The sequence below is a fragment of the Cupriavidus sp. TMH.W2 genome (assembly GCF_050847365.1).
In the GTDB taxonomy this organism is placed as follows: Bacteria; Pseudomonadota; Gammaproteobacteria; order Burkholderiales; family Burkholderiaceae; genus Cupriavidus.
Genome location: NZ_CP193792.1, coordinates 223827 through 277767, shown reverse-complemented (window position 1 = coordinate 277767; position 53941 = coordinate 223827). Strand labels below are relative to the sequence as shown.

55 protein-coding genes and 2 riboswitches (2 of these 57 only partly in view) are annotated in these 53941 nt (G+C 67.7%); of the genes, 20 read left to right on the top strand and 35 right to left on the bottom strand.

Annotation, left to right across the window (positions count from 1 at the left end; genetic code table 11):
• A protein-coding gene (locus tag ACREYQ_RS01315) for a dihydroneopterin aldolase (RefSeq protein WP_011614433.1) crosses the window boundary here: on the bottom strand, positions 1 to 118 show its start. It extends 284 nt beyond the left edge of the window; the window shows 118 of its 402 coding nt (coding positions 1–118); its start codon is at positions 116 to 118; its stop codon lies beyond the left edge, outside the window.
• Between the two features lie 87 nt (positions 119 to 205).
• The gene (locus ACREYQ_RS01310) at positions 206 to 1048 is read right to left on the bottom strand and encodes an SDR family oxidoreductase (protein ID WP_432259021.1); all 843 of its coding nucleotides are present in this window, start codon (positions 1046 to 1048) and stop codon (positions 206 to 208) included.
• 15 nt (positions 1049 to 1063) lie between these two features.
• Here ACREYQ_RS01310 and ACREYQ_RS01305 point away from each other — a divergent pair, with 15 nt between their 5' ends.
• Positions 1064 to 2251 carry a class I SAM-dependent methyltransferase gene (locus ACREYQ_RS01305; protein WP_432259020.1) on the top strand — a complete coding sequence of 396 codons (1188 nt, stop codon included), beginning with the start codon at positions 1064 to 1066 and terminating at the stop codon, positions 2249 to 2251.
• Positions 2252 to 2258: 7 nt separating this feature from the next.
• Complete coding sequence (locus ACREYQ_RS01300; RefSeq protein WP_432259019.1) at positions 2259 to 2453, top strand: DUF2905 domain-containing protein; 195 nt, start codon at positions 2259 to 2261, stop codon at positions 2451 to 2453.
• A gap of 18 nt (positions 2454 to 2471) precedes the next feature.
• Here the strand turns inward: ACREYQ_RS01300 and ACREYQ_RS01295 are convergent, their stop codons facing one another.
• From ACREYQ_RS01295 to ACREYQ_RS01280, 4 genes are read right to left on the bottom strand one after another with little or no spacing between them, the layout of a single operon-like run.
• Positions 2472 to 3326, bottom strand: coding sequence for a carbohydrate ABC transporter permease (locus tag ACREYQ_RS01295; protein ID WP_432259018.1), 855 nt, complete (start codon positions 3324 to 3326; stop codon positions 2472 to 2474).
• Position 3327: 1 nt separating this feature from the next.
• Positions 3328 to 4275 carry a carbohydrate ABC transporter permease gene (locus tag ACREYQ_RS01290; protein WP_432259017.1) on the bottom strand — a complete coding sequence of 316 codons (948 nt, stop codon included), beginning with the start codon at positions 4273 to 4275 and terminating at the stop codon, positions 3328 to 3330.
• On the bottom strand, positions 4272 to 5300 hold the full coding sequence (locus ACREYQ_RS01285; RefSeq protein WP_432259016.1) for an ABC transporter ATP-binding protein: 1029 nt from the start codon (positions 5298 to 5300) through the stop codon (positions 4272 to 4274). The genes ACREYQ_RS01290 and ACREYQ_RS01285 overlap by 4 nt, the downstream gene beginning before the upstream one ends.
• An 11-nt stretch (positions 5301 to 5311) precedes the next feature.
• Positions 5312 to 6703, bottom strand: a complete 1392-nt coding sequence (locus ACREYQ_RS01280; protein ID WP_432259015.1) for an ABC transporter substrate-binding protein — start codon at positions 6701 to 6703, stop codon at positions 5312 to 5314.
• Positions 6704 to 6893: 190 nt separating this feature from the next.
• Here ACREYQ_RS01280 and ACREYQ_RS01275 point away from each other — a divergent pair, with 190 nt between their 5' ends.
• From ACREYQ_RS01275 to ACREYQ_RS01250, 6 genes are read left to right on the top strand one after another with little or no spacing between them, the layout of a single operon-like run.
• Positions 6894 to 8183: an amino acid ABC transporter substrate-binding protein gene (locus ACREYQ_RS01275; RefSeq protein ID WP_432259014.1), complete on the top strand. Its 1290-nt coding sequence runs from the start codon at positions 6894 to 6896 to the stop codon at positions 8181 to 8183.
• A gap of 22 nt (positions 8184 to 8205) precedes the next feature.
• Complete coding sequence (locus tag ACREYQ_RS01270; protein ID WP_432259013.1) at positions 8206 to 9108, top strand: branched-chain amino acid ABC transporter permease; 903 nt, start codon at positions 8206 to 8208, stop codon at positions 9106 to 9108.
• Positions 9105 to 10118, top strand: a complete 1014-nt coding sequence (locus ACREYQ_RS01265) for a branched-chain amino acid ABC transporter permease (protein ID WP_432259012.1) — start codon at positions 9105 to 9107, stop codon at positions 10116 to 10118. The genes ACREYQ_RS01270 and ACREYQ_RS01265 overlap by 4 nt, the downstream gene beginning before the upstream one ends.
• Positions 10115 to 10861, top strand: a complete 747-nt coding sequence (locus tag ACREYQ_RS01260; protein WP_432259011.1) for an ABC transporter ATP-binding protein — start codon at positions 10115 to 10117, stop codon at positions 10859 to 10861. Before ACREYQ_RS01265 ends, ACREYQ_RS01260 begins: the two co-directional genes overlap by 4 nt.
• Positions 10858 to 11691: an ABC transporter ATP-binding protein gene (locus ACREYQ_RS01255; RefSeq protein WP_432259010.1), complete on the top strand. Its 834-nt coding sequence runs from the start codon at positions 10858 to 10860 to the stop codon at positions 11689 to 11691. Before ACREYQ_RS01260 ends, ACREYQ_RS01255 begins: the two co-directional genes overlap by 4 nt.
• Positions 11692 to 11732: 41 nt before the next feature.
• Positions 11733 to 12170, top strand: a complete 438-nt coding sequence (locus tag ACREYQ_RS01250) for a universal stress protein (RefSeq protein ID WP_432259009.1) — start codon at positions 11733 to 11735, stop codon at positions 12168 to 12170.
• A gap of 10 nt (positions 12171 to 12180) precedes the next feature.
• Here ACREYQ_RS01250 and ACREYQ_RS01245 read toward each other — a convergent pair whose 3' ends face one another.
• From ACREYQ_RS01245 to ACREYQ_RS01230, 4 genes are all read right to left on the bottom strand, one after another.
• Positions 12181 to 13416: a multifunctional CCA addition/repair protein gene (locus ACREYQ_RS01245; protein WP_432259008.1), complete on the bottom strand. Its 1236-nt coding sequence runs from the start codon at positions 13414 to 13416 to the stop codon at positions 12181 to 12183.
• A gap of 56 nt (positions 13417 to 13472) precedes the next feature.
• Complete coding sequence (locus tag ACREYQ_RS01240; RefSeq protein ID WP_432259007.1) at positions 13473 to 14171, bottom strand: glutathione S-transferase family protein; 699 nt, start codon at positions 14169 to 14171, stop codon at positions 13473 to 13475.
• A 191-nt stretch (positions 14172 to 14362) separates the two neighbouring features.
• On the bottom strand, positions 14363 to 15385 hold the full coding sequence (locus ACREYQ_RS01235; RefSeq protein ID WP_432259006.1) for a complex I NDUFA9 subunit family protein: 1023 nt from the start codon (positions 15383 to 15385) through the stop codon (positions 14363 to 14365).
• A 105-nt stretch (positions 15386 to 15490) separates the two neighbouring features.
• Positions 15491 to 17443 (bottom strand): transglycosylase SLT domain-containing protein, encoded by a 1953-nt coding sequence (locus ACREYQ_RS01230; RefSeq protein ID WP_432259005.1) that lies wholly within the window; start codon positions 17441 to 17443, stop codon positions 15491 to 15493.
• A 102-nt stretch (positions 17444 to 17545) separates the two neighbouring features.
• On the opposite strand from ACREYQ_RS01230, the gene ACREYQ_RS01225 reads away from it, so the two are divergent.
• Complete coding sequence (locus tag ACREYQ_RS01225; protein ID WP_432259004.1) at positions 17546 to 18130, top strand: 5-formyltetrahydrofolate cyclo-ligase; 585 nt, start codon at positions 17546 to 17548, stop codon at positions 18128 to 18130.
• Here the strand turns inward: ACREYQ_RS01225 and ACREYQ_RS01220 are convergent.
• The 5 genes from ACREYQ_RS01220 to ahcY form a co-directional block, all read right to left on the bottom strand.
• Entirely contained in the window at positions 18127 to 18876 is a 750-nt protein-coding gene (locus ACREYQ_RS01220) for a Mut7-C RNAse domain-containing protein (RefSeq protein ID WP_432259003.1), read from the bottom strand. The genes ACREYQ_RS01225 and ACREYQ_RS01220 overlap by 4 nt on opposite strands.
• Before the next feature lie 222 nt (positions 18877 to 19098).
• Positions 19099 to 20487 carry an IS4 family transposase gene (locus ACREYQ_RS01215; RefSeq protein WP_432257562.1) on the bottom strand — a complete coding sequence of 463 codons (1389 nt, stop codon included), beginning with the start codon at positions 20485 to 20487 and terminating at the stop codon, positions 19099 to 19101.
• A gap of 169 nt (positions 20488 to 20656) precedes the next feature.
• Complete coding sequence (gene metF / locus ACREYQ_RS01210) at positions 20657 to 21487, bottom strand: methylenetetrahydrofolate reductase [NAD(P)H] (RefSeq protein ID WP_432259002.1); 831 nt, start codon at positions 21485 to 21487, stop codon at positions 20657 to 20659.
• 61 nt (positions 21488 to 21548) lie between these two features.
• Entirely contained in the window at positions 21549 to 21899 is a 351-nt protein-coding gene (locus tag ACREYQ_RS01205; RefSeq protein WP_432259001.1) for a phage holin family protein, read from the bottom strand.
• 70 nt (positions 21900 to 21969) lie between these two features.
• A complete protein-coding gene (gene ahcY / locus ACREYQ_RS01200; protein ID WP_432259000.1) occupies positions 21970 to 23388 on the bottom strand; it encodes an adenosylhomocysteinase in 1419 nt (472 codons plus the stop codon).
• Between the two features lie 121 nt (positions 23389 to 23509).
• Positions 23510 to 23625, bottom strand: a riboswitch (S-adenosyl-L-homocysteine riboswitch).
• Positions 23626 to 23683: 58 nt separating this feature from the next.
• Between ahcY and thiD the strand changes: the two genes are divergently transcribed.
• On the top strand, positions 23684 to 24511 hold the full coding sequence (thiD, locus tag ACREYQ_RS01195) for a bifunctional hydroxymethylpyrimidine kinase/phosphomethylpyrimidine kinase (protein WP_432258999.1): 828 nt from the start codon (positions 23684 to 23686) through the stop codon (positions 24509 to 24511).
• Positions 24512 to 24516: 5 nt separating this feature from the next.
• Entirely contained in the window at positions 24517 to 24951 is a 435-nt protein-coding gene (locus ACREYQ_RS01190) for a PGDYG domain-containing protein (protein ID WP_432258998.1), read from the top strand.
• Positions 24952 to 24972: 21 nt separating this feature from the next.
• Here ACREYQ_RS01190 and ACREYQ_RS01185 read toward each other — a convergent pair whose 3' ends face one another.
• From ACREYQ_RS01185 to thiC, 6 genes are all read right to left on the bottom strand, one after another.
• Complete coding sequence (locus tag ACREYQ_RS01185; RefSeq protein ID WP_432258997.1) at positions 24973 to 25425, bottom strand: PaaI family thioesterase; 453 nt, start codon at positions 25423 to 25425, stop codon at positions 24973 to 24975.
• Positions 25426 to 25735: 310 nt separating this feature from the next.
• Positions 25736 to 26872, bottom strand: a complete 1137-nt coding sequence (locus ACREYQ_RS01180) for a thiamine phosphate synthase (protein ID WP_432258996.1) — start codon at positions 26870 to 26872, stop codon at positions 25736 to 25738.
• Complete coding sequence (locus tag ACREYQ_RS01175; protein WP_432258995.1) at positions 26869 to 27705, bottom strand: thiazole synthase; 837 nt, start codon at positions 27703 to 27705, stop codon at positions 26869 to 26871. The genes ACREYQ_RS01180 and ACREYQ_RS01175 overlap by 4 nt, the downstream gene beginning before the upstream one ends.
• Positions 27706 to 27708: 3 nt before the next feature.
• A complete protein-coding gene (gene thiS, locus ACREYQ_RS01170) occupies positions 27709 to 27906 on the bottom strand; it encodes a sulfur carrier protein ThiS (RefSeq protein WP_432260333.1) in 198 nt (65 codons plus the stop codon).
• Between the two features lie 12 nt (positions 27907 to 27918).
• The gene (locus ACREYQ_RS01165; protein ID WP_432258994.1) at positions 27919 to 29112 is read right to left on the bottom strand and encodes an FAD-dependent oxidoreductase; all 1194 of its coding nucleotides are present in this window, start codon (positions 29110 to 29112) and stop codon (positions 27919 to 27921) included.
• Positions 29113 to 29248: 136 nt separating this feature from the next.
• The gene (gene thiC, locus ACREYQ_RS01160; RefSeq protein ID WP_432258993.1) at positions 29249 to 31129 is read right to left on the bottom strand and encodes a phosphomethylpyrimidine synthase ThiC; all 1881 of its coding nucleotides are present in this window, start codon (positions 31127 to 31129) and stop codon (positions 29249 to 29251) included.
• 101 nt (positions 31130 to 31230) lie between these two features.
• A riboswitch (TPP riboswitch) is annotated at positions 31231 to 31332 on the bottom strand.
• Between the two features lie 200 nt (positions 31333 to 31532).
• Between thiC and ACREYQ_RS01155 the strand changes: the two genes are divergently transcribed.
• On the top strand, positions 31533 to 33194 hold the full coding sequence (locus ACREYQ_RS01155; protein WP_432258992.1) for an acyl-CoA dehydrogenase family protein: 1662 nt from the start codon (positions 31533 to 31535) through the stop codon (positions 33192 to 33194).
• Positions 33195 to 33209: 15 nt separating this feature from the next.
• Here the strand turns inward: ACREYQ_RS01155 and ACREYQ_RS01150 are convergent, their stop codons facing one another.
• The 3 genes from ACREYQ_RS01150 to metK form a co-directional block, all read right to left on the bottom strand.
• Positions 33210 to 34889 carry a GMC family oxidoreductase gene (locus ACREYQ_RS01150; protein ID WP_432258991.1) on the bottom strand — a complete coding sequence of 560 codons (1680 nt, stop codon included), beginning with the start codon at positions 34887 to 34889 and terminating at the stop codon, positions 33210 to 33212.
• Positions 34890 to 35087: 198 nt separating this feature from the next.
• A complete protein-coding gene (locus ACREYQ_RS01145) occupies positions 35088 to 36032 on the bottom strand; it encodes a Kdo hydroxylase family protein (protein WP_432258990.1) in 945 nt (314 codons plus the stop codon).
• A 202-nt stretch (positions 36033 to 36234) separates the two neighbouring features.
• Positions 36235 to 37398, bottom strand: coding sequence for a methionine adenosyltransferase (metK, locus tag ACREYQ_RS01140; protein ID WP_432258989.1), 1164 nt, complete (start codon positions 37396 to 37398; stop codon positions 36235 to 36237).
• A gap of 333 nt (positions 37399 to 37731) precedes the next feature.
• Between metK and ACREYQ_RS01135 the strand changes: the two genes are divergently transcribed.
• The 4 genes from ACREYQ_RS01135 (at position 37732) to ACREYQ_RS01120 (ending at position 41346) form a co-directional block, all read left to right on the top strand.
• Positions 37732 to 38619: a lysophospholipid acyltransferase family protein gene (locus tag ACREYQ_RS01135; protein ID WP_432258988.1), complete on the top strand. Its 888-nt coding sequence runs from the start codon at positions 37732 to 37734 to the stop codon at positions 38617 to 38619.
• Complete coding sequence (locus tag ACREYQ_RS01130) at positions 38616 to 39509, top strand: lipid A biosynthesis lauroyl acyltransferase (protein ID WP_432258987.1); 894 nt, start codon at positions 38616 to 38618, stop codon at positions 39507 to 39509. The genes ACREYQ_RS01135 and ACREYQ_RS01130 overlap by 4 nt, the downstream gene beginning before the upstream one ends.
• 52 nt (positions 39510 to 39561) lie before the next feature.
• Entirely contained in the window at positions 39562 to 40428 is an 867-nt protein-coding gene (gene dapF, locus ACREYQ_RS01125; protein WP_432258986.1) for a diaminopimelate epimerase, read from the top strand.
• 108 nt (positions 40429 to 40536) lie between these two features.
• Entirely contained in the window at positions 40537 to 41346 is an 810-nt protein-coding gene (locus ACREYQ_RS01120; protein WP_432258985.1) for a polyphosphate kinase 2 family protein, read from the top strand.
• 32 nt (positions 41347 to 41378) lie between these two features.
• Here ACREYQ_RS01120 and ACREYQ_RS01115 read toward each other — a convergent pair whose 3' ends face one another.
• Together ACREYQ_RS01115 and pyrE are read right to left on the bottom strand one after the other, a co-directional pair.
• A complete protein-coding gene (locus ACREYQ_RS01115) occupies positions 41379 to 42686 on the bottom strand; it encodes a DUF3734 domain-containing protein (protein WP_432258984.1) in 1308 nt (435 codons plus the stop codon).
• 99 nt (positions 42687 to 42785) lie between these two features.
• Positions 42786 to 43472, bottom strand: a complete 687-nt coding sequence (pyrE, locus tag ACREYQ_RS01110; RefSeq protein ID WP_106061998.1) for an orotate phosphoribosyltransferase — start codon at positions 43470 to 43472, stop codon at positions 42786 to 42788.
• Between the two features lie 27 nt (positions 43473 to 43499).
• On the opposite strand from pyrE, the gene ACREYQ_RS01105 reads away from it, so the two are divergent.
• Entirely contained in the window at positions 43500 to 44276 is a 777-nt protein-coding gene (locus ACREYQ_RS01105; protein WP_432258983.1) for an exodeoxyribonuclease III, read from the top strand.
• 9 nt (positions 44277 to 44285) lie between these two features.
• Here the strand turns inward: ACREYQ_RS01105 and ACREYQ_RS01100 are convergent, their stop codons facing one another.
• Entirely contained in the window at positions 44286 to 44687 is a 402-nt protein-coding gene (locus ACREYQ_RS01100) for a type II TA system antitoxin MqsA family protein (protein WP_432258982.1), read from the bottom strand.
• 15 nt (positions 44688 to 44702) lie between these two features.
• Complete coding sequence (locus ACREYQ_RS01095) at positions 44703 to 44999, bottom strand: type II toxin-antitoxin system MqsR family toxin (protein ID WP_432258981.1); 297 nt, start codon at positions 44997 to 44999, stop codon at positions 44703 to 44705.
• 184 nt (positions 45000 to 45183) lie between these two features.
• Here ACREYQ_RS01095 and argC point away from each other — a divergent pair, with 184 nt between their 5' ends.
• Positions 45184 to 46131 carry an N-acetyl-gamma-glutamyl-phosphate reductase gene (gene argC / locus ACREYQ_RS01090; protein ID WP_432258980.1) on the top strand — a complete coding sequence of 316 codons (948 nt, stop codon included), beginning with the start codon at positions 45184 to 45186 and terminating at the stop codon, positions 46129 to 46131.
• A 67-nt stretch (positions 46132 to 46198) separates the two neighbouring features.
• Here argC and ACREYQ_RS01085 read toward each other — a convergent pair whose 3' ends face one another.
• A complete protein-coding gene (locus ACREYQ_RS01085; RefSeq protein WP_432258979.1) occupies positions 46199 to 47161 on the bottom strand; it encodes a M48 family metallopeptidase in 963 nt (320 codons plus the stop codon).
• A 98-nt stretch (positions 47162 to 47259) separates the two neighbouring features.
• Here ACREYQ_RS01085 and ACREYQ_RS01080 point away from each other — a divergent pair, with 98 nt between their 5' ends.
• The gene (locus tag ACREYQ_RS01080) at positions 47260 to 48519 is read left to right on the top strand and encodes a muropeptide transporter (protein ID WP_432258978.1); all 1260 of its coding nucleotides are present in this window, start codon (positions 47260 to 47262) and stop codon (positions 48517 to 48519) included.
• A 12-nt stretch (positions 48520 to 48531) separates the two neighbouring features.
• Here ACREYQ_RS01080 and ACREYQ_RS01075 read toward each other — a convergent pair whose 3' ends face one another.
• Complete coding sequence (locus ACREYQ_RS01075; protein WP_432258977.1) at positions 48532 to 49380, bottom strand: acyl-CoA thioesterase; 849 nt, start codon at positions 49378 to 49380, stop codon at positions 48532 to 48534.
• A 326-nt stretch (positions 49381 to 49706) separates the two neighbouring features.
• Positions 49707 to 50297, bottom strand: a complete 591-nt coding sequence (locus tag ACREYQ_RS01070; protein ID WP_432258976.1) for a TetR/AcrR family transcriptional regulator — start codon at positions 50295 to 50297, stop codon at positions 49707 to 49709.
• A 65-nt stretch (positions 50298 to 50362) separates the two neighbouring features.
• Here ACREYQ_RS01070 and ACREYQ_RS01065 point away from each other — a divergent pair, with 65 nt between their 5' ends.
• The gene (locus ACREYQ_RS01065) at positions 50363 to 50791 is read left to right on the top strand and encodes a VOC family protein (protein ID WP_432258975.1); all 429 of its coding nucleotides are present in this window, start codon (positions 50363 to 50365) and stop codon (positions 50789 to 50791) included.
• A 22-nt stretch (positions 50792 to 50813) separates the two neighbouring features.
• Here ACREYQ_RS01065 and metW read toward each other — a convergent pair whose 3' ends face one another.
• The 4 genes from metW to ACREYQ_RS01045 all read right to left on the bottom strand — a co-directional run.
• Entirely contained in the window at positions 50814 to 51425 is a 612-nt protein-coding gene (metW, locus tag ACREYQ_RS01060) for a methionine biosynthesis protein MetW (RefSeq protein ID WP_432258974.1), read from the bottom strand.
• Entirely contained in the window at positions 51422 to 52603 is a 1182-nt protein-coding gene (gene metX, locus ACREYQ_RS01055; protein WP_432258973.1) for a homoserine O-succinyltransferase MetX, read from the bottom strand. Before metX ends, metW begins: the two co-directional genes overlap by 4 nt.
• Positions 52604 to 52898: 295 nt before the next feature.
• Positions 52899 to 53570 (bottom strand): nucleoid occlusion factor SlmA, encoded by a 672-nt coding sequence (slmA, locus tag ACREYQ_RS01050; protein ID WP_432258972.1) that lies wholly within the window; start codon positions 53568 to 53570, stop codon positions 52899 to 52901.
• On the bottom strand, positions 53567 to 53941 hold the end of the coding sequence (locus ACREYQ_RS01045) for a pyrimidine 5'-nucleotidase (protein ID WP_432258971.1). Its footprint extends 576 nt past the window's final position; only the last 375 of its 951 coding nucleotides appear in the window; its start codon lies beyond the right edge, outside the window — the gene reads right to left on this strand; the stop codon is at positions 53567 to 53569. Before ACREYQ_RS01045 ends, slmA begins: the two co-directional genes overlap by 4 nt.

Genomic DNA, 53941 nt, shown 5'->3' with positions numbered 1-53941 from the left:
GCTCGCCCTTCTTCTCGAATTCGTGCACGCCGATATTGATCTGCACTTCGTAGTTGCGCAGGAACATGCGTCGGCAGTCTTGCAGGCTGGGGTGGGAAAGGGCGGCGAGCATGGTCATGAGCGGGCTGCTGTGGGAAAAAGGGAAAGCCGCGCCCGGCGGGCGCGGCACATCTGGGACTACGGTATTCGGTCGCTGGCTTCCAGCTTACTCGGTCAGGAACATCACGTCGCGCGCCAGCGGCATCAGGTGCTGGCCGCCGTCCACGTACAGCGTGGTGCCGGTCACGGCGCGCGCCAGCGCCAGGTAGGCCACCGCCTGGGCGATATCCTCGGGCGTGGACGACTGGCCCAGCGGCGTCACGCGATGCGCGCGGCGGAAGCTCTGCTCGGACTGCTCGCCCGACACCAGCGTGATGCCCGGGGCCACGCCCACCACGCGCAGGCGCGGCGCCAGGGCCTGGGCCAGCTGCACCGTGGCGGTCTGCAGCGCGGCCTTGGACAGCGTGTACGACAGGAAGTCCGGGTTCAGGTTGTCCAGCTTCTGGTCCAGCAGGTTGATCACCACGCCGCGCGGCTCGGCCTTGTCGGCACCACCGGCAGCGGCGCCCAGCGCCTTGTGCAGTTCGCGCGCCAGCAGCAGCGGCGCGGCGACGTTGGTGCGCATATGCGTATCCAGCGACGCATACGAGAAGCTGGTGGCCACGTCGTACTGGAACAGCGACGCGTTGTTGACCAGGCAGGTGGGCACGCCCAGCGCGGCGGTACAGTCCGCCACCAGGCCGCCGGTGGCGGCCTCGTCGGCCAGGTCGGCGCGCAGCACCGCGGCGCGGCGGCCCAGCGCGCGGATCTGGGTGGCCAGGGCCTCGGCTTCATCCACGGAGCGATGGCAGTGCACGGCCACGTCCCAGCCCTGCGCCGCCAGTTCCAGCGCAATGGCGCGGCCCAGGCGGCGCGCGCCGCCGGTCACGAGCGCCACGCCGCGGGCGGTGGCGCGCTGGCCACCGGTTTGATCACGGGTCTGGCTGGCAGGGGTATTCGATGCGGGCATTGCTACAATTGCAGGATGCAGAAAGCCGCTAGTTTACCCCTTCCCCCCGCCGACGCGCAGGCCGCTTCCGATACCCTTACGGCCCGTATTGGCGAATCCGTCGACGCGGCCGGCGGCTGGATCGGTTTTGACCGCTATATGGCGCTGGCGCTGTACGCGCCCGGCCTGGGCTATTACAGCGGCGGTTCGGCCAAGTTCGGGCGCGATGCCCGCGACGGCAGCGACTTCATCACCGCCCCGGAACTGAGCCCCTTTTTCGCCCGTACGCTGGCACGCCAGTTCGCGCCGCTGCTGGCGCAGGGCTTGCCGCGCCTGCTGGAATTCGGCGCCGGCACCGGCCGGCTGGCGGCGGACCTGCTGCTGGGGCTGGAGCAGGAAGGCCAGTTGCCGCAAACATACGCCATCGTCGAACTGTCAGGCGAGCTGCGCGCGCGCCAGCAGGCCACGCTGGCGCAGCGCGCGCCGCACCTGGCGGACCGGGTCACCTGGCTCGATACGCTGCCTGCCGCCTTCGACGGCGTGATCGTCGGCAATGAGGTGCTGGACGCGATGCCGGTGCAGCTCTATGCGCGCAGCGGCGGCCGCTGGCATGAGCGCGGCGTGGTGCGCAGCCATGTCGGCGAGCCCGCCTTCCGCTTCGAGGACCGTCCGCTGGCCGATGCCGACGTGCCCGAGGCGCTGCACGCCATTCCCGGCGACCACGACCTCGTCACCGAGACCCATGCCGAGGCCGAGGGCTTCGCGCGCGCCATCGGCGCCATGCTGGCGCGCGGCGCGGCCTTCTTTATCGACTACGGCTTCCCGGCGGGCGAGTACTACCACCCGCAACGCGCCGGCGGCACGCTGATGTGCCACTACCGCCATCATGCGCACCCGGACCCGTTCCTGTACCCCGGCCTGCAGGACATCACCGCCCACGTGAATTTCAGCGGCATCGCGCATGCCGCCGTGGATGCGGGGCTGACCGTGGCGGGCTTCGCCTCGCAGGCGCGCTTCCTGATGAACGCGGGCATCACCGAGCTGCTGATGGAACTGGACCCGTCCGACGCGCACGCCTTCCTGCCACAGGCCAATGCGGTGCAGAAGCTGCTGTCCGAAGCGGAAATGGGCGAACTGTTCAAGGTCATCGCCCTGACGCGCGGGCTGGATGACAGCGAGCCGCTGGCGGGCTTCGCCCGCGGCGACCGCTGCCACGCGCTGTAGGCCCGCCATGCTGCGCTGGACCTTTACCATTTTCTTCAGCGTGATCGTGCTGTCCGCGGCGTTGCCGTGGCTGCAGAAGATCGGGCTGGGACGTCTGCCGGGCGATGTGCGCTTCCGGCTGTTCGGGCGCGACTTTGTTCTGCCGTTTGCTTCGACGATCCTGCTGTCGATGGTGGCGCTGGTGATCGGCAAACTGCTTTAGCGCCATTTTCCCGATCAATCACTTGATCGCGCCGACGGTAAACCCGGCGACGAAGCGGTCGAGGAAACTGTTGTAAAGCGCAGCCACCGGCACGCTGACGATCAGGCATGCGCCCATCAGGGAACCCCAGAAATAGACATCGCCCCGCACCAGGAAAGTCGGCACGCCGACGCTCACCGTGTACTGCGACGAACTGGTGATGAAGGTCAGTGCATAGACGAACTCCTGCATCGCCAGCGTCGCGCTGAAGATGACCACGGTCAGTATGCCGCTCGACGACAGCGGCACGACCACCTTCAGGAACGCGCCGAAGCGGCTCAGGCCGTCCATCATCGCGGCTTCCTCGATGTCGCGCGGCACCGCCTTGAAGAACCCCATCATCAGCCAGCTGCAGAACGGCACCGTGAAGCTGGGGTACACCAGCACCAGCGACCACAGTGAATCCTGCAGGCCCAGCGCGCCGATGATGCGCGAAAACGGGATGAACAGGATGGTGGGCGGAATCAGGTAGGTCAGGAAGATGCCGATGGCCCACTGCCGGCCCCAGCGGCCCGACAGCCGGGCCAGGCTGTAGCCGGCGGGCACGGCCAGGAGCAGCGTGACCAGCACCACGCCCACGGCCACGACCAGGGTATTGAGCACCCAGCGCAGATAGCGGGTCTCGCCGAACAGGATCCGCAGGTTCTCCATCGTGGGCGGCAGGTTGAACAGGAACGGGTTGTTGGCGGTGTTGATCAGGTCGTGCACATCCTTGAAGGTCGTGATCAGCATCCAGTAGAAGGGGAAGGCGCAGAACGCCGCAAACGCGGCAATGACGCCGAAATGGCCGCCGCGCGCCGCCCAGCGCCGCCAGGCGATGGCTGCGGGGCGCATCTCAGGTCACCTCGGCGCGGCGCGCCACGGTCAGCAGCACGATCACGACCGCGACCAGCACCGGGAACAGGAACAGCGAGATGGCCGCCCCTTCCGCCAGGTCGCCGCCCTGGATGCCGGTAAAAAAGGCCAGGCTGGCCAGCACCTGGGTGGTGTCGTAGGGCCCGCCGCGGGTCAGCACGTAGATGATGATCATGTCGGTGAAGGTGAAGACGATGCCGAACAGCAGCGCCACCAGCATGATGGGCATCACCAGGGGAATGTTGATGAGGAACAGGTGCCGCCAGAAGCCGGCGCCGTCCATGTCGGCGGCGTCGTGGATGTCCTGCGGAATGCCGCTCAGGCCGGCGAGGATGATCACTGTCGCCAGCGGCAGCAGGCGCCAGACGTCCACCATGATGACCGACATCATCGCCAGCTCCGGCTGGCCGAGCCATACCGGCCAGTTGTGCGGCCCCAGCACGCCGACCGCGGCCAGGGTCCAGTTGATGATGCTGTAGACCGGATCGAAGATCCACAGCCAGCCGATGGTGCCCAGCGAGATCGGTGCCACCCAGGGCAGCAGGATCAGCAGGCGCACCAGCCATTTGCCGCGAAAGTCCCGGTACAGGGCCATTGCCAGCATCTTGGCCAGCACCACCACCAGCGCCTGCGACACCAGCGTGAAGACCAGCGCGTTGCGCAACGAGCGCCAGAACGTGCTGCTTTCCAGCACGCGCCTGAAGTTCTCCAGGCCGACGAAGTGCAGCGCCTGGCTGCCCACCGTGGCATCCGAGAGGCTGTAGTAGACCGACAGCAGGAACGGAAAGCCGACCAGCAAGGCGATGTAGACCACCGCCGGGGCAAGCATGGCGCGGCCGAGCCAGCGGTCGTCGTCGCTCAGGCGCTGCGCGGGCGGCAACGCCTGATCCCTTGCCGGCTGCCCGGCGGCGATGCGCAGGGGCTTCACGGCGCGGCTCCCAGGCTGGCCCCGGATTTCGCATCGAAGCGGCGCAGGTCGCGCTCGCGCACCACAAAGCGGTGGCCGGTGCCGGCCTCGATCGGGACCGTCACCGTGCACGGAATGCGCGAAACCACGCTGGCCGGCGGCAGCGGCGCTTCCAGCTTGCCATACACCAGGCGGTCCGAGCCCAGGTTCTCGATACGCGTCACGTCCACGGCAAAGGCGCGCAGCGCATCCTGCGCGGGATAGGCTTCGCGCGGCAGGAAATGCTCGGGCCGGAAGCCGGTCACGACCCCGTCGGCCTCGATCAGGTTCATCGGCGGCGAGCCGATAAAGGTGGCGACGAAGAGATTGGCGGGATGTTCGTAGACCTGCTGCGGCGTGCCGATCTGGTGAATCCTGCCATGGTCGAGGATGGCGATGCGGTCGCCCAGGCCCAGGGCCTCGATCTGGTCATGGGTGACGTAGATGGTGGTGATGGCGAGCCGGCGCTGGAACCGTTGCAGCTCGTCGCGCGCCGAGGTCCGGAGCTTGGCGTCCAGGTTGGACAAGGGCTCGTCGAGCAGGAACGCCACCGGTTCGCGCACCACTGCGCGCGCCAGCGCCACCCGCTGGCGCTCGCCGCCGGAAAGCTGGCGCGGCTTGCGCTGCAGCAGCGGGCGGATGCCGAACAGTTGCGCGGCCCAGTCCACCTGGCGCCCGACCTCTTCGCGCGACCTATGCCGGGCCCGCAGCGGGAAGGCAATGTTGTCGAACACATTGAGGTGCGGGTACAGGGCGTAGCTCTGGAAAACCATCGCCATATTGCGCAGCCTGGGCGGCAGCGCCGTGACGACGCGGCCATCCACCAGCACATCGCCACGGCTGGGCGCCTCGAGCCCGGCAATCAGGCGCAGCAGCGTGGTCTTGCCGGAGCCGGACGGCCCCAGCAGGACCAGGAACTCGGCATCGCGGGCGCCAAGGTCGACATTGTCCACCGCGTTGGCGCCATCGAAATGCTTGCTGAGCGAGCGAACCTCTACGGAAGCCATGTCCAGCCGCGCTACACCATGCCCTTGTCGCGCCACTTGGCGAAGATGCGCTTGCACGCGGCATCGGCAAGGCGGACCGCGTCCTCCGGCGTCTGGTCGCCCGTAGCGGCCTTGGCGAACATGGTGTTCAGGACCCAGGTATTGAAGATCTCGTCGATGGCCGCGTTGGCGTAGCCGGGATAGCCGACATTGGTGGCCTGGTTCATCAGCGCGCCAAGCACCTTGTACTTGTCGTGCGGCATGGCCTTCGGGTCATCGGCGATCAGCTTCTGCAGGTCGGGAACGGTGCTGAGGAAGCAGGGAAAGTTGTAGAACTCGCTGCCCAGGAAGCCCTGCCGGAAGTTGTCGATATAGTCGACCAGGAATTTCTTTGCCCCAGCCTTGTTTTCGGCGAATTTCCAGATCACATAGCAGTCCATCACGTGCTCCAGCCCGATACGGCGCGCCGGCCCCTGCAGGGCCTGCGTGAGCCAGATGTCGGGGGTGACCGGGATGCTCTTGTTCTCGCCCTCGCGGGTGATGGATATGGCGTTCAGGCACAGCGAGATCTTGCCCGCCAGCATGGCGCGGTTGTTGGACGACGGGTCCCATGCCAGCACTTCCGGCGTCATGGTGTCCTGGTACAGCGCCTTGACGAACTTCACCGCTTCCAGCGTGTTCTTCGAGTTCAGCACCACGGTGTGCCGCTCATCCTGGACCGAACCGCCGAAGGCATAGAGGATCGTGCGCATCGCCATGGCAGTGTCCAGTTCCGCGGACAGCCCGATGCCGACCGGGATGCCGTGCTTTGCCTTGATCCTGCGGCCGGCGGCCAGCACGTCCAGCCAGCTGTCGGGCGGCTTCATGCCGACGTCGTCCCAGAGGTCCTTGCGGTAGTTGATCGGGTCCGGCACGAAGCTGTCCGAGAAGCCGAAGTACTTCTTCGTCTTCGGGTTGTACGTGCTCCGGATCGCCAGCTCGACCGGCTTGCCATGCTTGCGCTGGCATTCCTCGTAGAGTTCGCGATGGTCGATCACCTGCTCCTCATAGACCGGCGCAGGCGACAGGAACATGAACAGGTCATGCCCCTTCTGCGCCGAGACTTCGGCGGCGGCGCGCGTGGCCAGTGCGGGGATGCCGACGTGGTCGACCACCACCTCGGTATCGTTCTTCTGGCCCCACTGCTTCACATAGGTGTCGTCGAACCACTTGTCGTAGCCCGGCACGAAGTGGTTCCACTGCAGGATCTTGAGCGTGTGCTTTGCCGCGTGGGCATGCCTGGGGATCAGGAAGGGTCCGAGGCCGGCCGCAAGCCCGACGGCGCCGGTGGTCCGGATGAATCTGCGCCTGCCGGTGTCGGTGTCCGCATAGGTGCTGGTGGCGACGGCCGTATCGGTCCCACCTGGATGCGCTGCCTTGGCCATGGCCATCTCCTTGTACGAGAAAGCGGTCGGCTCCCACCCCGGTTCGGTAGCCTGCTACCTTGTTCTTAAGGGTAGGCTTCATTTCATGAATAGGAAATCCCGATACCTGTCATGAAGTGATGGGATCGTGACATGCCGCCCCTTCCTCTTTCAGAAATGAGGCCTAAGCTGGAAAGAGTGAGGAGGTGCCATGAAATCCGCATCCGCAAACAGCTTTGCGGCTGGTGCCAGGTCCGGGTCCGCTGCCCGGATGCGCGATGCCGCTGTCTGCGCCCTGGCCGGCCTGGGACTGGCGCTGTCCTTGCCCGCCGCCGCCAAGGTGGAAGGCGACACCATCGTGCTCGGCGCAGCGGTCTCGCTCACCGGCAAATACGCCACCAACGGCAAGAACACCCAGGACGGCTACACGCTTGCCGCCAGGCGCGTCAACGAGACCGGCGGCGTCAGGGTTGGCGGCAAGGCCTACCAGCTGAAGATCATCTTCTACGACGACGAATCCACCTCGGCCCGCGGCGCGCAACTGGCCGAGCGGCTGATCAGCCAGGACGGCGTGAAGTTCGTGCTGGGGCCCTACAGCTCCGGGCTCACCAAGGCGATCGCGCCGGTCACGGAAAAGTACCGGATCCCGATGGTCGAGGGCAACGGCGCCGACCGCAACCTGTTCACCCAGGGCTACCGCTATATGTTCGCGGTGCTCAATACCTCCGACTACTACCTGCGTGCCGCCATCAACCTTGCCGCCGAGCAGGCACGGCAGTCAGGCAAGTCGCCGAAGAGCCTCAAGCTGGCCATCGCCATCGAGAACGACAACTTCTCGCAGGACGTGCGCGACGGCGTGGAAGAGGATGCGAAACGCCTTGGCATGCAGGTGGTGATCGACGACAAGCTGCCGCCCGAGCTGAACGACATGTCGGTCACGCTGGCCAAGGTGAAAGCGCTCAGGCCGGACATCCTGGTGGTATCCGGCCATGAAAAAGGCGCGGCGCTGGCGGTGCGGCAGGTGGCGGAGATGCGGATTGATGTGCCGATGCTGGCCCTGACCCACTGCGACTCGGCGCAGATCATCGAGAAGTTCGGCAAGAGCGCCGAATTCGCGGTGTGCGGCTCGCAATGGGACCGCTCGCTGAACTACAGGGACCGCTGGTTCGGCACGGCCGACCAGTATGCGCGGCGCTTCGAGCAGGCGTTTCACTACGAGGCCCCCTACCAGGCGGCCGAATCCAGCGCCGCGGTGCTGGCCTTCGTTGACGCCTTCGAGCGCGCCGGCTCGTTCGATACGGAAAAGGTCCGCGAGGCGCTTGCCGCCACTGACCTGATGACGTTCTACGGCCCGCTCAGGTTCGACCAGAGCGGCAAGAACATCGCCAAGTCCATGGTGCTGTACCAGGTGCAGGACGGCAAGTTCAAGGTGGTCGCGCCGACCAAGTGGGCATCGTCGGATGTCATCTATCCGGCACCTGTGTGGGCGCGGCGCAAATAGGAGGCCGCCGCACGGCGGCCTGATGCCGATGACCGATCTCGCGGTCCTGCTCCAGAGTCCCGAGCTGAACCTGCAGCTGGTGGTGGATGGCCTGCTGGCCGGCGCGATCTTCGCGCTGGCCGCCTACGGCATGGCGCTGGTCTGGGGCGTGATGAACCTCATCAACGTGGCCCAGGGCGAGCTGGTGATGCTGGGCGGCTATATCGTGATCTGGCTGGCCGGCAAGGGCGTGCCCCCGCTGCTGGCCGTTCCGGTTGCCGCGGCGGCGATGTACGGCGTGGGCTTGGGACTCTATCGCATCGTCATTTTCCGGCTCATCGAGCGCGATCTCTTTGTCTCGGTGCTGGCCACCTTCGGTCTGAGCATCGTGCTGCAGCAGCTCGCCAACCTGGCCTTCGGCGCCAACGTGCGCACGGTCGATGCGGGGCTGGGCAGCCTGTTCCTGCCGGGCGGACTGGTGGTGCCGAAGATCAAGCTGGCCGCGTTTGCCGCGGCCCTGGCGCTGGGCGCCGGCCTGATGCTGTTCCTCAGGCATTCCCGCCGCGGCCGGGCGATCCGGGCTACCGCCCAGAACGCGCGCGCCGCCCGTGTGCTGGGGGTGGACGCCGATCGCATCTACGCCGCGACCTTCGCGCTGAATGCCGCCATCTGCGGCGCGGCCGGCGGCCTGGTGGCGATGACCTGGATCATCCACCCCTACCTGGGCCTGCCCTATACCGTGCGCGCCTTCATGATCGTGGTGGTGGCCGGGCTGGGCAGCATGCTGCCGGTGCTCGGCGCCGGTGGCGGGCTGGGCATTGCCGAGAACTACGCCGGCTTCCTGCTCGGCACCGAATACCAGACCGCCTTCCTCTACGCCCTGCTGGTGGCGATCCTGGTGAGCCGCAACCTGATGCTGCGCCGGCGGCGAGGTTACCTGCGATGAACCCGCACCTGCGCGGCGCGCGCCGGCCCGAACCGGATGCCCGGCCCGCCACCGCCACCCGGCTGGCGCTGCTTGCAGGCAGCGTGGCCGCGCTGGCAGCGCCGTGGCTGTTCGCCGGCGTCACCACGCAACTGACCTTTCTCTGGCTGATGGTGCTGTTCGCGCTGACGTGGGACGTGACGGGCGGGCAGATGGGCTACAACTCCTTCGGCAACATCGTTTTCTTCGGCATTGGCGCCTATGTCTGCGCGGTGGCGCAGCGCGACTTCGCGCTGGGCTACTTCGCCGGCCTGGCGGCGGGGACCGGGCTGGCGGCGCTGGCGGCTGTGGCTGCCGCGCTGGCGCTGGGCCCGGCCATGCTGGGCTTGCGCGGGCACTATTTCGCCATCGGCACGCTGGGACTGGGCATCGCCTTTGCCGATGCCGCCGCCGGCTGGGATTTCATCGGCGCGGGATCCGGCATGACATTGCCGCTGTTCCCGGGCGCGGCCGGCAGCCGTGAGCCGTTCTTCTACTACGCGATGCTGGTGCTGGCGGTGGCTACCCTGCTGACGCTGCGCTGGCTCTATGCGCGCCCGTTCGGGCTCGCGCTCAACGCCATCCGCGACGACGAGGACAAGGCCGAGGCGCTCGGCCTGCACACCACGCGCTACAAGATCCTGGCCTGGAGCGTCTGCGCCGTCTTCCTCGGCATGGCGGGCGCCCTGACGGGCAACCTGGTGGGCTTCATCGATCCGCGCGAGCTGGCCTTTGCCAGCGCCACCTTCGGCGTGTGGATGGTGGTGATGGCGATCCTGGGCGGCAGGGGCACGCTGTGGGGGCCGGTGCTCGGCGCCGCGCTGTTCCATCTCACCCAGGAGCTGTTCTGGACTTACCTGCTGAACTGGCAGCGCGTTGCGCTGGGCCTGCTGATCGTGGCGATCGTGGTGCTGTTCCCGACCGGCATCATGGGCTGGCTGCATGAGACCCGCGCAAGGCGCCGCCGCATGACGGGGAGTGCCGCGCCATGACCGAGCTGCTTGCGGTGCGCGGCGTCACCAAGCGCTTCGGCGGCGTCGTCGCCAACCATGAGATCTCCCTGCAGGTGCCGCGCGGCGGCATCGTGGGCCTGATCGGGCCGAACGGCTCGGGCAAGACCACCCTGTTCAATTCGATCGCCGGCTACCACCCGATCGACGGCGGATCGATCGCATTCGACGGGCGCGAGATCTCGCGGCTGCGCGTTCCCGCGATCGCGCGCCTGGGCCTCACGCGCACCTTCCAGCAGACGCGGGTGTTCGGCAAGATGAGCTGCCTGCAAAACCTGCTGGTCAGCGTGCCCCATGTGCATGAAGGACTCGCCGCCATGTGCGCGCGGCAGGCACCTTCGGTGACAGAACGGGCCCGGCGGACTCTGTGCATGGCCGGGCTGCGGGACTGCGCGGACCAGCGCGGCGCGGACCTGTCGTTCGGGCAGCAGAAGCTGCTCGAGATCGCCATGGCCCTGATGAACGAGCCCAGGCTGCTGCTGCTCGACGAGCCGACCGCCGGCGTGAACCCGGTGATGATCGACAGCCTGGTCGCCCTGCTCAGGGACATCAACGCGCGGCTCGGCATTGCGCTGCTGGTGATCGAACACAATATGCGGGTCATGATGCAGCTGGCGGATCACGTCTATTGCCTGGCGCATGGCGAGGTGCTGGCGCAGGGAGCGCCGGCACAGATCACGGCCGACCGCGCCGTGGTCGAGGCCTACCTGGGAGCACAGCCGTGACCAGCGCGCACACCATGCCCGAGCCGGTGACCGGCGCGCCTGCCGCCGCGCCCGGCGCGGCGCTCTCGCGCCCCCGGCCAACCGTGGCGCAGCTTGCGCAGCTGGCCGGCGGCACGCCGATGGTCGCCGTGGACAACCTGGTCGCCGGCTATGGCGGCATGGAGATCCTGCACGGCTTCAGCCTGCGCGTGGCGCGCGGCGGCTCGCTGTGCCTGATCGGCCCGAACGGCGCCGGCAAGTCCACGGTGCTGCGCGCCATCTACGGCCTCGCGCGGGTCATGTCGGGGACCATCGCCGTGGCCGGCGCGCCGGTCACCCACCTGCGTGCCGAGCAAAAGCTGCGGCAGGCACGCATGGCCTATGTGCTGCAGGAGGGTTCGATCTTCCCCGACATGACGGTCGAAGAGAACCTGCTGATGGGCGGGTACCTGATGCCGCACCCGCGAAACGCCGCAGCCGCCGCCGAGCGCATCTTCCAGCGCCATGGCGCGCTCGCGCAACGGCGTGGCCAGCGCGCCAGCGTACTCTCCGGCGGGGAGCGCAGACTGCTGGAAATCACGCGCGCACTGATGATGGATCCCGCCGTGCTGCTCGTGGACGAGCCCTCGATCGGGCTGCAGCCGCGCTATGTCGAGATGGTGTTCGAACTCCTGCGCCAACTGCAGCAAGACGAGGGCAAGACCATCATCCTGGTCGAGCAGAACGCCCGCAAAGGGCTGGCATTCGCCGACCTCGGCTATGTCCTGGTGGCCGGGCAGCTGGCCATGGCCGGCACCGGTGGCGAACTGAGCCGGGACCCGGAGGTCGGCCGGCTGTTTCTCGGTGCCTGAGCGACACCCGCGGTCGGGCACCAGCTTGCAAGGAGATCAAAATGTTCAAGCATCTGCTCGTGGCGGTCGACGGCTCGCCCCTGTCCGATACCGCATACCGCAAAGCCATCGCGCTGGCCCGGCCGCTGCAGGCCAGCATCACCGCCGTCCAGGTGGTTGCGCACTATGACGTGATGCGCCTGCAGACCGCCATGCTGCGCGAAACCCGGGAGCGCTACATGCAGGAAGCCTACCGGCAGGCCGAGGCCTACCTGTCGACGATTGCGCAGGAGGCCGCCGCGGCTGGCGTGAGCTGCGATACCGCCTGCGTCACCGGCGACCACATCTTCCAGGCCATCATCGACGCGGCCGAAAGCCGGCAATGCGACCTGATCGTGATGGCCTCGCACGGGCGGCGCGGCGTGCAGGCACTGCTGATCGGCAGCGAGACGCACAAGGTGCTCACCCACACGAAGATTCCAGTGCTGGTTTATCGCTAGAAACCGAGCGCTAGCAACCGAGCCGCTGCGCCACCGCCGCCACGCGCGCCGCATGGATGCGGTCGCGGATCTGGCTGACATCGTCGGCGCAGGCGCGCGCGATGGCGCCGGCGTCGATGGCCGCCGCTGCGTCCAGCGCCGCCAGCAGGCGCGCCGCCTGGGGGTACGCGTTGGCTTCAAAGCCCTTGCGCCCGCGCAGGTCGGCCTCGCAGGCCTGCAGCGCTTCGGCAAAGCGGGCCGGCTTGCGCAGCGCATCGCAGCGCTCCAGCAGCCGCACCACCGCGGCCGCGCTGAATTCCAGCGAGCGGTGGATATTGCCGTGCTCGCGCGCCACCACCACGGCCAGGTCGCGGCAGTCGTTGGGCACGCGCAGCCGCGCGCAGACGGCTTCAAGCAGCTTGACGCTGCGCATCTCGTGGCCGATATGGCGCGGCAGTACGTCCTCGGGCGTGGTGCCCTTGCCGAGGTCATGCACCAGCGCCGCAAAACGCACCGGCAGCGGTGCGCCAAGCGCGGCGGCGCAGTCGATCACCATCATCACGTGCACGCCGGTATCAACCTCGGGGTGGTAGTCGGCGCGCTGCGGCACGCCCCACAGCCGGTCCAGTTCGGGCAGCAGCCGCGCCAGCGCGCCGCATTCGCGCAGCACCTCGAACATGCGCGACGGGCGCGCCTCCATCAGCCCGCGCGCCAGTTCCTGCCACACGCGCTCGGGCACCAGCGCGTCGACCTCCCCGGCGGCGACCATTTCGCGCATCAGCCGCATGGTTTCGGCGGCGACGTTGAAATCGTGGAAGCGCGCGGCAAAGCGCGCCAGCCGCAGGATGCGCACCGGGTCTTCGGCGAACGCGTCGGAGACATGGCGGAACAGCCGGGCCTGCAGGTCGCGCTGGCCGCCGTGCGGATCGATCACGGGGCCGGCCAGGTTGCCGCCGGCGTCAACGGCGCGCGCCATCGCGTTGATGGTCAGGTCGCGCCGGACCAGGTCCTCCTCGAGCGTGACATCGGGCTCGCAATAGAAGGCAAAGCCCTTGTAGCCCATTGCGGTCTTGCGCTCGGTGCGCGCCAGCGCGTATTCCTCATGGGTCTCGGGATGCAGGAAGACCGGGAAGTCCTTGCCGACCGGGCGATAGCCCGCCGCTTCCATCTCGTGCGGGGTCGCGCCGACGACTACGTAGTCGCGGTCCTGGCTGGGCTTGCCCAGCAATTCGTCGCGGATCGCGCCGCCGACGGCATACACCTGCATCGTTCTGGCCTCGTCATGGGCCGGCGCCGTGCAGAAGTCCGGCGCCGGTGATGTTGCTAGTGGTTGACGATTATCGCATCGGGACGGTCTGGGACCAGCCGGTACGGCTCGTCGTCGGCCAGGAAGTCGCGTTCCTCGCGCGCGCCGGCAATCCATTCCTGCATGGCCGGCAGTGCCAGCATGAAGTCGGCATAGGCCTTGGCGTCCTCGGCGCCGTCCGGCAGATGAATGCCGTAGGTGGCAAAGCGGCTCACCACCGGCGCAAAGAACGCGTCGGCCACCGTGAACTCGCCGAACAGGAACGGCCCGCGCGCGCCATGCTGCTTGCGCAGCCCGTCCCAGATCGCGGCAATGCGCTCCACGTCGCGCTGCACGGCCACGTTCCAGCCGCGCCCGGGCAGCACCGCGGTCACGTTCATCGGCAACTGGTTGCGCAGGTTGCCGAAACCCGAATGCATTTCGGCGCAGACGGCGCGCGCCACCGCGCGCTGGGCGGGGTCGGACGGCCACAGGTGCTTTTCCGCGAAGCGCTCGGCCACGTATTCGGAGATCGCCAGCGAATCCCACACCGTGACCTCGCCGTCGACCAGCACCGGCACCTTGCCCGCCGGCGAATAGCGCGCGATCTCGGCGGCGAAGCTGCCAGTGAACAGGCGCACCTGCACTGCTTCGAAATCAATGCCGGCCTGGCGCAGCAGCAGCCAGGGGCGCAGCGACCAGGAGGAATAGTTCTTGTTGCCGATGACTAGCTTCATCGTGGGTCCTTGGGGAGGAAACGGGGGAGACGGCGCAGGCGCGGCGCCCGCGGCCTGCAGGGCAGCAGGCCGGTGTGACGGCCGCGCGCCGGACTGGTCATTCTGCCAGCGCGGCCGCCCGCGTCAAAGTGAATTGCGCTAGCAACCGATATGAAATCCGGTCACATAGGGCACATCCGAGCGCAGGCCTGTCAGCGGTGCACGCTCGCGCGCATATGCGTCAGCGTGGTATCGCGGCTGCGCCCGGACAGGGCGTCGACCATGACCGACTCCAGGCTGGCCGGATGCAGGTTCAGCTCGGGTGCGACCGGGTGTTCCAGCACATTGTCCAGGCGCATCGAGTCCAGGTTGTCGCGCGACAGCAGCGGTTCGCCCGGCATATGCTCCATGATGCTGGCCTGCACCCGTGCCAGCGCATCGGGCAGCGCGATCACCGGGCGCGGATGGCCGGAAGCGCGGCCGGCAAAGCGCACCAGTTCCTCCAGCGTATAGACCTGCGGGCCGCCCAGTTCATAGCCGTGGCCGATCGTGGCGGGGTTCACCATGGCATTCAGATAGGCCTGCACCACGTCCTGCACGAATACCGGCTGGAAGCGCGCATGCGCGCACGCCAGCGGCACCACCGGCGCCATCTGCTGCATGTGGGCGAACAGGTTCAGGAAATGATCGTCGGGGCCGAACACCACCGAGGGCCGGAAGATGGTCCAGTCCAGCCCGCTGGCGCGCACGATGCGCTCGCCGTCGCCCTTGCTGCGCAGGTACATCGACGGCCCGTTGCTGTCGGCGCCGAGCGCGCTCATATGCAACAGCCGGCGCACCCCGGTGGACAGGCACGACGCCGCGATCTGCCGCACCATTTCCACATGTGCGCTGGCAAAGGCTTCGCCATAGGGGTCGGCACGCTCGCCGTGCAGCACGCCAACCAGGTTGACGACGATGCCGTCTACGCCGAGCGAGCCGATGGCGTCATCGAGGGCGGCATTGTCGGCCAGGCCCAGTTCCACCACCTCGACGCGCGGCAGCAACAACAGGTGCTGCGCATGCTCGACACTGCGCGTGCCGACCACGATGCGCTCAGGGGCAATCGGGGAATCGGGATTGGCGCCGGGTTCCAGCGGCGCGCCCGAGGCCGAGGCGGCCCCGGCCAGGCGCGAGACGAGATGGCTGCCGATGAAACCGGCGCCACCGATAACGAGGACGTTGCTGGTCTGCATGATGCCTCCGTGCCACGAACACTGCACGTCACGGCACCCCGCGCCAGCCCGGGCCCGCCGGATGCTCCCGGCAGGGCCCGTCTTGCCCCTCTGGAAGGGGCGATTTCAGGGCAGGCTGGTGGTGGTCACCGCCGACGGTGCGACCATGCCCAGGCGCGATTTCAGCGACTGCGGCCGGCCACTTACCAATGCAGCATAGTACGTGGCGTTGGAAAGCACATTCTTCACATAGCCGCGCGTTTCATTGAACGGGATGGTCTCTGCAAAGATCGCGCCCTCCACCGGCCGCGACAGGGTGCTGCGCCAGGCCTTGGGCCGGCCCGGGCCGGCGTTGTAAGCCGCCGACGCCAGCGTCGACGAGCTGTCCAGGTCGGTCAGCACCATGCTCAGGTAGTTGGTGCCGAGCACGATGTTGATATTGGGATCGCCCATCATCGACGGCGCAAAGTCGGCCATGCCGATCTTGCGCGCCACGTACTTCGCCGTGGCCGGCATCACCTGCATCAGGCCATGGGCCCCGGCCGACGAACGCGCATTCATGAGAAAGCGCGATTCCTGGCGGATCAGGCCGTACACCCATGCCATGTCCAGGCCGACATCGTCGGTGGCGCGCTGCATGATGTCGCGGTACGGCATCAGGAAGCGCAGCGTGAAATCATGCTCGTTGCGGGTGCGGTCGGCGGAGTTGACGGTGCGGTCCAGCAGCTCCAGGCGGCGTGCATATTCGGCCGCGGCCAGCAGCTCGCGATCGCTCATATTGCGCAGTTCCCAGTTCCACTCGCGGTTGCCCTCGAAGCGCAGGTTCATGGCATAGAACTTCTGCGCCCGCTGAAAACCGGCGCGCGAACGCATGGCCATGGCCTCGGCGTCGCTGACGGTGGTGCGCGCCGGCAGCGTGATGCGGTTGCCAAGCTCCTCGCTGGCCAGCTGGCCGTAGAAATTGAACTGGCCGGCAATCTGCTGGAAGTTCTGCTGGGCCTCGGTATCGCGGCCGTCGACCTTGAGCGCGCGGCCATACCAGTAGAGCCAGGCCGGATCCTTGGCGCGCAGTTCAGGACGCATCAGTTCGACTGCCTGGCGCACCTGCTTCCAGTCGCCCTGGCGCAGCGCGGCGCGCACGCGCCATTCCTGGGTGTCGTCGGACAGCCACTGGTTGCCGCCCAGGTCCATCTGGCGGCGGTAGTAGCCGGCCGCCTCGGGCAGCAGCTTCTTGGCCGCGTACTGGCCGATCACGCCCCAGGCCGCGCCCTGCTCGTCGCGCGACAGCTGGCCCTGGGCCGTGCCGAGGTAGGCCACCGCCTGCGACGGGTCGTTGCGCGCCATCTTGACGACGGTGGCAAGCGTATCGCCGTCCACGCGCGCGTCAGGCAGCAGCGCGGCGATCTTGCCGGCCAGCGTGAGGTAATTCTGCTCCAGCGCCAGGCGCGCCTGGAAGGCAACATCGCTGCGCTGGATCTGCTGGCTTTGCGCCAGGTAGCCGATCAGGTCGACGCAGCCTTCGCCGTAGTACCTGGGGTCGCTCAGCACATTGCGCGCATCGGCGGCCACGTTCTGGCCCTTGAGCGCGCGCGACAGCAGTGCATAGCACTCGACCTGGGTATCGTCCTTGAGCACGAACTGCGGGTATTCGGCATCGAAATTGGCCCAGTCGCGCTTCTTGCCCAGCACCAGCAGCCAGTCATTGCGCATGCGGTCGGCAATGGCGTCGCCCTTGTAGCGCTGCAGGAAGGCGCGCACCTGGTCGTCGGGCGCATCGATGCGCGCCAGGCCGCTGGCGTCGAACAGCTGCGGCTTGATGCGGAAGTACTCGACATAGGACGGCACCGGGTAGTCCACCAGCGTGGCCGAGATCGCGTTGGCACGCTCCACGTCGTTCTTGCGCGCGGCCTCGCGCAACGCGGCGAAGGCCTCGTCGGGATCGCTCGGGATCATCGCCGCCTGCGGGCGCGACACCGCCTGCGGGCGCTTCTGCGCGTGGACAGGCGTGACAAGCAGTGCACATGCCAGCGCCATCCAGGCGGCCCGGCCGGCACGCTGCAGATATACTCCCTTCAGCATTCTTCTTCCTTGTCGATGACGGCGGCGCTGGCGCTTGCAACCTGTGCCCAGCCGCGGCTCCGCCGTCCGTGTTGGTTCGGACGAGGGTCATTATCCCACGCCATGTCTTCTACACCCGCCACCGCACCGCCTGCCCCTGCCGACAACGGCCGCCGCGCACTGCGCACGCAGTTGCTGGCGCAACGCGCCGCCCTGCCCGCGCGTGCCGAAGCCGACGCGCGCATCGCCGCGTCGCTGTCCGAGTTGCTTGCCAGCCTGGCCGTGCGCTGCCTGGGCTTCTACTGGCCGATCCAGCAGGAATTCGACGCGCGCGGCGCGGTGGCGCAATGGCTTGCCGGCGTGCCCGGCCGCCATGCCGCGCTGCCCGCGGTCAGCCGCCCGGGCGCGCCGCTGGATTTCCACCTGTGGACCCCGGACACGCCCATGGCCACCGGCCACTACGGCATCCCGGTGCCCGACGGCACCGAAGCCGCGACGCCCGATGCGCTGCTCATACCCTGTGTCGGTTTCAGCCCGGACAAGTTCCGCCTGGGCTACGGCGGCGGCTTCTATGACCGCACCCTGGCGGCGCTGGCCCAGCGGCCGGTGGCGATCGGCATTGGCTATGAGACCTGCCGCATCGCGCTGGAAGCACAGGCGCACGACATCGCGATGGACTGGATCGTGACGGAGTCGGGGGCGTTCTAGCCGGGCGCCGCCTGCACCAGCTCGTCCACCAGCGCGCGCATGCAGCGCCAGTGCGAGCCTTCCCAGAACACGCGCCGGCACTGGTCGCAGGTGACAAAGCTGCGGTGGCGCTCGAGCACGCCTTCCGGCACGCGCCCCGCCGCGCTCGCCGCATCCAGCGCCCGCAGCGGCGCATTGCAGTCCAGGCATAGCGAAAACGGCCGCGCGCTGCGCGCCAGGTCCAGCCGCGCAAAGATCTCGCGCACCTGCAGTTGCGACTTGATCGCCCGCACATAGCAGCCGTGGGTGATGCCGCGGCGCTTGAGCAGCTCGCGGTCGCGCGTCAGCACGATGCGGCCCTCGTCGACGGCAATGCGCTCGATCTCGCTGTCTTCGAAATGGTTGTCGTAGAGGGTGTCGAAGCCGGTCATGCGCAGCAGGTGCGCCAGCCCGCCCAGGTGGGCGTCGGCGACAAAGTGCATCACCCGCAGCGGCTGCCCGCGTACCCGCAGCAGCGGGGACACGTCGAGCCGTTCGAACTTGGGATAGACCGAGACCCGGTCGCCATCGCGCAGCCGCCGCTCGAAGCCGGACGACTCGCCATTGACCAGGATCAGTTCGACTTCGGTATGCGGCACGCCCAGCGCCTCGATCATGTGCTTGACCGTGGCGGCGCGCGCGCAGGCGCAGGACAGGTCACGCCGGCGCTGGTCCGGCGCGAGGAAGTCGTTCAGTTCCTCGTAGAAGCGGAAGGTGGCGGTGATCATGGTGGCGAGTATGGCACCGAGGCGTGCGCAGCACCACAAAAGCCTGCAGCAGGCTCCCCTCTCCCGCCTGCGGGAGAGGGGTGGGGGTGAGGGCAGGAGTGTCAAAGGCCGAGACCGGTGGGTTAACGCCGTTGGCTCCGCCTGATGGGATTCCTAGCTAAACCACCCCTCACCCCGGCCCTCTCCCCGTGAGGCTTGCCTTTACCCACAACTTCCGGCGGCTTACTCGTTTTTCTGGAAGATCCGATACATTTCGGTGATTTCGTGCAAAACGAGGAAGCCGCGCCAGAGGACAGTAGCACCGGGGGGATCGTCGTTTTTGCGACCCAGGTAGCCACCGAGCTTGGCGATCCAAAGGACCGTTTCGCTGAGTTTGGGTGCCTGCTCCGGTGGCTTGGTTGTGCCGTGCGTGCGGCAGTACAAGGCCTGCCATTCGAGCGACTGCAATAGCACCGAGCAAGGGATATCGGCTTCAAGCCGGCCGAGCATGGTCGCGTACATGATGCGCCAGCCGATCACGGCGAACAGCGCCGTGGCGCGCAGGAACCGCTCCAGCGTCCCGAACTGCCGAGCCTCGATCTGGCAGCCACTTTTCAGGACACGATGCCAGGATTCAATGGTCCAGCGCCGGGCATACCAGCTCAGCCGTTCCAGCACATCTTCCAGCGTTTGGGTGGGCATCGAACTGAGCAACATCCATTCGAGCGGCTCAACACCTTCGGGCGGATCGATTTCCAGTGCGTGAATGGCAAACACTTCGAGGCTTGGTAGGGCCTCTGCACCGCGGCTGCGCGGCGGTCGCAGTTGGACGGGCACACAGCGCAAAGCCAGTCGGGCGCTACGCGCTTGCCTGGCGCCACTCCTGGGCACGTGCAGGACGGTCTCCCCGAGTACGGGGGCCGCAGCAACCGTCTCCCACAGATACTTCTCTGGGTGATCCACGCCCCGATTCCAGGCGGCCCGCACCAACCAGTCCACCCCCGCTGGGCGCTGCGCCAGGAACACGTCGTACACATCGCCCTCGCGATCGCTGACGGCAACAAGGTGCGTGTCCGGACACTGCATCTTGAGCGGCTCAAGGCATTCCAGCCCCTCCAGCCACTTCACGCTTTCCTTGTCACGAATGGACAGCGCCCGGCGCTGCCTGGCCTTGCCCGATGCTTGCGGCGCACGCACCCACGTCTTCATGCTCAACACGCCCAGTGGCAGGCCCTCAGGCGTCACCGCCAGCACGCTGTGCAACATGAATCCGCGCAAATTGCCGCCCGTGCCGTGACCAAGTCCCTCAGTCGCGGGCAAATTTGCCAGATTGAATTCCGTGGTGTCCTGCACCGCCAATACGACAGGTACCTGCTGCATGCGACCCACGGTTTGAACGACGTGGCTCGCCAGTATTCCGTCCGGGTCGACCGCCTCATTATCAAAGAAGCGATATGCCGCCTTGAGTTGGGCACCACTCAAGGCCTGCGGGAACGAAACATGGGCTTTTTGCGCTAGTCCGCGCGCCAATGCCACAAGGCGCTGCGTGCGACGTGCATCGCCCAACTGAGCGCCACCGAATTCGTCGCTGGCCCAGTCTTCCAGATCTTCCGTATCAGACAAAATTGCCACCACTGATTGTCAACTTCCCCGAAGTTAACACCGTCCAATCCCGTTTACAACCTTTCCTATCGAGATGTGGGTAAAGACAAGCCGTGAGGGGAGAGGGAGAACACCTTGCTTTGGCAAGCTCGGGCGGCTTTGGAGCACCCGAAACCGCTCGCCTCTTCAGCGGCGCCTCTTACAGCTTCAGGCGCTGCCAGATCGCCTTGGTGGCGCCGGCGGCGTTGAGCGTGTAGAAATGCAGGCCCGGCACACCCGCGGCGAGCAGGCGCTCGCACAGCGCGGTGACCACGTCCAGGCCAAAGGCGCGGATGGATTCGCGGTCGTCACCGAAGCTCTCCAGCCGCTTGGCCACCCAGCGCGGCACTTCGGCGCCGCACATCTCGGAGAAGCGCATCAGCTGCGAATAGTTGGTGATCGGCATGATGCCCGGCACGATCGGCACCTCCACGCCCAGCGCGCGCACGTCGTCGACAAAGCGGAAGTAGGCGTCGGCGTTGTAGAAGTACTGGGTGATGGCGGAATCGGCGCCGGCCTTGACCTTGCGCACGAAGTTGTCCAGGTCGTGGCGCGGGGACCTGGCCTGCGGGTGGTACTCGGGGTAGGCCGCGACTTCGATATTGAACCAGTCGCCAGTTTCGGCCCGGATGAACTCGACCAGTTCGTTGGCGTAGCGGAACTCGCCGATCTCGCCCATGCCCGAGGGCATGTCGCCACGCAGCGCGACGATATGGCGGATACCGCCGTCGCGGTACTGCTGCAGGACGGCGCGGATGCTCTCGCGCGACGAGCCCACGCACGACAGGTGCGGCGCGGCCTCGATGCCTTCGCGCTGGATTTCCAGCACCGCGTCCAGCGTGCCCTGCTGCGTGGTGCCGCCGGCGCCGAACGTCACCGAGATGTACTTGGGCTTGAGCGGGGCCAGCTGCGCACGCGTGTTGCGCAGTTTCTCCGTGCCCTCCGCCGTCTTGGGCGGGAAGAATTCAAAGCTGAAGTAGCGGTCTTGCATGATGGTGGCGCGCCGCGTTGGCGCGGCGCGCGAGATGGGATCCGTGGTGAAGCGACCGGCTTCAGGCGGTGCGTTCGCCCAGCAGCAGGCTGGCCAGCAGCCACGAGATCACGCTGTACAGGATGGAGCCCAGCAGGGCCGCCCAGAAGCCGACGACGGTAAAGCCCGACAGCAGGTTGCCGACGAACAGGAACAGCAGCGCGTTGATGACGAAGATAAACAGCCCCAGCGTCAGCAGCGTGACCGGCAGCGTCAGGATCACCAGGATCGGACGGATCAGCGTATTGACCAGGCCCAGCACCAGCGCCGCCAGCATCGCCGAGCCGAAGCTCTTGATGTGGATCGACGGGACGAGGTACGGCAGCACGAACAACGCAACGGCGTTGATGACCCAGACGACCAGTAGTCTCATGACGGTTCCTTGAATGTGGTTTCCCCCTCTCCCGCAAGCGGGAGAGGACAGTCCTGCTTTCCCGCGCGGATCAGTAGCGGTAGTGGTCGGCCTTGTACGGGCCTTCCTTCTTCACGCCGATATACGCGGCCTGCTGTTCGGTCAGCTCGGTCAGCTGCGCGTTCAGCTTGCGCAGCTGCAGGCGTGCCACCTTCTCGTCCAGGTGCTTGGGCAGGGTGTAGACGCCGACCGGGTACTTGCCGCTGTCGCGTTCCTGCCAGAGTTCGATCTGGGCGATGGTCTGGTTGGCGAACGAGCTGCTCATCACGTACGACGGGTGGCCGGTGGCGCAGCCCAGGTTCACCAGGCGGCCCTTGGCCAGGATGATCAGCTTCTTGCCATCCGGGAACTTCACATGGTCGACCTGCGGCTTGATCTCGTCCCACTCGTACTTCTCGATCGAGGCGATGTCGATCTCGTTGTCGAAGTGGCCGATATTGCAGACGATGGCCTGGTCCTTCATCTTTGCCATGTGCTCATGGGTGATGACATGGTAGTTGCCGGTGCAGGTGACGAAAATATCGCCATGCTCGGCGGCGTAGTCCATGGTCACCACGCGGTAGCCTTCCATCGCGGCCTGCAGCGCGCAGATCGGGTCGATCTCGGTCACCCACACTTGCGCCGACAGCGCGCGCAGCGCCTGCGCGCTGCCCTTGCCCACGTCGCCGTAGCCCGCCACGATGGCGACCTTGCCGGCGATCATCACGTCGGTGGCGCGCTTGATGCCGTCCACCAGCGACTCGCGGCAGCCGTACAGGTTGTCGAACTTGCTCTTGGTCACCGAGTCGTTGACGTTGATGGCCGGAAAACGGAGCTCACCCTTTTGAGCCATCTGGTACAGGCGGTGCACGCCAGTGGTGGTTTCCTCGGTCACGCCGCGGATGGCTGCCAGGTTGCGGCTGTACCAGCCCGGGTCCTTGGCCAGCTTTTCCTTGATGGCGGCGAACAGGTAGGTTTCTTCCTCGCTGCCCGGCCTGGCGATGAGCGCAGCGTCCTTCTCGGCGCGCGCGCCCAGGTGCAGCAGCAGCGTGGCGTCGCCGCCGTCGTCCAGGATCATGTTGGGGGTGCCGCCGTCCGCCCAGTCGAAGATGCGGTGCGTGAAGTCCCAGTATTCCTTCAGGGATTCGCCCTTGAAGGCGAACACGGGCGTGCCGCCGGCGGCGATCGCGGCGGCAGCGTGGTCCTGGGTCGAGTAGATGTTGCACGAGGCCCAGCGCACGTCGGCGCCCAGTGCCTCCAGCGTCTCGATCAGCACGGCGGTCTGGATCGTCATGTGCAGCGAGCCGGCGATGCGCGCGCCCTTGAGCGGCTGCGCGGCGGCAAATTCGTCGCGGATCGCCATCAGGCCGGGCATTTCGGTCTCGGCAATGGCGATTTCCTTGCGGCCCCAGCCGGCCAGCTTGATGTCGGCGACGAGGTAGTCTTGCTTCAGGTCGGTCACAGCGTTCATGTTTCACTCCCGGTGAAGAGTGGCACGCAGATGACGAGTGCGGGAATCTGGCAGCGGTGGCATGGCCCGGGGGCACATGCAAAGCACGCGGATAGGTCGACTCGCCTCCGTGCGGACCACGGATCAGCGAGCGCCGTTGAAGACAGTCCGAGCCTGGCGGATGGCAGGGGGCGGCTGTGCCGCCGGCCGCGCGATGTGCTTCGCGGGCCTCCATCCGTTGCAACGCTCCTCGGAGTGGCGGTATTGTAGCGTGCCCGGGCGCCTTGCGCACCGGATCGCTCCGATTCCCAAACAGATGAACCCAACGCCACCTCGCACCCTGACCATCGCCGGCTCCGATTCCGGCGGCGGCGCCGGCATCCAGGCCGACCTGAAGACTTTTTCCGCGCTGGGCTGCTTCGGCATGAGCGCCATCACCGCGATCACCGCGCAGAACACGCTGGGCGTGACCGGCGTGCACGCCATTCCGGCCGAGATGGTGACCGCGCAGATCGATGCCGTGGCCGGTGATATCGGCGTGGACGCGGCCAAGACCGGCATGCTGGGCACCGCCGCCATCGTCGAGGCCGTGGCCGCGGCGGCCGACCGGCACGGCATCCGCAAGCTGGTGGTGGACCCGGTGATGATCTCGACCTCGGGTGCGACGCTGTCCGATGACGCCACCTCACAGGCCATGGTGCGGCTGCTGTTCCCGCGCGCGCTGCTGGTCACCCCCAACCTGCCGGAAGCCTCATACCTGCTGGGACGCAGGATCGCGCGCCGCGCCGGGATGGAGCAGGCCGCCGCCGACCTGATCGCCATGGGCTGCCCCGCCGTGCTGCTCAAGGGCGGCCACCTTGAAGACGACACCGGTGCCGGCGGCCTGGACGACCTGCTGATGCTGGCCGACGGCAGCGTGCGCGTGTTCACGCACCCGCGCGTCGACACCCGCAACCTGCACGGCACCGGCTGCACGCTGGCCGCCGCGATTGCCGCGCAGCTGGCGCGCGGCGATACGGTGGAGGCAGCCGTGGGCACCGCGCTGGACTATGTGGCACAGGCCATCGCGGCGGGCGCGGGGCTGCGGCTGGGCGCCGGCAACGGGCCGCTGAACCATTTTTTCGCGCCGCGCGCGCTGGGGTGACGGACATGACGATGCTGGCCGATATCGACCTGCGCGGCGACCCGGCTGCCGCGTTCTACCTCAAGCATGAAATCGTCGACGTGGTGTTCGCCACCGGGCCCGGCGAGCTGATCAGCCGGGAGGGGCCCAACCGCTACCAGCGTGGCGATGCGCTGGTCACCAGCCGCGGCGGCGACCGCTGGTGCGTGTCGCGCGACCGCTTCGACCCCAAGTACGAGGCAGTGCCGCCGCTGGCGCACGGCCAGGACGGCGCCTACCGCAACAAGCCGATCCCGGTACTGGCACGCGAGATGCACGAGACCTTCAGCATCGCGCGCAGCGCCGGCGGCGACGTGCTGCACGGCAAGCCGGGCGACTGGCTGATGCAATACGCGCCCGGCGACTATGGCATCACCGAGCGCGCGCGCTTCGAGCAGGTGTACCGGCCGCTGCAGGACTGAGCGGCCCGGCCAACGCCGGGATCAGTTGCCGCCGGCGGACAGCGGCACCAACTTGAACGCGGCCCGCGCCACGCACACCACGGTGCCGGCCGCATCCTTGACCTCGCCCTCGCAGAATGCAATGCGCGCGCCACGGCGCAGGCAACGCGCCTCCAGCGTCAGCTCGCCGCGCGCGGCCGCCAGGAAATGCGTGGACATGTCGATGGTGATCACGCCCGTTTCCAGCGGCGCATGCGAGCGCGCGGCGCCGCTCAGCGTGAAGTCCAGCGTCGCCATCAGCGTGCCGCCATGCACATCGCCGCGGCTGTTCACCAGCGACGGATGCGCCGGCAAGCGCGTGCGGCACAGTCCTTCCTCGATATGCACCGGCTGCAGGCCAAAATAGCGCATCAGCGGAATGTCGATGCCGAAGTAGGGCTTCTCCGGCGTGCCGGGTGCGGCGGGGATGATTTCGGGGACGGGCTGGAAGGACATGATGGGGGGATGCTGGGTGGATTGGCGGGGAATACTGCCCAACATCATAGCGACGGGGTCCGATTCGGTTCCCGCGGCTGGGCGAATGTCGCACAAATCTTGGCTATGCAAGCCTGCCGCAGCCAACGCCGTGCGAACCAGGCTCCCCTCTCCCGCGAAGTGGGAGAGGGGTGGGGGTGAGGGCGGGAGCCTCGACGAAGTACGGCCTGTCGGTATGCCGGCGCCTGCCCTCACCCCCTGCCCCGCAGGCGGGAGAGGGGAGCAAACCGTCGGGTCGGTTCAGTGAACCTGTCGCATGGCAATCCGCCGCTCAGCCGGCCGGAAACAAACTGACCAGGCGGGCCACCGCGGCTGGCACGTCGCCTGCCTCGGTCACCGCGCGCACCACGGCGGCACTGCCGACGCCGACGGCCAGCACCTCGCGCATATTGGCGGCGTTGACGCCGCCGATGCCCACCAGCGACGGGATCACCGGCTGCATCAGCTTCACATAGGCGCGGAAACGGCCCATGCCCTGCGGCTGGGTCGGCATCACCTTGGTGGTGGTCGGGAAGATCGCGCCCAGCGCCAGGTAGCTGGGGCGGATCGCGGCCACCCGCACCATTTCAGCATAGCCGTGGGTGGAAACACCCAGCCGCAGCCCCGACGCGCGGATCGCATCGAGGTCGGCATCGTCCAGGTCTTCCTGGCCGAGGTGGATGCCGTAGATGCCGCTCTGCTCGCCGCCGGTGGCGGCGCGGTGATCGATCGCGGCCTGCCAGTGGTCGTTGATGAACAGGCGCGAAGACGAGCCCTGCATGGCCTTCGCCGCGCGTGCGATCTCGGCGCGCACCGCGGCCGGGTCGTCGGACTTGAAGCGCAACTGCACGGTCGGCACGTTCAGCGGCGCCAGGCGCTCGATCCATTCGGCGCTCGGCACCACCACATACAGGCCCAGCGCGGGGCACGGCGCGAACGGCGCCGCGGCCTGCTCGGGCGCCACCAGCGCGGCGTGCCGCACGTGCGGGAAGCGCGCGAAGTCGGACGGCCAGTCGGCCGAGCCGGGCTCCCAGGCGCGTGCCAGGCACAGCGCGTCGTGCGCGGGGAAATGCAGCGACAGGCAGGCCAGCAGCACCGCGACAAAGGCGGGCGAATGCGGCTGGTCGGTGTCGGCGGCCACGGAGAAGACCCACGTGCCCATTGGCGAGCGCACGGTGTCGATCCACCGGCCGCCCTCGCGGTCGGTCTCGATCAGCGTGGCGCCCGCGGCGGCAACGCGCGCGATCACGGCTTCGTCGGCTTCGCCGTCGGAAAGCAGTACATCGTGGGCGCCGGGTTGCGCCGGCGCGTCCGCCAGGCGCCAGGCCTGCCACGGCTTGTCATCGACGCCAAAGGTCTCGCCATAATGTTCCAGCACCGCCTGGCGCAGCGGGCCGTCGCTGGCGGCATGCACCGCGCGGCGGGTCATGCGCGCTGCTCCGTGTTGTCGGCGTGCCAGAACGGCATGCCGACGACAGGCGTGCTGGCCTGCGCGACCTCGCGCTCGGGCATCGGCCCGGCCAGGTAGGCGGTGCGGCCGGCTTCCACGGCCTGCGCAAAGGCGCGTGCCATGTTGACCGGGTAAGCAGCCTGCGCCACCGCGGTGTTGAGCAGCACGCCGTCGTAGCCCCACTCCAGCACCTGCGCCGCGTGCGACGGCAGGCCCAGGCCGGCATCAACGATCAGCGGCGTGTCGGGCAGGCGTTCGCGCAGCACGCGCATGGCGTGCGGGTTGACCGCGCCGCGGCCGGTGCCGATCGGGGCGGCCCACGGCATCAGCGCCTGGCAGCCCACGTCGAGCAGGCGGCGGCACAGCACCAGGTCCTCGGTGCAGTACGGCAGCACCTTGAAGCCTTCCTTGATCAGGGTCTCGGCCACGGCCGGGAGGTTCAGCGTATCGGGCTGCAGCGTGTAGTCGTCGCCGATCAGCTCGAGCTTGATCCACGGCGTTTCGAAGACCTCGCGCGCCATCATCGCGGTGGTGATCACCTCCTGCGCGGTAAAGCAGCCGGCGGTATTGGGCAGCACCGGCACGTCCATGGCCCTGAGCATCTGCCAGAAGGCCTGGCCGCCCTCGCCATCGCCGACCGCGCCCTGGCGGCGCAGCGCGACGGTGATCATGGCGGGCTTCGAGGCCTGCACGGCCGCCTCCAGCGTGGCCGGGGACGGGTAGCGCGCGGTGCCCAGCAGCAGGCGCGAGCCGAACGACTCGCCATACAGCACGAACGGGTCGCGCAAGGTTTCGGAGGGTTCGAAGGTCATGGGTCAGCCTCCCGTCACGGGTTGCACGAGGTCGATGCGGTCGCCGGCCGCAAGGGGGGTGTTGGCGTGGGCGCCGCGCGGCACGAACTGGCCGTTGACCGCCGCGGCAAAGGGGGGCGCGATCTGCGCCGCGCTCACCGCGTCCGCCAGCGTGGCGGAATCGGCAAGGGCGAGCGGTCGGCCGTTGAGCAGGATATCCATGTCGTTCATGCGTTAGTGCAGCAGCCCGCCAGGCGCGGCCATGGCTGTGGTGGCGGGCGCATCGGTCACGGCTTCGATCATGCCGGGCCAGCGCAGCGCGGCCGGCACCGCGTGGGCCGCGGGATCGCCCTTGAGCAGCGCGCCCACCACCGCGCAGGCGGCCTCGGTCACCGCCGGCGCGATCAGGAAGCCATGCCGGTACAGCCCGTTGACGCGCACCACGCGCGCACGCTGGTCCACGCGGATCGCGGGCAGGTGGTCGGGGCGCGTCGGACGGCGCTGCACGTTCAGTTCCAGCACGCGCGCCTCGCCAAAGGCGGGATGCAGCGAATGCGCCGCCGACAGCAGCTCCAGCGCGGAGCGCACGCTCATCGGCGACTCGTCCTCGCTTTCCAGCTCGGTGGCGCCGATCACGTACAGGTCGTTGGGCTTGGGCGCGATATAGATCGGATAGCGCGGATGCAGCAGCCGCACCGGCCGGTGCAGCTTGACGTCGGGGGCATGCACACGCACCACTTCGCCGCGCAGGCCACGCAGCCCCGGCTGAGTGCCGCCCGGTTGCGCCGGCCATGCGCTGCGCGCACCCAGGCCGCGGCAGTCCAGCACCACGTCGGCGCGGATGCCCAGCGCGAGCAGCGAGCCGGCATCGACTTCGCCAGCCTCCCAGACGCAATGCACGCCTCCGCTGACCGCGCACGACAGCAGCGCGCGCAGCGCGCCGCGGTTGTCGAGCTGGCCTTCGCCGGCCAGCAGCAGGCCTTGCGGGAACCGGCCCGAGAGCGCGGGCTCGACCTCGCCCACGCCCTTGGCGTCAAGCGGGCGCAGCCGCTGCGCCACCAGTTCCGGCGGCGCCACGGCACGCACCCGGCTGGTGAACAGCGACATCTCTGCCCGGTCGCGCGCATGCCAGACCACCAGCGTGCCGTCTTCCTGGAAGAAGACCGGCTCCGCCAACTCGGCCAGCCACGCGCGCCACAGGTCGACGCTGGCAATGCCCAGGTCGACGATGCGGCGCTCGGCAATGGCCGACTCGGCCAGCGGCGCCAGCATGGCGGCGGCCACATAGGCGGCCGAGCCCGCGCCGTCCGGGCCGGCCCGCTCCACCAGCGCCACGCGGGCGCCGCTGCGGACCAGTTGCCAGGCGGCCAGGCGGCCGGCAAGACCGGCCCCGAGGATGGCGACGTCAAACGACTGCACTGCTGTCATGAGGGGTGTTGTGCCGGACGCGCCATGCGGCCGCGTCCGGCCTCCTATGTCGGTGCCGCCGCGCGGGGCGCTGCGCGGCGGCGGATCATGCGCGGGCATGGGTTGCGAAGCCACGCCCGTACTGCCTGTCACTGCCTTACGAGTAGATCTTGCTGCCCTTCTTCAGGAACTCGATCGACTTCTCTTCCATGCCCTGCTGCGCTTCCTTGGGCAGCGATGCCGCATAGTCGCGCACTTCCTGCGTGATCTTCATCGAGCAGAACTTCGGTCCGCACATCGAGCAGAAGTGGGCGATCTTGGCCCCTTCGGCCGGCAGCGTGGCATCGTGGTACGAACGCGCGCGTTCCGGATCGAGGCCCAGGTTGAACTGGTCTTCCCAGCGGAACTCGAATCGTGCCTTGGACAGCGCATTGTCGCGCAGCTGCGCGCCCGGCCAGCCCTTGGCAAGATCCGCAGCGTGGGCGGCGATCTTGTAGGTGATGATGCCTTCGCGCACGTCTTCCTTGTCCGGCAGTCCCAGGTGCTCCTTGGGCGTGACGTAGCAAAGCATGGCGGTGCCCATCCAGCCGATATTGGCCGCGCCGATGCCGCTGGTGATGTGGTCGTAGCCGGGAGCGATGTCCGTCACCAGCGGTCCGAGCGTGTAGAACGGTGCCTCGTAGCAATGCTTGAGTTCTTCGTCCATGTTGGCCTGGATGCGCTGCAGCGGCACGTGGCCCGGGCCTTCGATCATCACCTGCACGTCGTGCTGCCACGCCTTGGCGGTCAGTTCGCCCAAAGTGCGCAGTTCGCCGAACTGGGCGTCGTCGTTGGAGTCCGCGATGCAGCCCGGACGCAGGCCGTCGCCGAGGCTGAACGACACGTCATAGGCCTTCATGATTTCGCAGATCTCGTCGAAGTGCGTGTACAGGAAGTTTTCCTTGTGGTGCGCCAGGCACCACTTGGCCATGATCGAACCGCCGCGCGAGACGATGCCCGTGACACGGTCGGCGGTCAGCGGAACATAGCGCAGCAGCACGCCGGCGTGGATGGTGAAGTAGTCGACGCCCTGCTCGGCCTGCTCGATCAGCGTGTCGCGGAACATCTCCCAGGTCAGGTCCTCGGCGATGCCGCCGGTCTTGTCCAGCGCCTGGTAGATCGGCACCGTGCCGATGGGCACCGGCGAGTTGCGCAGGATCCATTCGCGGGTTTCGTGGATGTGCTTGCCGGTGGACAGGTCCATGATGGTGTCGGCGCCCCAGCGGATCGACCACACCATCTTTTCCACTTCCTCGGCCAGCGACGAGGTCACCGCCGAGTTGCCCAGGTTGCCGTTGATCTTGACGCGGAAATTGCGCCCGATCGCCATCGGCTCCAGCTCAGTGTGGTTGATGTTGGCGGGGATGATGGCGCGGCCCGAGGCAATCTCCTGGCGCACGAATTCCGGCGTGATGTCTTCCGGACGCAGCGGCAGGCCGGCGCCGAGCGCGTTGCCGGGGTGCTGGCGCAGCAGCGCCTTGTATTCGGGCTTGTCGTACAGCGCCTGCAGGTTCAGCGATTCGCGCAGGGCCACATATTCCATTTCCGGCGTGATGATGCCGCGGCGCGCATAGTGCATCTGCGACACATTGGCGCCGGCCTTGGCGCGGCGCGGGTTGGTCAGCTGGGCAAAGCGCAGGTGCGCGGTGGCGGGGTCGTTGGCACGGTCGCGGCCGTATTCCGACGACAGGCCGGACAGCATTTCAGTATCGCCGCGCTCTTCGATCCACTTGGCGCGCAGCGCCGGCAGGCCGGCCTTCAGGTCGATATGCACGTCCGGGTCGCTGTAAGGACCCGAGGTGTCGTACACCGGGATCGGCGGGTTGGACATCTCGCCCTTGTCGGTACGCGTCGACGTCTGCAGGATGGTGCGCAGCGGTACGCGGATATCCGGGCGGCTGCCGGTCAGGTAGGTCTTGCTGGAAGCCGGATAGGCGAATTTCTGGTCGAGGTCGCTTTCAAGCGATTCGAAGGATGCAGCGGGGGCAGTACGGGCCATGGGTGTCGTCCTCTCTCTTGCGGGGGTGGACGAAACCAGGAGCCTTGTGAGCGCTGCCTGGGGCCTGAAGCCTGGGGCGGCGAGTCCCGGAGGGACTGGAGACTTGGTCTTGTGAAACTTCCCACGCCGGTACTAGCCGGATCGGGTTCGAAGGGACTCTCTCAGCCGCACGGCCCATCCGTACGGCACCCCTGTTTCATCCAACGGGGTGAATTTAAGCACAAGGTGCCGGTGGGCGCCAGTGCCAGTTCCCTGCCGATTGTGGTGCCACAGCTGTGCGGAAAGGTATCGAATCGCCCATGCTGCGCCGCAAAATCGCCCGCAAGGGGACCACCGTGCACTCAAACACCGGCTACGTGATCTACCATGCAAGCAACCGGCAAGCACCGATCCAGGAGACATCATGACCGACGCCGCCACGCACCGCGTCTTCAACCAGGTGCCGGATCTCGCGCACTACAACCTGTTTGGCTGCGACCGCGCCGTGCGCGCCGCGCTGGAACGCCTCGGCGGCGGCTGGCATGCCGACGCGCTCGGACAGTTCGGCGCGCGGCTGGGCGAGCCTGAAGTGCAGCAGTGGGCAGCCGACGCCAACCACTTTACGCCCGAGCTGCACACCCACAGCCGCACCGGCGAGCGCATCGACGTGGTGGACTTTCACCCGAGCTGGCACGCGCTGCTCGGCCTGTTGCGCAGCCAGCAGCTGCAGGCCATGCCCTTCGCGCAGCCGCGCGCGGGCGCATGGGCGGCGCGCACGGCCGGGTATTTCCTGCAGGCACAGGTGGAGTCCGGCTCGCTGTGCCCGCCGACCATGACCTTTGCCAGCATCCCCGTGCTGCGCAAGGAAGCGGCGCTGTTTGCCGAGCTGGAACCGCGCCTGTATGCCACCGAGCATGATGCGCGCGACCTGCCGTGGCGCAGCAAGACCGCGATCATGATCGGCATGGGCATGACCGAGAAGCAGGGCGGATCGGACGTGCGCGCCAACACCACCGTGGCGCGCGCGGTGCGCGGCGAAGGCCGCGGCGCGGAATATGCGCTGACCGGCCACAAGTGGTTCTTCTCCGCGCCGATGTGCGATGCGCACCTGGTGGTCGCGCGCATGGGCGCCGAAGACGGCCCGCTGTCGTGCTTCTTCGTGCCGCGCTTTCGCGACGACGGCAGCAGGAACGCAGTGCAGATCCAGCGCCTGAAGGACAAGCTCGGCAACCGCTCCAACGCCAGCAGCGAGGTCGAGTTCCGCGATGCCACCGGCATCCTGATCGGCGAGGAAGGCCGCGGCATCCCCACCATCATCGAGATGGCCACCAGCACCCGGCTCGACTGCGTGATCGGCAGCGCCGCGATCCTGCGCGCGGCCTTCGTGCAGGCGCTGCACCATACGCGCCACCGCAGCGCCTTCGGGCGCCTGCTGGCCGACCAGCCACTGATGCGCAATGTGCTGGCCGACCTGGCGCTGGAATCCGAAGCGGCCACGCTGCTGATGATGGAACTGGGCCACGCCTTCGAGCATGCCGAGGACGATCCGCTCGCGGCGGCCTGGAAGCGCGTGGTCACGCCCGCGGCCAAGTTCTGGGTCTGCAAGCGCACGCTGGAAGCCACCGGCGAAGCGATGGAAGTCTGGGGCGGCAACGGCTACGTCGAAGAAGGCCCGATGGCGCGGCTGTACCGCGAGGCGCCGGTCAATTCGATCTGGGAAGGCTCGGGCAACATCATGTGCCTGGACGTGCTGCGCGCGATCCAGCGCAATCCGGACGATGCCGCACGCTTGCTGCAGGACCTGTCGCGCCGCGCCGGCGGCCATCCCGCGGTGCGCGCGGAACTGGCCTCGCTGCAGGCATTGCTGCGCGAGCCCCCCGAACTGCTGGAAGCCAACGCGCGCCGCTTTGCGCAGGGACTGGTGCTGACCGCGCAGGCCGCGCTGATGCTGGCGCATGCCGATACCGAGAGTGCGGAGCTGTTCGTCGCCAGCCGGCTGGGGCGGCAGCATGGGCGCGTCTTCGGCACGCTGGATGCGGATGCCGATGTGCTCAAGCGGGTGTTCTCGCGCGGCTTCGAAGGCTAGGGCTCACACCTCCCGTCAAGCCTCCATCGATTCCAGCACCCGCAGCATCACGCGCGGCGCATAGCGGATCAGGTCGTGCGCGCGCTCGCCGATCATGATCGCGGGTGCATTGGTGTTGCCGCCGATCAGGGTTGGCATCACTGACGCGTCGACCACGCGCAAGCCCTCCACGCCGCGCACGCGCAGCTGCGGGTCCACCACCGCCATCGCATCCATGCCCATGCGGCAGGTGCCGACCGGGTCATAGATGGTATCGGCGTGCTCGCGGATCAGCTCGCGCACGGCGGCATCGTCGCTGCCGTCGGCGCGCAGGCCGGCCGAATAGAGCTCGCGCCCGCCAAAGCATGCCAGTTGCGGCTGCGACAGGATGCTGCGCACGATGCGCACACCGGCCACCAGATCGTCCAGGTCGCGGCCATCGCTCAGGTACTTCGGATCGATCAGCGGCACACGCCCGATATCGGCCGAGGCCAGCCGCACCTCGCCACGGCTGCGCGGGCGCAGCAGGCAGACATGGCATCCATAGCCGTGGCCGAAGTTCAGCCGGCGCATGTGGTCGTCTGCCATCCCGACCACAAAATGCAGCTGCAGGTCAGGCTCGGGCAGCTCCGGCCGGCTGCGCAGGAAGCCGCCCGCCTCGGCAAAGTTGCTCGACAGCATACCGGTGCGCTCGCGCCGGTAGCGCAGCATTTCGGACACCAGCCGCGCCAGGCCGCCGAACGACACCCCGAACAGCTCGGGCACGGCGGTGCGCTTGTGCAGCACGATGTCTAGATGGTCCTGCAGGTTGGCGCCCACGCCGGGCAAGTCGTGCACCACGCCGATACCGTGTTCGCGCAACTGCGCGGCGGGGCCGACCCCCGAAACCATCAGCAGCTGCGGCGAGCCGAACGTGCCCGCGCACACGATCACGTCGCGGCGCGCGCGCAGCAGCTGCTGGCGGCCGTCCCGCACCACCAGCACACCGGCGGCGTGGCGGCCTTCGAAGACGATGCGCAGCGCCTGCGTATCGGTCAGCACGTGCAGCCGCGCGCGGCCGCCGTTGCAGGCGCGGTCGCGCGCATTGCCGCCGTGCAGGTAGGCGCGCGCGGCATTCCAGCGCTCGCCCGCGTGCTGCGTGACCTGGTACCAGCCCACGCCCTCCTGCTCTTCGCCGTTGAAGTCTTCGTTGCGCGGAAAGCCCGCCTGGTGCGCGGCCTCGATAAAGCGTTCGGCAAAGGGGTTGGGGGTGCGCAGGCCGCAGACATGGAGCGGACCATTTCCGCCATGCAGCGGATCCTCGTCGCTGCCCGCCAGGCGCTCATTGCATTCCGCGCGGCGGAAATAAGGCAGCACGTCGTCCCACGCCCAGCCGTCGCAGCCGGCGTCGGCCCAGGCGTCGTAGTCGGCGGGCCGGCCGCGGGTGTAGATCATGGCGTTGATCGAAGAACTGCCGCCCAGCCCGCGCCCGCGCGGCTGGTAGCCGCGGCGGCCGTTCAGGCCCGGCTGCGGCACCGTCTGGAAGCCATAGTTGCGGGCCCCGGCACGCGGCAGCATCGCGGCCATCCCGGCGGGTGTGCGTACCAGCACATGGTGATCGTGGTGCCCGGCCTCGACCAGCGCGATGGCGTCGTCGCCGCTGTCGGCAAGCCGCCCCGCCAGCGCACAGCCCGCCGAGCCCGCACCGACGATGACGTAGTCATAGGTGGTTTCCATCTGTCTCCCCGCGAGTCCGCAGGCGGCGCGCATGCGTGAGCCGGGCTGCGCCGGTGCGCCCGCCCTTGTCCGTCCAGCGGATGGCAAGCCGTGAGATTCAGTGTAGACGTTAGCCGCAGGGGTGGAGAAGGACGGCGGCAAGGGACGTGCGCGAGCCGCCGGCCACGGGCAGGCGGGCTTGGATAGCTTCTGCGCTGATCAGGAAACCAGCATCGGCCGCCCGAGCATGCGCGACAGCACTGCCTCGGGCGAGTGGGTGTGGTCGGAAATCGCCTGCGGCGCCAGGTAGATGGTCTGCTCCATCATCGCGCGCCCGCGCATGGCTGCGTGCAGCAGCTGGTCGCTGAAGACGATCCAGGTCGAGCCGGGCGGGAACTGGAATTCCTGCTGCGGCACGTTGGCCTGGTAGTCCAGGTCGGCCTTGGCCAGGTCATGCAGCTGCAGCATGCGGTGGTCGTATTCCGAGCGCTTGCGCTTGGTGATATGCAGCAGCTTCATCAGCGACGCCTGCCCCGGCCACATGCCATGGGTCTTGGGCACGAACTTCCGCGCAAAATCGCCGAACGGCTCGCCCACGCGCCACACGCGCGGCGCGGCCGGGTCGATATTGTGGAACACGCGCAACAGGCGCTTGCCCAGCATCGGGTTGGACGGGAACGAGTCCACGTGCAGGCGGGTGTCGTCCTTGCGCCAGCTGACCGGGCGCCCGGCGATCTCGCTGGGCCGCAGCGACGTGCCGGCGCGCGTCATGTGCGGGGTATATTCCGGGAACAGCGTGCTCACCAGCGCCTCGCTGTTGTCGGCGTAGCGGCGGATCAGCGTGTACAGGTCCGCCAGGTCCTGCGGGCTGCCCTGCGCACCGCGCACCGCGGTGTCGTCGGCGCGCAGGTTGATGTTCTTGGACTTGCCGTCCGAATAGCGACTGTCCAGGAAGCGCTCTTCGCCCGGCTGGAAGCGGAAATTCAGGTTCGGGAAGTACAGCACGGCGCCCTGCTCCAGCTCGCGGCGCAGCGTGGCGCGCTCTTCCGCCGTGACCTGGGGGGCCCACTCGGTATAAGGCTGCGGACGGATCAGGTTGAGCTGACCGGCGGCAGCGTGCGGCTGAATTGAGGTCGACGGGGCAAGGACAGGCGCTTCGGACATGGCATCCTCTGGAAACGGTCACCAGTGTTTGGGGTCGGCCGCCGGCGTGGCGGCTGGGAATGGCGGGATTTTACTCCCTGCCGCCAGCCGTGGCGCCGGCGTCACGCGGCGACTGGACCAGGATCAAACCGGCGTGAAAAAACCCCGCGGGCCCTTGCGGGCCGGCGGGGCTTGCCGTCAGTGCTGCTGGCCCGGGTGGCGCTTACAGGCCGGCCGCGGCACGCAGGGCGGCCGCCTTGTCGGTGGCTTCCCACGAGAACTCCGGCTCTTCGCGGCCGAAATGGCCGTAGGCGGCGGTCTTCTCGTAGATCGGGCGCAGCAGGTCCAGCATCTGCACGATGCCCTTCGGGCGCAGGTCGAAATGCTCCTGCACCAGTTCGGCGATCTTGGCGTCGGGAATCTTGCCGGTGCCTTCGGTGTAGACCGTCACGTTGATCGGGCGGGCCACGCCGATGGCATAGCTGACCTGCACCTGGCACTGGCGCGCCAGGCCCGAAGCCACCACGTTCTTGGCCACGTAGCGCGCGGCGTAGGCGGCCGAGCGGTCGACCTTGGACGGGTCCTTGCCCGAGAACGCGCCGCCGCCGTGGGGCGAGGCGCCGCCGTAGGTGTCGACGATGATCTTGCGCCCGGTCAGGCCGCAGTCGCCCTGCGGGCCGCCGATCACGAAGCGCCCGGTCGGGTTCACCAGGTACTTGGTTTCCTTGAGCATCCCGGCCGGCAGCACCGGTTTGATGATCTCCTCGATCACGGCTTCGCGGATCTGGGCCTGGGTGATGTCGGGCGAATGCTGGGTCGACAGCACCACGGTGTCAACGCTGTGCGGCTTGCCGTCGACATAACGCACCGTAACCTGCGACTTGGCGTCCGGGCGCAGCCAGGGCAGGCGGCCGTCGCGGCGCAGCAGCGACTGGCGCTCGACCAGGCGGTGGGCGTAATAGATCGGGAACGGCATCAGTTCCGGGGTCTCGTCGCAGGCATAGCCGAACATCAGGCCCTGGTCGCCGGCACCCTGGTTCAGGTAGTCGTCTGAGGCGCGGTCCACGCCCTGGGCGATGTCGGGCGACTGCTTGTCATAGGCCACCAGCACGGCGCAGCCCTTGTAGTCGATGCCGTATTCGGTGTTGTCGTATCCGATGCGCTTGATGGTGTCGCGCGCGATCTGGATATAGTCGACATTGGCGGTCGTGGTGATTTCCCCGGCCAGCACCACCAGACCGGTGTTGCAAAGCGTCTCAGCTGCCACACGCGCATACTTGTCCTGCGCCAGGATGGCGTCCAGGACGGCGTCGGAAATCTGGTCGGCGACCTTGTCGGGATGGCCTTCGGAGACGGATTCCGAAGTAAAAAGGAAGTCGTTTGCCACGAACTTATTCTCCAGGTTGGCTATTGCGTGCCAGCCTGTTCGGGTTCATGGCGGCGACGCTTTAGCGGTATTTCAGGCAGCCCGGTTTGAGCCGCATCGCCCCGCAAGTTGTCAGTTAACTCGGCGATACACGCTATTATACGCGCCTGCCGGCTTCGTTGCAGCGCGCCAATGGCGCGGTACAACACTTGCCGGCACGCCGGGGCGCTGTGCCCGTGCTGGTCCCTGTTGACGGCACGCGGCGTGCGGAACTGAATGCCTCCATCGAAAAAAACGCCTCCTTGCGCGTCTGTTCCCGGCACGGACCCGCGACAGACCTGTTTTTCGCGCCTGATGACCTTTTTGTTCTGGCTGATCTCCCGTTTCCCCCTGCGGCTGCTGCAAGCCGTGGGCGGCGCCCTCGGCCTGCTGATCGCACGTCTGCCGGGCCGCTATGGCCAGCGCCTGCGGGACAACTTCCGCCTGGCGTTCCCTGATGCCACGGAGGCGATGATCGACGAAGCCGCCCGCTCGACCGGGCGCATGATCATCGAGATGCCCTACTTCTGGAGCCGCAGCAGGATCGGCGCGAAGCTCTACGGCTTTGACGACTACCTGTGGCCAGAGCTCGGGAAGCTGCAGGCGCGCGGCAAGGGCATCATCATCCTGACCCCGCACCTGGGCTGCTTTGAAGTGCTGCCGCAATCCCACGCACTGCATCGCCCGGTCACCGCGCTGTTCAAGCCGCCGCACCAGCCCTGGCTGCGCGAGTGGATCGAGAAAATGCGCACCCGCCCCAATATGCATATGGCGCCGGCCACGCCGCGCGGCGTGCGCATGCTGGTGAAGGCGCTCAAGCGCGGCCAGGCGGTGGGCATCCTGCCCGACCAGGTGCCCAGCGGCGGCGAAGGCAGCTGGGCGCCGTTCTTCGGCAAGCCCGCCTATACCATGGCGCTGGTGCACCGGCTGCAGCAGCTGACCGGCGCGCCGGTGGTGGCGGTCTTTGCCGAGCGCCTGCCGCGCGGCGCCGGCTATCGCGGCCACCTGCGCGTGATCAACGGCGGCGGCATGCTGCCGGACGATCCTGCCACCGCCGCGGCGGCCATCAACCGGACCATCGAGGAACTGGTAAGCCTGTCCCCCACCCAGTACCTGTGGGGCTACAACCGCTACAAGCAACCCGCCGGAGCAGGCACCCCGGGCAACGATACCGAGCCGGCCACTGATCAATCGATTTCATGAGCCGTATGTTCACGTGGCTCGGCATCGGCCTGCTGACGGTGCTGGGCAAACTGCCGTACCCCTTCGTCGCGCGCTTCGGCGAGGCGCTGGGCGGCCTGCTGTACCGTTTGCCCAGCGAGCGGCGCCGCGTGGTGCAGGCCAACTTGCGCCTGTGCTTCCCGGAGCGCACCGAGGCCGAGATCGACGCGCTGTCGCGCCAGAGCTTCCGCATCCTGTTCCGCAGCTTTGCCGAGCGCGGCATCTTCTGGACCGGCAGCGAGGCACAGATGCGCCGCTGGGTGCAGATCGACGACCAGGCCGACCTGGTGGCACTGGATGGCACCCCGCATATCCTGGTGACGCTGCACCTGTCGGGCGTGGAAGCCGGCGCGATCCGCCTCACCATCCACCTGCGCGAGCATGTCGGCCGCTCCGGCGCCTCGCTCTACACCACACAGAAGAACGCCCTCTTCGACGGCTTCCTCAAGCACGCCCGCGGGCGTTTCGGCGCCAACATGATCTCGCGCAACGACAGCGCGCGCGACATCCTGCGCGGCCTGAAGAAGGGCGAGGCGATGCAGCTGATCGCCGACATGGACTTCGGCGAGCGCGATTCGGAGTTCGTGCCGTTCTTCGGCGCGCAGGCGCTGACGCTGACGTCGGTATCGCGGCTGGCGCGGCTGACCGGGGCCAGGGTGGTGCCGATCTACACCGAAATGCTGCCCGACTACCAGGGCTATGTGCTGCGCGTGCTGCCGGCCTGGGAGCACTACCCGGGCGCGAGCGTGACGGAAGACACGCGCCGCATGAATGCCTTTTTCGAGGACTGCATCCGCCCGCGCGTGCCCGAGTACTACTGGGTGCACAAGCGCTTCAAGAACCGCATGCCGGGCGAGCCCGCGATCTACTGAGCGCGCCAGGCAGGTCCAGCGCGTCCGGCGCGCCGCAGCTACAATCGCCACCATGAAACTCCAGTTCACCAAGATGCACGGCGCGGGCAACGACTTTGTCGTGCTCGACGGCATCCACCAGCAGATCGACCTGACCCCGGCGCAGTGGCGTGCCCTTGCCAGCCGGCATTTCGGCGTGGGCGCAGACCAGATCCTGATCGTCGAGAAACCGAGCCGACCGGACGTCGACTTCCGCTACCGCATCGTCAATGCCGACGGCAGCGAGGTGGAGCACTGCGGCAACGGCGCACGCTGCTTCGTGCGCTTTGTCACGGACAAGGGCATGACCGACAAGCGCTCGGTGCGCGTGGAGGTGATGAACGGCGTGATCACGCTGACGCTGCAGGACGATGGCCAGGTCACGGTGGACATGGGCGCGCCCGAGCTGGAACCGGCGCGCGTGCCGTTCCGCGCGCAGGGCCTGCCGACCCGCACCGAGGGCGCCGACACGCTGTACGGCCTGGAGGTGAACGGCCGCACCGAATGGATCTCGGCGGTGTCGATGGGCAACCCGCACGCGGTGCAGGTGGTGGCCGACGTGGAGAACTTCCCGGTCCTGCAGGACGGCCCGGTGGTGGAATACCACCCCGCCTTCCCGAACCGCGTCAACGCCGGCTTCATGCAGATCGAAGACCGCCACGCCATTCGCCTGCGCGTCTACGAGCGCGGCGCCGGCGAGACCCTGGCCTGCGGCACCGGCGCCTGCGCGGCCGTGGTGGCCGGCATCCGGCGCGGCCTGCTGGACTCTCCGGTGCGGGTCCACACCCATGGCGGCGAGCTGAACATTGCCTGGGACGGCGCCGCTGAACCGGTGCGCATGACCGGCCCGGCCACCACCGTGTTCGAAGGCAGCATTGACCTGGCAGCCCTGCCGGCCTGACCATAGGGGCTGCGCGCCCCTTTCCGCACTCCCCGCCTCCGTTGCAACGGAGCCCTGGCGGGGGCGCCCATTCCCTTGATCCTGCAGGTCAGACCGATTGGAGCGCCCATGCCGCTGGACGATTTCCGCATCACCTCGGGCAAGCAATTCCGCCTTGCCGGCTTCGACCCGGGCAGCAAGCCGCTGTCCTGCGGCAAGAAAGAGGAAGACCTTGCCCGCATCGTCGAGCTGAGCAACGCCCTGGACGCGCAGCAGGACATCTTCTATGCCGAGCACCGCCGCAAGCTGCTGGTGGTGCTGCAGGGCATGGATACCAGCGGCAAGGATGGCACCGTGCGCAGCGTGTTCCGCAGCTTCGATCCGCTGGGCATCCGCGTGGTCGGCTTCAAGGCCCCGTCGCCGGAGGAACTGGCACGCGACTACCTGTGGCGCGTCCACCTGCAGGTGCCGAAGGCGGGCGAGATCGTGGTCTTCAACCGCAGCCACTATGAAGACGTGCTGATCACGCGCGTGCACGACTGGATCGACGCCGCCGAATGCGAGCGGCGCTTGCGCCAGATCCGGGACTTCGAGGCCATGTTGACCGAGACCGGCACCACCATCGTCAAGTGCTTCCTGCACATTTCCCGCGATGAGCAGAAGGCGCGGCTTGAAGCGCGCCTGGCGGACCCGCAGAAGCACTGGAAATTCGACACCACCGACCTGACCGAGCGCAAGCACTGGAAGGCCTACGCGGATGCCTACGAGGCCGCCATCATGGCGACCAGCACGCCCGAATGCCCGTGGTACGTGGTGCCGGCCGATTCCAAGACGCACCGCAACCTGATGGTGGCCGAGATCCTGACCAGGGTCTTCGCGGATCTGAAGCCGGCCTATCCGCCGGCGCGGCCGGAACTGGCCAAGCTCAGGGTCGACTGAGTTCCGCGCGCCTCGGCCGCACTCAGCCGCCCTCAGCCCCCATTGCCGCGGTGCACGTCGTGCGTGACGAAGGGGTGCTCGAGGCTGGGCATGGCCAGCCACTGCGGATGGCGCAGGGTCCGGCGGATATCTTCCAGACCGCTGGTCCAGTGCTCATGCATGGTCAGCGGGCCGAACTGATAGTCCTTGGCCAGGTTCTCGAACGACTTGTCGCGGTAGATCAGCTGGATCACGTTGCGGCGCGCATCGCACGATTGCTCAGCCGCGCGGCGGTACCAGTCGTTGTCGCGCTTTGACGGCGGCACCAGCGCCATCACCTCGTTGAGCATGCGGCGCAGGTTCTGCTGCTCGCGCATGTAGTCGGTGATGGCCCGCGTGCGGCTGGAATACTGGATGTCCTTCTGGCGCTCGGCCACGTCGACCAGGTTGTGCGGCAGCTTGCCGCGCGCGCTCCACAGGTCGACCTGGAAGATCAGCGCATCGCGCCGCGGCTGCGCCGTCAGCACCTCGGCCAGCGGCGTGTTCGACACCAGCCCGCCGTCCCAGTAGTACTCGCCATCGATTTCCACCGCCGCAAACCCCGGCGGCAGCGCGCCCGAGGCCATGAAATGCTCGGGGCAGAGCTTGTCGCGGGTATTGTCGAAGTACGCGAAATTGCCGGTGCGCACATTGACCGCCCCCACCGAGACGCGCATCAGGTCGGGACGGTGGTTGATCAGGTCGAAGTCGGCAAAGCGCTCCAGCGTCGCCTTCAGCGGCGTGGTGTCGTAGAAACTGGCGCGGGTCGGGTCTTCGTGACGCGCCATCAGCTCCAGCCAGCTGCGCGGCTGGAAGAAGCCGCGCTGGCCTTCGAACATCGCGCGCGCCGCATACAGGCCATCGAACCAGATCCGCATTGGCTCGGGCCAGCTTTCGGCATGGTCGGCAAACCAGGTGTACGACGGGCTTGGCAGCCACGGCTGCGCGCAGATGTACTCCCAGAACGCCCGCAGCTGCTCCACCCGGCGTTGCGGCGGATTGCCTGCAATGATGGCCGCGTTCAGCGCGCCGATGGAGATGCCCGCGACCCAGTTCGGGTAGATGCCGCCTTCAGCGAGGCCCTGGTACACGCCGGCCTGGTAGGCGCCAAGTGCGCCCCCGCCCTGCAGCACCAGCGCGCGCACGGCATAGGCCTCGTGCGCCGGCCGGTCCGGGGCCTTGGCGGCCTGGCGCACCGGCTTGCGCGGGTGCGCCTGCGCGCCGCGCTCGGCCAGCGACTCGCCGTTGCCCGCCGATTCCGCGGTTGTGGATGGCGTTGCCGCCTGCCGCCCTGCCCGTTCCTGCCGCTCTTTTTCCGCCACGCCGCGCTTCCTCCCCGTCTGCAACTCAGCCGTCCGTCCGCTGCACGCCGAAATTGTGGAATGGGCGCTGGCCGGCAGCGCCCGCCGTCCTTAACGGTTTCAGACGCCGTAGCGCTGACGATAGGCCGCCACGGCCTCGCGCGAAGCGCCCAGAGCCGGGTCCTGCGAGGCATCGAGGTAGGCCAGCAGGTCCTTCAGGCTGGCGATCGCGATCACCGGGATGCCGAATTCGCGCTGCACGTCCTGCACGGCGGAATGCGTGCCGACCTGCTCGGCGGTGCCGCTCTTTTCCATGCGGTCGAGCGCGATCAGCACCGCGGCCGGCTCGGCGCCGGCGGCGCGGATCATGTTCACCGATTCGCGCACCGAGGTGCCGGCGGAAATCACGTCGTCGATGATGACCACCTTGCCCTGTAGCTTCGCCCCGACCAGGGTGCCGCCTTCGCCGTGATCCTTGGCTTCCTTGCGGTTGTAGGCGAAGCCGACGTCACGTCCCATGCCCGCCAGCGCCACCGCGGTGGCCGACGCCAGCGTGATGCCCTTGTAGGCCGGTCCGAACAGCACGTCGAACTGCACGCCCGAGGCCAGCAGGGTTTTGGCATAGAATTGCGCCACCTGGCCCAGCATCGCACCCTGGTTGAACAGGCCGGCGTTGAAGAAGTACGGCGATTTGCGGCCGGCCTTGGTGACGAACTCGCCAAACGACAGCACGCCGGCATCGAGCGCAAAGCGGATAAAGGTCTGGCTGAGATCGGTACCCGCGGGCGGATTCTGCTGCGTCATCATTTCTCTCTGAATTCAAAATTTCCCCGAATGTTACGGATTATCAGCGCCAACCTCAACGGCATCCGCTCCGCGTCGAAGAAGGGCTTTTTCGACTGGATGGGCAAGCAGGACGCAGACATGGTCTGCGTGCAGGAACTGAAGGCGCAGGCCGCCGACATGACGGAAGCGTTCCTTGCGCCACACGGCTACCACGGCTATTTCCATTACGCCGAGAAGAAGGGCTATAGCGGCGTAGGCCTGTACACGCGCCACAAGCCCGAGCGCGTGGTCACCGGCTTCGGCATCCCCGAGTTCGACAACGAAGGCCGCTATGTGGAAGTGCAGTACCCGCACCTGGCGGTGATCTCGGTGTACGTGCCGTCCGGCTCCAGCGGCGAAGAACGCCAGCAGGCCAAGTTCCGCTTCATGGAGGCCTTCCTGCCGCACCTGCTGCAGCTGAAGGCCTCCGGGCGTGAGATCGTGCTGTGCGGCGACGTCAACATCGCGCACAAGGAAATCGACATCAAGAACTGGAAGGGCAACCTGAAAAACTCGGGCTTCCTGCCGGAAGAGCGCGCCTGGATCGGCGAACTGTTCGACACCCATGGCTATGTCGACGTGTTCCGCAAGCTGGACCCGCGCCCCGACCAGTACACCTGGTGGAGCAATCGCGGCCAGGCCTACGCCAAGAACGTCGGCTGGCGCATCGACTACCACCTGGCCACGCCGAAGATCGCCGGCACCGCGCACCTGTGCTCGATCTACAAGGACGAGAAGTTCAGCGACCACGCGCCGCTGTCGATCGACTACGACTTCCCGCTCTGAGTCCGGCGCCTACGCCGCCCGGACCTCTTCAAGCAGTTCCGGGTGGCGGTCCAGCAGCTTGAGCAGCTTCACCAGCGCCAGCGGCGGCTTGGTCCGCCCGGTCTCGTAGCGCGAGAAGGCATTGACCCCGCCGCCGAAGATCTCGGCGGCCTCGCGCTGATCGAGGCGGAGCTTCTTGCGCACGCCAGTGATGTAGGAAGGCTCGATAAATGCGGCGTTGACCTGGCGGTTGAACGCGTTCATCAGCTTCATGACGCGGTCGCTCTCGTGCCAGTCGGTCACGGATTCTCCACATGCCGGGCAGAACTCGCCGCGCACGGATTCCAGGACCGTGGTTTCGCCACGGTAGGTGTAGGCGACATCGCGCACGTCGGCCACCAGTTCAGCCGCGCCGCACACGGGGCATTTCATTTTGCTCAGCTCCTTTCATCGTGCCTTGAACGACACGACCAGCAGGTCTTCAGTCACGGTCAGTTTCAGGTACACCCCGCCGTACGGTGTCACCGGGCGGTAGACGTCCTGCCACACGGTGTGGTCGGCGTAGGCCGTGATGCTCTTGTAGAAGTCGGCACTGCTCAGGCCCGCGACCACCTGCGCCAGTCCGGCCATGTCAAAGCCGAGTGCCGTGGCGCCGTCGCGCGCGCATCGGGTCACGCGCACCCGCCTGGCTCCAATCAACTCCCTGACCCGCCAGAGCGGGTAATGCGCCGTCCCCTTTTCCATGGAAATTAACCTACTTGGTTATACCCTGCAAGCCCGGAACTGTGCGAAATCGCAATACGCCCATTGGTACAAACCCCTGCGACCCGCCCCCATCCCCGCTACAATGCAGGTTCCCTACCGCGTGCGGCAGGGGACGTTTCGCATTCCCAGCGGCAATTCCCGCACCCCATTGAGTGAGTCAGCCATGGTTTTCAAAGTGTTCGTCGATGGTCAGGAAGGCACCACCGGTCTCCGGCTGCTTGACTATCTTTCCGGTCGTTCCGACGTGGAACTGCTGCGCATTGCCGATGACAAGCGCAAGGATCCGACCGAACGAGCACGATTCCTGAACGCCGCCGACGTCGCCTTCCTGTGCCTGCCCGATGTGGCCTCGCGCGAGGCGGTATCGCTGGTGACCAACCCCAACACCTGCGTGATCGACGCCAGCACGGCGTTCCGCACCAGCGACAGCTGGGCCTACGGCCTGCCCGAGCTGGCGCGCGGCCAGCGCGAGAAGATCCGCGCCAGCAAGCGCATCGCGGTGCCGGGCTGCCACGCCAGCGCCTTCGTGCTGGCGGTGCGCCCGCTGGTGGACGCCGGCGTGCTGCCGGCCGACTACCCGGTTTCGGCGTTCTCCCTGACCGGCTACAGCGGCGGCGGCAAGTCGATGATTGCCGAGTTCGAAGCCGGCGGTAACCCGAAGCTGGACAGCCCGCGCCCGTACGCGCTGGGCCTGGAACACAAGCACCTGCCGGAAATGCGCGTGCAGGCCGGCCTGGCGCAGGCGCCGGTCTTCAACCCGATCGTCGGCAATTTCCTGAAGGGCCTAGCGGTCACGGTGCCCGTGTTCACCGACCGGCTGGCGCGCAAGGTGAGCGCCGAGCAGATCGTCGAGATCTACCGCAAGCACTATGAGGGCGAGCAGTTCGTGCGCGTGATGCCGTACAACAGCGCCGACAACCTCGACGGCGGTTTCTTCGATGTGCAGGCCAACAACGACACCAACCGTGTCGACCTGTTCGTGTTCGGCAATGCCGAGCGCCTGAACCTGGTGGCGCGCCTGGACAACCTGGGCAAGGGCGCGGCCGGCGCGGCGGTGCAGTGCATGAACGTGCATGTGGGCGCCGACGAGGCCACGGGGCTGCGCGCCTGACAGGGCCACTTCCTGAACGCAAAGAAGCCGGCAATGCCGGCTTCTTTCTTTTGCGCCCGCAGGCCGCTCAGCGCTGCAGCGGCTTTTGCCGGTCGTCGTCGCCGCTGTCCACCGGCGCGCCGCCCAGCCCCGCCATATTGGCGCGGTATGGCGGCAGCTTGTCCACCGTGGTGCTGGTCGCGCGCGCATACAGCGGCAGCACCTCGGGCAGGTGCTTTTCCAGGTCGGCGATGCGGCTGCGCCCGGAAGGGTGCGTCGACAGGAACTCGGCGCCGGATTGCGTGACCTGGCCCATCTTCTGCCACAGCGATACCGCGGCGCGCGGATCGTAGCCAGCGCGCGCGGCGATATCCATGCCGATCAGGTCCGCCTCGGACTCATCCGCGCGCGAGAAGCGCAGCGCCAGCAGGTGGGCGCCGGTGCCGAGCGCCATATTGCCAAGGTTGCCAAAGCCGAACAGCTGCGAGATCACATTGGCGCCCAGGTTGGTGATCTCGGACTTGGCGGCGCGCTCGCGCGCATGCTCGCGCAGCGCGTGGGCGATCTCATGGCCCATCGCCATGGCGATCTCTTCGTCGGTCAGCTTGAGCTGGTCGAGCAGCCCGGTGTAGAAGGCGATCTTGCCGCCGGGCATGCAGAAGGCATTGACCTGTTTGGAGCCGATCAGGTTGATCTCCCACTGCCACTGCCGCGCGCGTTCGTTCCAGCGCGCGGTCTGCGGCAGCAGGCGCTTGCCGATGGCGCGCAAGCGCATCAGCTGCGGGTTGTTGTCGGCGGCAAGGGCATGCTTGGCGATGGCTTCCTGCTTGAGTTGCTCGTATTCCTGCGCGGCCTGCTGCTCGATGGCCTCGACCGGCACGATGGTGCGCACCGCCGAACCGCCGGGATTCAGCCGGATGCCGCCGGCATCGCTGTCCTGTGCCTGCGCGGGCAGGCCCCAGCCGAGCGCCAACGCTGCCGCGGCCAGTGCCAGCGCACGGGCCAGCCGGAGACGGGTGGGACGCTGAACACCTTGCAGGCGGCGGAGCATGTGCGATTCCTTGGGCGCAATCGGGGAGCGGGCAAACAGGTGATGCAATAATACACGGCACCCGCGCAGCCGCGCGGCGGCATACGGCTGCCCCATTCATGAATTTCCAGACCTATCTAGACATTTTCCGCAACCGCCGCATCGGCGCCATGCTGGCGCTGGGCTTCGCCTCCGGGCTGCCGCTGGCGCTGACGTCGGGCACCTTGCAGGCATGGATGACGGTCGAGGGCCTGGATATCAAGACCATTGGCTTCTTCTCGCTGGTCGGCCAGGCCTATATTTTCAAGTTCCTGTGGGCGCCGCTGATGGACCGCTACACGCCGCCGCTGATGGGGCGCCGGCGCGGCTGGCTGCTGGTGACGCAGATCGGGCTGGTGCTGGGCATCGCCGGCATGGCCTTCTGCCCGCCGCGCGAGGCGCTGTGGACACTGGCGGCGCTGGCCACGCTGGTGGCCTTCCTGTCGGCCTCGCAGGACATCGTTTTCGACGCCTACAGCACCGACGTGCTGCGCCCGCCCGAGCGCGGCGCCGGCGCGGCGGTCAAGGTGCTGGGCTACCGGCTGGCGATGCTGGTCTCGGGCGGCCTGGCGCTGTGGCTGGCCGACCGCGTGCTGGGCTGGCAGCAGACCTACCTGCTGATGGCCGGGCTGATGGGCGTGGGCATCGTCACGCTACTGTGGGCGCCTGAGCCCGACGTGCCGGCCCGCGTGCCGCGCTCGCTGGAAGAGGCGGTGGTGGGCCCGCTGCGCGACTTCTTTGCACGCCCGGGCGCATGGTGGCTGCTGCTGCTGATCGTGCTGTACAAGCTTGGCGACGCCTTTGCCGGCAGCCTGTCGACCACCTTCCTGATCCGCGGCGTAGGCTTCTCCGCGGGCGAGGTGGGCATCGTCAACAAGACCCTGGGGCTGGTCGCCACCATCATCGGCGCGCTGTTCGGCGGCACGCTGATGGTGCGCCTGGGCCTGTACCGCTCGTTGATGCTGTTCGGCGTGCTGCAGGCGGTGTCGAACCTCGGTTACTGGATCCTGGCGGTGACGCCGCCGCACCTGTGGTCCATGGGGGCGACCATTGCGGTCGAGAACCTGTGTGGCGGCATGGGCACGGCGGCCTTCGTCGCGCTGCTGATGACGCTGTGCAACCGCTCGTTCTCGGCCACGCAGTACGCGCTGCTGTCGGCGCTGGCGTCGGTGGGCCGGGTCTATGTGGGGCCCACTTCGGGCTATATGGTCGAGGCCTGGGGCTGGGCGCCGTTCTACCTGGGCACCGTGGTGGTGGCGCTGCCCGGCGTGATCCTGCTCTGGGCGATGCGCCACACCGTGCACCGCTACGAGGCCCAGGCGCGCGAAGCGACCGCCTGACCCCGGCCAGACTTATTCCTTGTAGTAGACGATCTGGTGCGAGCTGGCGATCAACTCGCCGGCCGCGCTCCACAACTGCGCGCGCTGGTCGAAGAAGCCCTGCCTGAACACCTGCGCCTGCGCGCTGGCCAGCACGTGGCTGTCGCCCAGCGCGGCCAGCGTGGCTGCGTCGGCATGGAAATACGTGGTCATCGACACCGTGCCGGCCGGCACGAAGCCCGCGCGCTTGAGGAAGATGCGCGGGTAGAAGCTGTCGGCCCAGGCCGCCACGGCGGCAAAGTCCGGCGTGCGCGCCGGTGCGTCGCGCAGCCAGAACTGCGTCAGGCTGTCGGGATGCTCGGTGCCGGCCTCGGCGGTCGGCTTGGCGCCGCGCACCGGACGCATGTCGTAGGACTTGAGCCAGCGCACCGATGCAAACCCGCTCATGGCCGGCAGGGTGTGGGCGGCCGGCACTTCGGGCATCACCGCTTCGCCGCAGGTCCAGGTCTCGCGCCGCACCGCAAACATGGCGGTGGCGGTGGTGGCCACGGCATCGCCCTGGCGCAGCTCCAGCGTCCAGTGCTGGGTCGAGCGGTTGGTGCGCACCGGGCGCGCCTCGATCTCGAACGGCCCTTCGGCGATCGGCCCGGCAAAGTTGACGGTCAGCGAAACCGGGTCGCCCAGGCGCTGCGGATGATCCAGCGCCGCCTGCAGCAGCGTGGCGGCGGTGATGCCGCCGAACGGCCCGATCATGTTCCAGTATGCGGGCGTGGTACGGCCCAGGAAACGGTGTTCGCCGGCCCGCTCCAGCGCCAGCGCATCGTCAAAGGGATGGAGCGGGCTGGCGGCAATGGCCGTCTGAGTCTGAGGCGCAATGGACATGGCTGGTGTGGGTTGTTGGCATGCAGTGAATAGCACGATCGTTCGATCTGCTGCCTACACTAACCGTAGTCAGCGTTCGGGTCAATACGGCAAGCCTCCAGCCTCTGGCTCCGTGGCGCCGCATCAGCCTTGCGCCCGCCGCCACAGCGGCAGGCTCCAGCCCAGCTGGTTGGCGACCACGCCCAGCACCATCTGCAGCCCGGCGATCTGGCCCGCCTTATATCGGCACGGTCTTCGCGGTCTATACGCCCACGCGGCACGTTCCGCCCAAGGTGCGCGCTTTTGTCGACCACCTGGCCGGCACCGCCGGCGACTCACCGCGCTGATCAGCCGGGCGCTTTCGCCAGGACCTGGCGCAACAGCCACAGCATCGCGTCGCGCACGCGTGCGGCCTCGGCCCCGGCCTCGATCTCCAGCGCGGCGCGGTCGAACGCCGCAGACAGCAGCGGCGCCACGTCGCCCTGCGGGTCCACGCCCGAGGCTTCCAGCCCCTCGCGCAGGGTGCGGGCGGCATTGGCTTCGTCCAGCGCCAGCATCTCGCGCAAACCCAGCGCGGCCGGCCCTTCCACCAGCAGCAGGCGCGTGCGGCCCGGCACCGTCATCGCCTCCAGGTAGGCCTGCGCCCCGCTGAGCAGCGCATCGGCCGGGTCTCGCCCGGCCGGCGTGGCGGCCTCGATATCGGCGGCCACTGCCGCGGCTTCCTCGGCCAGCACGTGCCGGAACAGGTCGCGCTTGTCGGCGAAATGGTGGTACAGCGCGCCCCGCGTGATGCCGGCGGCGGCGCAGACGTCAGGGGTCGAGGTCTCGCCATAGCCCCGGCTGACAAACAATGCGCGCGCGGCATCGGTCAGCGCCTGGCGGGTTGCCTCGGTACGTTCGCGGTTGGATCGGGCCACGCCTTGCCTCCTTGCATACATACAGCCTGTATCTTAATATTGTTTTACATACAGGCTGTATGTATCTCAATAATAAAGGAGCATCCATGAAGGTCACCAGCTACTACCCCGTCATCATGACCGGCAACGTTGCCGGCACGGCCGCGTTCTACCAGCGGCATTTCGGCTTCATGGCGCTGTTCACCAGCGACTGGTACGTGCACCTGCAACTGGCGGACGAGCCTTCGGTCAACCTGGCCGTGCTGGATGGCAGCCACGAGACCATCCCCGCCCCGGCGCGCGGGCAGTGCGCCAAGGGGTTGCTGCTGAATTTCGAGGTGGAGGACCCGGATGCGGTGCATGACCGTCTGCGGGCGGCCGGGCTGCCGATCCTGCTGCCGCTGCGCGACGAGGCCTTCGGGCAGCGCCATTTCATCACCGCCGACCCGAACGGCGTGCTGATCGACATCATCAAGCCGATCCCGCCGTCGGGAGAATTTGCGGTGCAGTACCAGGCCGGCGCGCTGCCCGGCTAGAAGGCGGCGATTGCGGCCCGGCTCAGGCCGCGCAGACCCGGTACACCGCCAGGCTGCCGCGCCAGTTGCCGCCCCAGTTGACGGTCACGCCTTCGTGCATCACCACGCGGTCGATCACGCGCAGCCCGACCTTGGGCGCCAGCGCCTCGAAGTCGCTGATGGTCAGCACGCGCACGTTGGGCGTGTTGTACCACTGGTAAGGCAGCGATTCCGACACCGGCATGCGGCCGCGGAACACCGACAGCCGGTGCGGCCAGTAGCCGAAGTTCGGGAACGACACGATGCACTCGCGCCCGACCCGCAGCGTGTCGCGCAGCACCTGCGCGGTGTTGTGGATGGTCTGCAGCGTCTGCGACAGGATCACGGTGTCGAAGCTCTTGTCCTCGAACAGCGCGAGGCCGCCTTCCAGGTTCTGCTGGATGACATGCACGCCCTTCTGCGCGCACGCCAGCACGCCTTCGTCGCGGATCTCGATGCCGTAGGCCTGCACGTCGAGCTCGTCCTGCAGCACTCGCAGCAGGCTGCCGTCGCCGCAGCCGAGGTCGAGCACGGTCGAATTGGGTTCGATCCAGCGCGCGATCGCGCGGAAGTCGGGGCGCAGCGCCAGGATATTGGGATTGGCCGGGGCGTTCATGCGCCGATCTCCTCAGCGATGCGGTCGTAGTAGGCGCGCATCAGGTTGTGATAGCGCGGGTCGTCGAGCAGGAAGGCATCGTGGCCGTGCGGCGCGTCGATCTCGGCGTACGAGACCGGGCGCTTGTTGTCCAGCAGCGCCTTGACCAGCTCGCGGCTGCGGCTCGGCGCAAAGCGCCAGTCGGTGCCGAAGCTGGCCACCAGGAAGCTCGCCCGGGTCTGCGCCATCGCACGCGTCAGGTCGCCGCCGTAGGCCAGCGCCGGATCGAAGTAGTCGAGCGCGCGCGTGATCAGCAGGTAGGTATTGGCGTCGAAGTACTCGGCGAACTTGTCGCCCTGGTAGCGCAGGTAGCTTTCCACCTGGAACTCGACATCGAACGAGAAGCGGATGTCCTCGCTCTTCAGTTCGCGGCCGAATTTCTCGGCCATGTCCTCGTCCGACAGGTAGGTGATATGGCCGATCATGCGCGCCACGCGCAGGCCGCGCTTGGGCTTGACGCCATGCGCGTAGTAGTTGCCGCCGTGGAAGTCGGGGTCGGACAGAATGGCGCTGCGCGCGACCTCGTTGAAGGCGATGTTCTGCGCCGACAGCTTGGGCGTGGACGCGACCACGATGCAGTGGCGCAGGCGCTCCGGGTACATCAGGCTCCAGGCCACCGCCTGCATGCCGCCGAGGCTGCCGCCCATGACTGCGGCGAACTGCGTGATGCCGAACGCATCGGCCACGCGCGCCTGCGCATTGACCCAGTCTTCCACCGTCACCACCGGGAACGCAGCGCCATAGGGCGCGCCGGTGGCCGGGTTGGTGCTCATCGGCCCGGTCGAGCCGAAGCACGAGCCCAGGTTGTTCACGCCGATGACAAAGAAGCGGTTGGTATCGAGCGGCTTGCCGGGACCGACCATGTTGTCCCACCAGCCCACATCGCGCGGGTCTTCGGCATAGACGCCCGCCACATGGTGCGAGGCATTGAGCGCGTGGCACACCAGCACCGCGTTGGAGCGGGCCGCATTGAGCGTGCCATAGGTCTCGACCATCAGGTCGTAGCCGGCAATGGACGAGCCGTTGCGCAGCTTGAGCGGCTCGGCAAAGTGCATGCGCTGCGGCGCGACCACGCCGACCGAATCGGGCGGCAGGTCAAACGCGGCAGGCGCGGCGGTCGGCAGGGCGACATCAGTCATGGAATCCGGCCCGTGGCGAACGGGCATAAAAAAACCCGACCGGCATTTGCGTATCAAGCGTCGCAGCCAAGTCGGGATTCGCTGGATTCCTTGCGGGATTCCGCGTGCCGGCGCCATCCACTGCCGTGGTGGCATGGGGCGCCGACCCAACCTCTTTAGCCGCATTTATAGTGGCAAGCCCCCGGACCGTGGTCCCGTGGCTGCCGCGCGCCCGCAAGCCAGTCATCAAATCGGCGCGACCGGGCAATTATAGAGCAATCGGCCCGGCAAGTTGAATTAGAAGCCAAATGGGTTCTTAGCCCAGCAAGACCCGCAGGTGCGTCTCGGCATGGTCCAAAGGCGACTTGCGGAAGCCGCTCTTGGCATAGCGGTGCCACTGGCCCTGCACCGCCGCCATGATCAGCGCGGCACGCGCGGGGATATCGGCATCCGCCGGGAAGGCGGCCTGCGTCACCGCCATCTTCAGGCACTGGCGCAGCGACGCCTCGATGCGGTCCACCAAATGGTTGATGCGCTCCTGCAGGCGTTCATGCTCGCCCACCAGCGCCTCGCCGGTCAGCACGCGCGTCATGCCCGGGTTTTTCTCGGCAAACGACAGCAGCATGCGCACGATCGCGTGGGCCTGGCGCAGGCCGTGCTCTTCCTTGTCGGTGATCTGGTTGATCAGGCCGAACACGGTCTGCTCGATAAAGCCGATCAGGCCCTCGTACATCTGCGCCTTGCTGGCGAAATGCCGGTACAGCGCCGCCTCGGACACGCTCAGGCGCGCGGCCAGCGCGGCGGTGGTGATCTTCTCCCCGCGCGGGTGCTCCAGCATGGTGGCCAGCGTCTGCAGGATCTGCACGCGGCGCTCGCCCGGACGCGGGCGCTTGCGCACCGGCGCGGCCGGCTGCCGGTCAGCGTCCTGCGCCTCCTGCGCACTGCCTGAAATGACCGCCCCTGGCTCGCGCCCGTTGCTTTGCGTCATGACCCGATTCTCCGCATTCGTCGTTGGAGTTGATGCATCGATTGTACTTTTATGTCCACATAGGCCGGGCGGTTCGGCACGCGGGCGCGCACGCGCGGCACGTTGTCGGGCTGTGCCTGCGGCGCCTGGGACTCGGCGGCCACCAGCGTAACCGACTGTTCCTGCGCGGCGTGGCCGACATGGCGCCGGTCCTCCGCGTCCAGCGTCGAGCGTACCGCGGCATCGCGCCGGCTGCCGTCGTCGCGGATCGCGGTGGATCCGGCAGGCACGTCGTGCGGGCGCGATGGCGCGATCGTGCGCAGGTAGCCCGTCACCCAAGCGGTACGGATGCCGGTGCCCGCGTAGCGCTTGAGGTGCGACACCGTGTCTTC

What these genes read in the sequence shown, in the direction of transcription:
- ACREYQ_RS01310 (WP_432259021.1), bottom strand. Translation starts at nt 1,048, where the DNA reads ATGCCCGCATCGAATACCCCTGCCAGCCAGACCCGTGATCAAACCGGT.
- ACREYQ_RS01305 (WP_432259020.1), top strand. Translation starts at nt 1,064, where the DNA reads ATGCAGAAAGCCGCTAGTTTACCCCTTCCCCCCGCCGACGCGCAGGCC.
- ACREYQ_RS01300 (WP_432259019.1), top strand. Translation starts at nt 2,259, where the DNA reads ATGCTGCGCTGGACCTTTACCATTTTCTTCAGCGTGATCGTGCTGTCC.
- ACREYQ_RS01295 (WP_432259018.1), bottom strand. Translation starts at nt 3,326, where the DNA reads ATGCGCCCCGCAGCCATCGCCTGGCGGCGCTGGGCGGCGCGCGGCGGC.
- ACREYQ_RS01285 (WP_432259016.1), bottom strand. Translation starts at nt 5,300, where the DNA reads ATGGCTTCCGTAGAGGTTCGCTCGCTCAGCAAGCATTTCGATGGCGCC.
- ACREYQ_RS01280 (WP_432259015.1), bottom strand. Translation starts at nt 6,703, where the DNA reads ATGGCCAAGGCAGCGCATCCAGGTGGGACCGATACGGCCGTCGCCACC.
- ACREYQ_RS01275 (WP_432259014.1), top strand. Translation starts at nt 6,894, where the DNA reads ATGAAATCCGCATCCGCAAACAGCTTTGCGGCTGGTGCCAGGTCCGGG.
- ACREYQ_RS01270 (WP_432259013.1), top strand. Translation starts at nt 8,206, where the DNA reads ATGCCGATGACCGATCTCGCGGTCCTGCTCCAGAGTCCCGAGCTGAAC.
- ACREYQ_RS01265 (WP_432259012.1), top strand. Translation starts at nt 9,105, where the DNA reads ATGAACCCGCACCTGCGCGGCGCGCGCCGGCCCGAACCGGATGCCCGG.
- ACREYQ_RS01260 (WP_432259011.1), top strand. Translation starts at nt 10,115, where the DNA reads ATGACCGAGCTGCTTGCGGTGCGCGGCGTCACCAAGCGCTTCGGCGGC.
- ACREYQ_RS01250 (WP_432259009.1), top strand. Translation starts at nt 11,733, where the DNA reads ATGTTCAAGCATCTGCTCGTGGCGGTCGACGGCTCGCCCCTGTCCGAT.
- ACREYQ_RS01245 (WP_432259008.1), bottom strand. Translation starts at nt 13,416, where the DNA reads ATGCAGGTGTATGCCGTCGGCGGCGCGATCCGCGACGAATTGCTGGGC.
- ACREYQ_RS01240 (WP_432259007.1), bottom strand. Translation starts at nt 14,171, where the DNA reads ATGAAGCTAGTCATCGGCAACAAGAACTATTCCTCCTGGTCGCTGCGC.
- ACREYQ_RS01235 (WP_432259006.1), bottom strand. Translation starts at nt 15,385, where the DNA reads ATGCAGACCAGCAACGTCCTCGTTATCGGTGGCGCCGGTTTCATCGGC.
- ACREYQ_RS01230 (WP_432259005.1), bottom strand. Translation starts at nt 17,443, where the DNA reads ATGCTGAAGGGAGTATATCTGCAGCGTGCCGGCCGGGCCGCCTGGATG.
- ACREYQ_RS01225 (WP_432259004.1), top strand. Translation starts at nt 17,546, where the DNA reads ATGTCTTCTACACCCGCCACCGCACCGCCTGCCCCTGCCGACAACGGC.
- ACREYQ_RS01220 (WP_432259003.1), bottom strand. Translation starts at nt 18,876, where the DNA reads ATGATCACCGCCACCTTCCGCTTCTACGAGGAACTGAACGACTTCCTC.
- metF (WP_432259002.1), bottom strand. Translation starts at nt 21,487, where the DNA reads ATGCAAGACCGCTACTTCAGCTTTGAATTCTTCCCGCCCAAGACGGCG.
- ACREYQ_RS01205 (WP_432259001.1), bottom strand. Translation starts at nt 21,899, where the DNA reads ATGAGACTACTGGTCGTCTGGGTCATCAACGCCGTTGCGTTGTTCGTG.
- ahcY (WP_432259000.1), bottom strand. Translation starts at nt 23,388, where the DNA reads ATGAACGCTGTGACCGACCTGAAGCAAGACTACCTCGTCGCCGACATC.
- thiD (WP_432258999.1), top strand. Translation starts at nt 23,684, where the DNA reads ATGAACCCAACGCCACCTCGCACCCTGACCATCGCCGGCTCCGATTCC.
- ACREYQ_RS01190 (WP_432258998.1), top strand. Translation starts at nt 24,517, where the DNA reads ATGACGATGCTGGCCGATATCGACCTGCGCGGCGACCCGGCTGCCGCG.
- ACREYQ_RS01185 (WP_432258997.1), bottom strand. Translation starts at nt 25,425, where the DNA reads ATGTCCTTCCAGCCCGTCCCCGAAATCATCCCCGCCGCACCCGGCACG.
- ACREYQ_RS01180 (WP_432258996.1), bottom strand. Translation starts at nt 26,872, where the DNA reads ATGACCCGCCGCGCGGTGCATGCCGCCAGCGACGGCCCGCTGCGCCAG.
- ACREYQ_RS01175 (WP_432258995.1), bottom strand. Translation starts at nt 27,705, where the DNA reads ATGACCTTCGAACCCTCCGAAACCTTGCGCGACCCGTTCGTGCTGTAT.
- thiS (WP_432260333.1), bottom strand. Translation starts at nt 27,906, where the DNA reads ATGGATATCCTGCTCAACGGCCGACCGCTCGCCCTTGCCGATTCCGCC.
- ACREYQ_RS01165 (WP_432258994.1), bottom strand. Translation starts at nt 29,112, where the DNA reads ATGACAGCAGTGCAGTCGTTTGACGTCGCCATCCTCGGGGCCGGTCTT.
- thiC (WP_432258993.1), bottom strand. Translation starts at nt 31,129, where the DNA reads ATGGCCCGTACTGCCCCCGCTGCATCCTTCGAATCGCTTGAAAGCGAC.
- ACREYQ_RS01155 (WP_432258992.1), top strand. Translation starts at nt 31,533, where the DNA reads ATGACCGACGCCGCCACGCACCGCGTCTTCAACCAGGTGCCGGATCTC.
- ACREYQ_RS01150 (WP_432258991.1), bottom strand. Translation starts at nt 34,889, where the DNA reads ATGGAAACCACCTATGACTACGTCATCGTCGGTGCGGGCTCGGCGGGC.
- ACREYQ_RS01145 (WP_432258990.1), bottom strand. Translation starts at nt 36,032, where the DNA reads ATGTCCGAAGCGCCTGTCCTTGCCCCGTCGACCTCAATTCAGCCGCAC.
- ACREYQ_RS01135 (WP_432258988.1), top strand. Translation starts at nt 37,732, where the DNA reads ATGACCTTTTTGTTCTGGCTGATCTCCCGTTTCCCCCTGCGGCTGCTG.
- ACREYQ_RS01130 (WP_432258987.1), top strand. Translation starts at nt 38,616, where the DNA reads ATGAGCCGTATGTTCACGTGGCTCGGCATCGGCCTGCTGACGGTGCTG.
- dapF (WP_432258986.1), top strand. Translation starts at nt 39,562, where the DNA reads ATGAAACTCCAGTTCACCAAGATGCACGGCGCGGGCAACGACTTTGTC.
- ACREYQ_RS01120 (WP_432258985.1), top strand. Translation starts at nt 40,537, where the DNA reads ATGCCGCTGGACGATTTCCGCATCACCTCGGGCAAGCAATTCCGCCTT.
- pyrE (WP_106061998.1), bottom strand. Translation starts at nt 43,472, where the DNA reads ATGATGACGCAGCAGAATCCGCCCGCGGGTACCGATCTCAGCCAGACC.
- ACREYQ_RS01105 (WP_432258983.1), top strand. Translation starts at nt 43,500, where the DNA reads ATGTTACGGATTATCAGCGCCAACCTCAACGGCATCCGCTCCGCGTCG.
- ACREYQ_RS01100 (WP_432258982.1), bottom strand. Translation starts at nt 44,687, where the DNA reads ATGAAATGCCCCGTGTGCGGCGCGGCTGAACTGGTGGCCGACGTGCGC.
- ACREYQ_RS01095 (WP_432258981.1), bottom strand. Translation starts at nt 44,999, where the DNA reads ATGGAAAAGGGGACGGCGCATTACCCGCTCTGGCGGGTCAGGGAGTTG.
- argC (WP_432258980.1), top strand. Translation starts at nt 45,184, where the DNA reads ATGGTTTTCAAAGTGTTCGTCGATGGTCAGGAAGGCACCACCGGTCTC.
- ACREYQ_RS01085 (WP_432258979.1), bottom strand. Translation starts at nt 47,161, where the DNA reads ATGCTCCGCCGCCTGCAAGGTGTTCAGCGTCCCACCCGTCTCCGGCTG.
- ACREYQ_RS01080 (WP_432258978.1), top strand. Translation starts at nt 47,260, where the DNA reads ATGAATTTCCAGACCTATCTAGACATTTTCCGCAACCGCCGCATCGGC.
- ACREYQ_RS01075 (WP_432258977.1), bottom strand. Translation starts at nt 49,380, where the DNA reads ATGTCCATTGCGCCTCAGACTCAGACGGCCATTGCCGCCAGCCCGCTC.
- ACREYQ_RS01070 (WP_432258976.1), bottom strand. Translation starts at nt 50,297, where the DNA reads ATGTATGCAAGGAGGCAAGGCGTGGCCCGATCCAACCGCGAACGTACC.
- ACREYQ_RS01065 (WP_432258975.1), top strand. Translation starts at nt 50,363, where the DNA reads ATGAAGGTCACCAGCTACTACCCCGTCATCATGACCGGCAACGTTGCC.
- metW (WP_432258974.1), bottom strand. Translation starts at nt 51,425, where the DNA reads ATGAACGCCCCGGCCAATCCCAATATCCTGGCGCTGCGCCCCGACTTC.
- metX (WP_432258973.1), bottom strand. Translation starts at nt 52,603, where the DNA reads ATGACTGATGTCGCCCTGCCGACCGCCGCGCCTGCCGCGTTTGACCTG.
- slmA (WP_432258972.1), bottom strand. Translation starts at nt 53,570, where the DNA reads ATGACGCAAAGCAACGGGCGCGAGCCAGGGGCGGTCATTTCAGGCAGT.